Raw genomic sequence first — 56,424 nt, 5'->3', positions numbered from 1 at the left:
CAACATCATGGGGCGTCGCCTGAGCGACAACGAGGAAATCGACGATGCGCCGGAGTCGGCCCACGTCAAGCGCACTGCCCAGGAAAGCTTCGCACCGGAGGCGTTCGTGGTGCGCCGCTCCATGCCCTGGATCGAAGGCGACCGCGCCGGGCTGATGTTCCTGGCGTTCGGTTTTTCCCTCGACGCCTTCGAGGCGCAGCTGCGGCGCATGAGTGGCCTGGAGGACGGCATCACCGACGGTTTGTATCGCATGAGCCGGCCCATCACTGGCGGCTACTACTGGTGTCCGCCGCTGCTGAAAGGGCGCCTGGACCTGCGGGCTTTGGCCCGTTAAGCGCAGCGCTTTGTGCGAAAACACCCGTGAACGCTATCCTTGGGCCCAACGTCTGTGGGTAAAAGGGGGGAGCAAACGTGGATAAAGTCATCGTGATCACGGGGGGCGGTCGCGGCATCGGGGCGGCCACCGCACTGTTGGCTGCCGAGCTGGGCTACCGGATCTGCATCAATTATCAAGCCGATGAAAACGCCGCCCAGGACGTCCTCCAGAGGGTCCGGGCCAAAGGCGCGCAAGCGATCGCCGTGCGGGCCGACGTGAGCGTCGAGGACGAAGTGCTGGGTCTGTTCAATCGGGTCGATGCCGAACTGGGCCGTGTCACGGCGTTGGTGAACAACGCCGGGACGGTCGCCCAGAAGGCCCGGCTCGACGAGATGTCCGAGTTCCGCATTCTCAAGATCATGAAGACCAACGTGCTGGGGCCGATGCTCTGTTCCAAGCACGCGGTGTTGCGCATGTCACCCCGGCACGGTGGGCAGGGCGGCAGCATCGTCAACGTGTCGTCGGTGGCCGCTCGCCTGGGCTCGCCAAACGAGTATGTCGACTACGCCGCTTCGAAGGGGGCCTTGGACACCTTCACCGTTGGCCTGTCCAAGGAGGTGGCTGGCGAAGGCATCCGCGTCAACGCGGTGCGCCCGGGCTATATCTACACTGATTTCCACGCCCTCAGCGGCGATCCGGACCGGGTCAGCAAACTGGAGTCGGCCATCCCCATGGCCCGGGGCGGCCGTCCGGACGAGGTGGCCGAAGCGATCATCTGGCTGCTGTCGGACAAGGCTTCGTATGCCACGGGGACGTTTGTGGACTTGGGTGGCGGGCGCTGAATCGCGAGTCAGGACAGACAACCTCTGTTCAAAACGAGCGAATAATCCGCCCCAACGTCTCCATGGCCTTTTCCGATACGTCGGTCCACGGGCTGCCGTAGTTCAGGCGGATGCAATTGCGAAAGCGCCGGGTCGGTGAAAAGATCGGCCCCGGCGCGATGCTGATGCCTTGGGCCAGCGCCATCTGGAAGAGTTTCAACGAGTCCATCTGTTCGGGCAGTTCCAGCCACAGGAAGTAGCCGCCCGTTGGCTGGCTGACGCGGGTCTGGGCCGGGAAATAGCGGGCGATAGCGGCGAGCATGGCGTTTTGCTGTTCTTCCAGGGCGTAGCGCAGCTTGCGCAGGTGACGGTCGTAGCCGCCGTGTTGCAAGTAGTCGGCAATCGCGGCCTGGGCGGGCATCGAGGCGCACAGCGAGGTCATCAGTTTGAGTCGTTCGATCTTCTGCGCATATCGTCCGGCGGCGACCCAGCCAATGCGATAGCCCGGCGCCAGGCTCTTGGCGAACGAACCGCAGTGCATCACCAGGCCTTCGGTGTCGAACGCCTTGGCCGGCTTCGGCGCTTGCACGCCGTAATAGAGCTCGGCGTACACGTCGTCTTCGATCAGCGGCACCTGATGGCGGCGCAGCAGCTCCACCAGCGCCTGTTTCCTGCCTTCGGGCAGGGTCGCGCCCATGGGGTTCTGGAAACTGGTCATGCACCAGCAGGCCTTGATCGGATGGCGCTCCAGTGTTTGCTCCAGCACATCCAGGTCGATACCGTCACGCGGGTGGACGGGAATCTCCACCGCCTTGAGCTTGAGCCGTTCCAGCACTTGCAGGCTGGCATAGAAGGCCGGTGCCTCGATCGCCACCAGGTCGCCCGGCTCGGTCACGGCTTGCAGGCACAGGTTCAAGGCCTCCAGGGCACCGTTGGTGATCAACAGCTCCTCCATGGGCAGCATCAGCCCGCCGACCATATAGCGCAGGGCGATCTGCCGGCGTAACTGTGGGTTGCCCGGCGACATGTCCGTGACCACCACGCGCGGGTCCATGTCCCGTGTGGCGCTGGACAGCGAGCGGGACAGCCGTTGCAGGGGGAACAGCGTCGGGCTGGGGAATGCCGAGCCGAAGGGGACGGTGGTGGGATCCTTGAGCGAATCCATGACCGAAAATACCAGCTCGCTGACGTCGACTTCGGTCGATTCGTGCACCTGGCTGCTGACCGCCGGCTCGGAAAACGAACTGGGCGTGTGGGCATTGACGAAGTAGCCGGAGCGCGGCCGTGCGCGGATCATGCCGCGTCGTTCCAACAGGTAATACGCCTGGAATACCGTCGACGGGCTGACGCCGTAGGTCTGGCTGGCGTAGCGCACCGAGGGCACGCGCTGGCCCGGGCCCAGCATGCCGGAGCGGATGAGTTCAGCGATGTCGTCGGCGAATTTTTCGTAGCGTTTCATGGCGGGCCCGGTCTTGAACGATTCAGGGTAACGCAGGGTGTTGGAAATTCTGGGGGAGCAAGCTGTGCTCCCACAGGTGTCCGGCATCTTAAATTAAACTTCAGCGATTCATCGGCGCCACGAAACGGCTTTTGGCCAGGCTGTAGATGCCGGGCTCGTCGCTGTCGGCCACCTTGAAGGTCATTTCCTGGGAGCCTTTGGCGGGGTGCTCACTGAGCATCGCCACCGACACCGGCACATCGACGATTTCCCCCGCCGCCAGGCTCAGGTGTGTCTGGCCTTGCAGGACCAAACCGTCGCTGTCCACCAGGGACAGTTGGTAGTCCTGGCGTTGCTGGGTCTTGTTGATGATTTTCAGGCTGTAGATGTTCTCGATCTGCCCGGCGCTGTTTTCACGGAACAGGCCGCGGTCCTTGCTCACGTCCAGCGACACCATGGGCCGTTGCACCAATGCCACGACGAGGGCGCCGATCATCACCAGCAGCACGGCGGTGTAGCCGATCAGGCGAGGGCGCAGCAAATGGGTCTTGCCGCCTTGCAACTGATGTTCGGAAGTGTATTTGATCAGTCCACGGGCGTAGCCCATCTTGTCCATGATCGAGTCGCAAGCATCGATGCACGCCGCGCAGCCGATGCACTCCATCTGCAGGCCGTCGCGGATGTCGATGCCGGTGGGGCAGACCTGCACGCACATCTGGCAGTCGATGCAATCCCCCAGGCCGATGTTGGCCGGCTTGACGTCGCGCTTGCGTGGGCCGCGGATTTCACCGCGGGCCGCGTCATAGGAAATGGTCAACGTGTCCTTGTCGAACATCACGCTCTGGAAGCGCGCATAGGGGCACATGTGCATGCACACCGCTTCGCGCAGCCAGCCGGCGTTGAGGTAGGTCGCCCCAGTGAAGAACAGCACCCAGAACAGGCTGACGCCGCCCATCTGCCAGGTCAGCAGCGCTTCGGCCAGCGGGCGGATCGGCGTGAAGTAGCCCACGAACGTCAGGCCGGTCAGCAGGCTGATGGCCAGCCACAAGCTGTGCTTGGCGCCGCGACGGAGCAGTTTGTTCAGCCCCCAGGGCGCCGCTTGCAGCTTGATCCGCTGGTTGCGTTCGCCCTCGGTGACCTTCTCGCACCACATGAACAGCCAGGTCCAGGAGCTTTGCGGGCAGGTGTAGCCGCACCACACGCGGCCGGCAAACACGGTGATCGCAAACAAACCGAAAGCCGCGATGATCAGCAGCGCCGACAACAGGATGAAATCCTGGGGCCAGAAGGTCGCGCCAAAAATGTGGAACTTGCTTTCGGAAAGATCCCAGAGCACCGCCTGGCGACCGCCCCAGTCCAACCACACCGTGCCGAAGAACAGCAGGAACAAAGCCCCCGCGCCACTGATCCGCAAGTTGCGAAACAGCCCGGTGAAACTGCGCGTGTGGATCAGGTTATCGGTGCTTCGGGCTTTTATCTTCGGCGCCGCGGGTTCGAAGGTCGGGATCAACTGGACGGGGATTCTATCGCTCATGGTCGGTCGCTCATCAGCCTGTATCTGGCCGGCGCACTATGACCATCGAACTGCTTGCATAACAGACTCAGGTGTATCGATAAAAACCGGATCAGATGCCATCAAGCCCAGTCGCTGCGACACTTTGATGCAGCTGTGAACGAGCGAACAACCACTTTGGGGCGAGTGCGATCGATAGGAGCAATGGTGTGGAAGCAGCATGGAAGTAAGTCTGGAAGCAATGCTGTGGGAGCAAAGCTTGCTCGCGATAGCAGCACCTCGGTCTATCAGAAGGACTCCATCATCGTTCGTCGCGAGCAAGCTTTGCTCCCACACATTGAACCCCTCAAGGGATTCAGATCACCGAGTCGCTGTCGGTGGCCTTGAGGTGCTTGCGCCCATCGACCGCCCCGGCCACGGTCAGGGCGTCGGCTTCGGCCTCGGTGATGTAGACCAGGTCGCCATTGATCTCCACGACAGACATGGCTTTGTCCGGGTCGGTGATGATGGTCAGCTCGCGAGCGGGGCGTCGTTGCGTACCGTTGGCGGTGGTGAAGTAGCAGTTCTGATCTGCGTCGATTTTCTCAAGCATGACGTCACTCCTGGCTGGGTGTCCTGAGTGTTAGGTCCCTGGCACCGGCCAGGGTTCGTTGCGGCTGATCAGCGGTCGAATGCACCTCTGATGCCGTGTGCGGTCCATCGTTTATCGAATGAAAAACGAGGACGGTCCATGAGCACCTGGTGGCATGAAGTCTGGATAACCCTGCAAGCGGAATTCGCCGACATCACCGATACCCAACAGATGACCCGGGTTACTGTGCGCCTGATCATGGCCGCGCTGCTCGGCGGCATCCTGGGCTTCGAGCGCGAGCACAAGGGTAAGTCCGCCGGCGTGCGAACCCACATGCTGGTGGCGCTGGGGGCGGCACTGTTCGTGCTGGTGCCACAAATGTCCGGTTCCCAGGCCGACGCCATGAGCCGGGTCATACAAGGCGTCGTCGCGGGCATTGGCTTTCTCGGCGCCGGCACCATCCTGAAAAACAACGACGGCGACGAAGGCCACGTCAAGGGCCTGACCACCGCCGCCGGTCTATGGATGACCGCCGCCATCGGCGTCGCCGCCGGGCTGGGCCGGGAAGCGACGGCAGTGCTGAGCACGTTGCTGGCACTGGCGATCTTCAGTGTGATGCCGGTGATTGTTCGGGTGTTGGAGAAAAGTGATAAGTCCTGATGTCAGGAGGACTAGTCTTTATACGCCACCCGCTCCGGCGGCGCCTCGCTCGGTGGATCGCCCAGCGGCGGTTGTGGATCCAGTGGTGGGTCTTTTTCCGGGATGGGGTCCGGGTCGGGGCTGGGTGGGGGCAAGGTGGGGTTGTCGATGTTCGGGTCGGGGGTTTCGGCTGGGATGGGGATGTTCATCGGATGGGGCCTCCGTCAACTATCTGGCTTGAGTCGTGCTTATGGTTGTTGACCACCCTTTACCTACTTTGATCCGGCTGCATCGGGGCAAATTCCGCTGAACTTTTGGCCGTCGGTCCGGTTCGGAGTTTAAGTGAGTTATTTCACGACCCGTTGGGCCATAACCGCCATATGCGCGTCCCAGAGGCGTAGAAGGAGCCATGCTCGATGATTGCCGAATACCCGACTGATCTGGCGTACAACCCGCATTTGCCGTTGTCCCACGCCTTGTTATTGCCACGTATTGCCATTGAAAACACCATGCCGGTCATCGACGGCGGGCAATTTGCCGCCAAGGTCGTGGTGGGGCGGGACGTGACGGTGACCAGCAAAGTGTTCACCGATGGCCATGACAAGCTGGCCGTGCGCATTCGCTGGCGGGCGCTGGAAGACGAAGTGTGGAACAGCGAGGTCATGACCGAGCTGGGCAATAACAGCTGGCGCGGTCAGTTCAATGTGCCGGTGCAGGGGCGCTATCTGTTTTGCATCGAGGCCTGGTTCGATCAGTTCGCCAGTTTCCGCTATGAGCTGGAGAAAAAGTACGCGGCTGGGGTGCCCATCAGCCTTGAACTACAGGAGGGGCGTAACCATGTGCAGCAAGCCGCCGAGCGCAGCGAAGGTGAGTTGAGCGAGCGGCTGATGGCCTTGCATGACGAGCTTTGCGGCCTGTTGCCCGCCGAACAGGTGGCGCTGTTCCTTATGCCCCGCAGTGCCGATCTCATGTCCCTGGCCGATCATCGGCCTTACCTGAGCGTCAGTCCCGAATACCCGCTGGATGTGGAGCGCGAACGAGCGGAGTTTGCCAGTTGGTACGAGCTTTTTCCTCGCTCGATCACCGACGATCCCGACCGGCATGGCACGTTCAACGACGTGCACTCGCGCCTGGCGATCATTCAGGACATGGGCTTCGATGTGCTGTATTTCCCGCCGATCCATCCCATCGGGCGCAGTTTTCGCAAAGGTCCGAATAATTCCCTTACCGCCGGCCCGGACGATCCGGGCAGCCCGTATGCCATTGGCAGTGAAGAGGGCGGACACGAGGCGATTCATCCGCAATTGGGGACGCGTGACGATTTTCGCCGCCTGGTGAAGGCCGCCGAGGCCCATGGCCTGGAGATCGCCCTCGATTTCGCGATCCAGTGTTCCCAGGATCACCCCTGGCTCAAGCAGCATCCGGGGTGGTTCAGTTGGCGGCCGGACGGCACGATCAAATACGCGGAGAACCCGCCGAAGAAGTACCAGGACATCGTCAACGTCGATTTCTACGCGGCGGACGCGATTCCCAGCTTGTGGACGGAGCTGCGCGACGTTGTGCTGGGTTGGGTCAATGAGGGCGTGAGGATGTTCCGCGTCGACAATCCCCATACCAAGCCGTTGCCGTTCTGGCAATGGTTGATCGCCAGCGTGCGTGCCCGGCACCCGGAGGTGATTTTCCTCGCCGAAGCTTTCACCACGCCGGCGATGATGGCGCGCCTCGGCAAGGTTGGCTATTCCCAGAGCTACACCTATTTCACCTGGCGTAACACCAAGGCCGAACTGGCGGCCTATTTCAGCGAGCTCAACGAATCGCCCTGGCGCGAATGCTATCGGCCGAATTTTTTCGTCAATACCCCGGACATCAACCCGGCGTTTCTCCATGAGTCGGGGCGCCCGGGCTTTTTGATCCGCGCGGCGCTGGCGACCATGGGCTCGGGGCTGTGGGGCATGTATTCCGGTTTTGAGCTGTGCGAGTGCGCACCGGTGCCGGGCAAGGAGGAATACCTGGACTCGGAGAAATACGAAATCCGCCCACGGGATTTCACTGCGCCGGGCAACATCATTGCCGAGATCGCCCAGCTCAACCGCATCCGTCGGCAGAACCCGGCGTTGCAGACGCACTTGGGGCTGAAAATCTACAACGCCTGGAACGACAACATTTTGTATTTCGGCAAGCGCACCCCCGACGGCAGCAATTTCATTCTGGTGGCGGTGAGCCTCGATCCGCACAACCCACAAGAAGCCAGTTTCGAATTGCCGCTATGGGAGCTGGGCCTGCCGGACGATGCCCAGACCCAGGGTGAAGACTTGATGAACGGGCACCGCTGGACCTGGTACGGCAAGTATCAGTTCATGCGGATCGACCCGGCGTACCAGCCGTTCGGGATTTGGCGGATCAGTGTGGGGTAGGGCTGTAGGAACAAGCTGTGGGAGCAAGGCTTGCCCGCGATGAACAGAACGCGGTCTCCCAGGGAACAGAGGTGTTTGCATCGCGAGCAAGCTTTGCTCCCACAAAGTCATTGAACGATCAGGAGTTGCAAATGGCGAAGAAAGCGCGTTCAGCCACCTTCATCAAAGACCCGCTCTGGTACAAGGACGCGGTAATCTATCAGGTCCATGTCAAATCGTATTTCGACTCCAATAACGACGGCATCGGCGATTTTCCCGGCCTGATCGAAAAACTCGACTACATCGCCGAGCTGGGCGTCAACACCATCTGGCTGCTGCCGTTCTACCCTTCGCCCAGGCGCGACGACGGCTATGACATCGCCGAGTACCGTGGCGTCAGCCCGGACTACGGCACCATGGCGGATGCGCGTCGCTTCATCGCCGAAGCCCACAAGCGCAACCTGCGGGTGATCACCGAGCTGGTCATCAACCACACCTCGGACCAGCACCCCTGGTTCCAACGGGCGCGCAAGGCCAAGAAGGGTTCCAAGGCACGGGATTTCTACGTCTGGTCCGATGACGACCACAAGTACGACGGTACGCGGATCATTTTCCTCGACACCGAGAAATCCAACTGGACCTGGGACCCGGTCGCCGGCCAATACTTCTGGCACCGGTTCTATTCGCACCAGCCGGACCTCAATTTCGATAACCCACAGGTCATCAAGGCCGTGCTGTCGGTGATGCGCTACTGGCTGGACATGGGCATCGACGGCCTGCGCCTGGACGCGATTCCGTACCTGATCGAGCGCGACGGCACCAACAACGAGAACCTGCCCGAGACCCACGACGTCCTGAAGCTGATCCGCGCCGAGATCGACGCCAACTATCCCGACCGCATGCTGCTGGCCGAAGCCAACCAATGGCCGGAAGACACCCAACTGTACTTCGGCGAGGTCGACGCCCAAGGCTTGAACGGCGATGAATGCCACATGGCCTTCCACTTCCCGCTGATGCCGCGCATGTACATGGCGCTGGCCCAGGAAGACCGTTTCCCCATCACCGATATCCTGCGCCAGACCCCGGAGATCCCGGCCAATTGCCAATGGGCGATTTTCCTGCGCAATCATGATGAGCTGACCCTGGAAATGGTCACCGACAAGGAACGTGATTACCTGTGGAATTACTACGCGGCCGACCGTCGGGCGCGGATCAACCTGGGGATCCGCCGCCGCCTGGCCCCGTTGATGGAGCGCGACCGTCGCCGGGTGGAGCTGCTCAACAGCCTGCTGCTGTCGATGCCTGGCACGCCGACCTTGTACTACGGCGATGAAATCGGCATGGGCGATAACATCTACCTGGGGGATCGCGACGGCGTGCGCACGCCCATGCAATGGTCGATCGACCGCAACGGCGGTTTCTCCCGCGCCGACCCGGCGAGCCTGGTGCTGCCGCCGATCATGGACCCGTTGTACGGCTACCCTTCGGTCAATGTCGAAACCCAGGCCGGCGATCCGCATTCGCTGCTCAACTGGACCCGCCGGCTGCTGGCGGTGCGCAAGCAGTCCAAGGCGTTTGGCCGTGGCACGTTGAAGATGCTATCGCCCAGCAACCGGCGGATCCTGGCCTATACCCGCGAATACACCGGGCCCGACGGCAAGCACGAGATCATTCTGTGCGTGGCCAACGTGTCGCGCAGCGCCCAGGCCGCCGAACTGGATCTGTCGGCTTATGCCGGCATGGTGCCGGTGGAGATGCTCGGCGGGAACGCATTCCCGCCCATCGGCCAGTTGAATTTCCTGCTGACCCTGGCGCCGTACGGTTTTTACTGGTTCGCCCTGGCAGCCGAGAACCAGATGCCGAGTTGGCATGTGGAGCCGGCCCAGAGCCTGCCGGACTTCACCACCCTGGTGCTGAAAAAACGCCTGGAAGAATTGCTCGAGCCGCCGTCACGCACCACGTTGGAGCAAAACATCCTGCCGAGCTGGTTGCAGAACCGCCGCTGGTTCGCCGGCAAGGACAGCCCGATCGAGAAGGTCGAAATGGTCTACGGCGTGCGCTTCGGCGACCCGCAGCATCCTGTGCTGTTGAGTGAGATCGACGTCACCAACGCCGGTCAGACGCTGCGCTATCAATTGCCGTTCGGCCTGCTGGCCGAGGATCAGGTGGGCGCGGCGTTGCCGCAGCAGTTGGCGCTGTCGCGGGTTCGCCGGGGGCGTCAAGTGGGGTTGATCACCGATGCGTTCAGCCTCGAAAGCTTCGTGCGGGCCGTGCTGCACGGCCTGCAAGCCGCCACGGTACTGCCGTGTGCCGAGGGTGAGCTGCGCTTTGAGCCCACCGAGGGGTTAGCCGCGTTGAACCTGGGGGGGGAGCCAGAGGTGCGTTACCTGTCCGCCGAACAGTCCAACAGTTCGGTGGTGGTGGGCGGCAGCCTGGTGCTCAAGCTGATCCGCAAGGTCGCCTCGGGCGTGCACCCGGAACTGGAGATGAGCGCTTACCTGACCGCCGCCGGGTTCAGCAATATCTCGCCGCTGTTGGGGGCGGTGATCCGCCGCGACGCCCAAGGCGAGGAGGCGCTGCTGATGATCGCCCAGGGTTATCTGAGCAACCAGGGCGACGCTTGGGAATGGACCCAGAACAATCTTGAACGCGCTTTGCGCGACGAACTGGCGGACGCGATGTCCGAACAGGAACAGCATTACAACGCCCTGGGTGAACTCAAGGACTTTGCCGGCATGCTCGGCCAGCGCCTGGGGGAAATGCACCAGGTGCTGGCCCAGGCCACCGACAACCCGGATTTCGCCGCCCAGATCACCAGCGCCAAAGAGGCCCAGGCCATCGGCAAGGACGTCGCCGCCCAGGTGGAAAACGCCTTGCGTCTGCTCAAGCAGCACCAGGGTCAGTTGAGCCCTGCGGACCAGGTCCTGGTTGCGCGGTTGCTGGAGCACCGCAAAACCGTGCTGGCCCATGTCCAGGCACTGGCCGGCAAGGCGGTCGGTGGTTTGCGCATCCGGGTCCATGGCGATCTGCATCTGGGGCAGGTACTGGTGATCAAGGGCGACGCCTACCTGATCGATTTCGAAGGCGAGCCGGCGCGTGCCTTGCATGAACGACGCGGCAAGCACAGCCCGTACAAGGACGTCAGCGGTGTGCTGCGCTCCTTCGATTATGCGGCGGCCATGGCGATCCACCTGAACACCGTCGACAGCACGGCCGACGCCCATGCGGCACGGCAACGGGTGGTCGATCGTTACCTGGACGAGGCCCGCCAGGCATTTGTCCAGGCATATCGGCTGGCGGCAGCTAGTCTTGCCCATGAATGGAAGGATGCTGAAGGCGAAGACGCCGCGCTGGCGTTGTTCGGCCTGGAGAAGGCGGCCTATGAAGTGGCCTATGAAGCCGAGAATCGCCCCGCCTGGCTGCCCGTGCCGCTGCACGGTCTGTACGGGTTGTTGAGGGGGCTGGAACCCTTTTCCGACGTAGCCGGATCGAATTGAGTGGAGAGAATCATGAGCGTCTCGAACAAGCACCCACAGGGGGCGGCCCATGCGTCGTTGCTGCCGCCACCCCGTGACATCGACGCGCTGGTGCGCGCCGAACACCACGACCCGTTTTCCATCCTTGGCCCCCACGGCGATGGCGTGGGCGGCCAGTTCATCCGTGCTTACCTGCCCGGCGCGCTGAGCGTCCATGTGCTGGCCCGTGACGGCGGCGAAGAACTGGGAGAACTGCAACAGACCGAAACGCCGGGCCTGTTCGTTGGTCATTTCGACCACGCCCAGGCCTACCTGCTGCGCACCCGTTGGGCCGGCGGCGAGCAAGTGGGCGAAGACCCGTACAGCTTCGGCCCCTTGTTGGGGGAGATGGACCTCTACCTGTTTGGCGAGGGCAACCATCGCGATTTGAGCGCCTGCCTCGGCGCGCAATTGACCTCCGTCGATGGCATCGATGGCGTGCGCTTCGCGGTGTGGGCACCCAACGCGCGGCGTGTCTCGGTGGTGGGCGATTTCAACGTCTGGGATGGGCGCCGGCATCCGATGCGCATCCGCTATCCGTCCGGCGTGTGGGAGCTGTTCATCCCGCGATTGGGCGCGGGGGAAGCCTATAAATACGAAATCCTTGGCGCCCACGGCATCCTGCCGCTCAAGGCCGACCCCGTGGCACTGGCCAGCCAGATGCCGCCAGACACAGCTTCGAAAGTCGCCTCGCCGTTGACGATCCAATGGCAGGACGATGAATGGATGCAACAGCGGCGCGAGCGGCAGTCGCCGGGCGCGCCGCTGTCGATCTACGAATTGCACGCCGGTTCCTGGCAGTGCGAAACCGACGAGGCGGGGGAGGTGTCCCGCCAATACACCTGGCGGGAACTGGCCGAGCGGCTGATTCCCTACGTCAAGGATCTGGGGTTCACCCATATCGAACTGATGCCGATCATGGAACACCCGTTCGGTGGCTCCTGGGGCTACCAGCCATTATCGCAGTTCGCGCCGACGGCACGCTTCGGCTCGCCGGATGAGTTCGCGGCCTTCGTCAACGCCTGCCACCAGGCCAACCTCGGTGTGATCCTCGACTGGGTGCCGGCGCATTTCCCCACCGACACCCATGGCCTGGCCCAATTCGATGGCACCGCGCTGTACGAATACGGCAACCCGCTGGAAGGGTTCCACCAGGATTGGGACACCTTGATCTACAACCTGGGCCGCACCGAAGTCCACGGCTTCATGCTCGCGTCGGCCCTGCATTGGTTGAAGCATTTTCATGTCGACGGCCTGCGGGTGGATGCGGTGGCCTCGATGCTCTATCGCGACTATTCGCGCAAGGCCGGCGAGTGGGTGCCTAACCGTCATGGCGGACGCGAAAACCTGGAGGCCATCGACTTCTTGCGCCACCTCAACGACGTGGTGGCGCTGGAGACCCCCGGCGCACTGGTCATCGCCGAAGAATCCACGGCCTGGCCCGGCGTCAGCCAGAGCACCCAACAAGGCGGCCTGGGTTTCGCCTACAAATGGAACATGGGCTGGATGCACGATTCGCTGCACTACATTCAGCAAGACCCGGTGTACCGCGCCCACCATCACAATGAGTTGAGCTTCGGCCTGGTGTATGCCTGGTCCGAGCGCTTCGTGCTGCCGATTTCCCATGACGAAGTGGTGCACGGCAAGCGTTCGTTGATCGACAAGATGCCCGGCGATCGCTGGCAGAAGTTCGCCAACCTGCGCGCCTACCTCAGCTTCATGTGGGGCCATCCCGGCAAGAAACTGTTGTTCATGGGCTGCGAGTTTGGCCAGTGGCGCGAATGGAACCACGACCAGCAACTGGACTGGTACTTGCTGCAATACCCCGAACACCGTGGGGTGCAGAAGCTGGTGAGCGATCTGAACCGCCTGTACCGCGAGGAGCCTGCGTTGCACGACCAGGATGACGCGCCCCAGGGGTTCCAGTGGCTGATTGGCGACGATGCGATGAACAGTGTCTACGCCTGGCTGCGCTGGAGCAAAAGTGGCCGTCCGGTATTGGTGGTCGCCAACTTCACGCCGGTGCCGCGCGAAGCCTATCGGGTTGGCGTGCCGTTCGCCGGGCGTTGGGCAGAACTGCTCAACAGTGACGCCGACACCTACGCCGGCTCCAACTATGGCAATGGCGGCGGCGCCACGGCCGAAGAGGTCCCCAGCCATGGCCAGGCTTTGTCGCTGGAGCTCAACTTGCCGCCGTTGGCGGTGTTGATCTTGCGGCCGGAGGGTTGATACGGCAGCGATAGCCGGGCAGATCATGACTGTGGCGAGGGGATAAATCCCCTCGCCACAGTCAATAGAGCCGTTTCAGCGAACGAGGCACGGCTGTTTGTTGTTGAAGCTCCAGCCCGGAATCAGATACTGCATCGCCACCGCATCGTTCCGCGCACCGAGCCCCATGCCCTTGTACAACTCATGGGCCTTGGCCAGTTGATCCATGTCCAGCTCCACTCCCAGCCCCGGTTTCTTCGGCACTTGTACGCAGCCGTCCTTGATCTGCAACGGCGCCTTGGTCAGGCGCTGGCCGTCCTGCCAGATCCAGTGGGTGTCGATGGCGGTGATGTCGCCCGGCGCAGCGGCTGCCACATGGGTGAACATCGCCAGGGAAATGTCGAAATGGTTGTTGGAGTGCGAGCCCCAGGTCAGGCCCCACTCGTTGCACATCTGCGCCACTCGCACCGACCCCTGCATCGTCCAGAAATGTGGGTCGGCCAGGGGGATGTCGACGGACTGCAAAGTGATGGCGTGGCCCATTTCGCGCCAGTCGGTGGCGATCATGTTGGTGGCGGTCTTGAGACCCGTGGCGCGACGGAACTCGGCCATCACCTCACGGCCCGAGTAACCGTTCTCGGCCCCGCAAGGGTCTTCGGCATAGGCCAGCACCTTGTGTTGGTCACGGCACAAGCGGATCGCTTCCTTGAGCGACCAGGCGCCGTTCGGGTCCAGGGTGATGCGGGCCTGGGGGAAGCGCTCGGCCAACGCCGTCACCGCTTCGATCTCCGCGTCGCCCTGGAGCACGCCACCCTTGAGCTTGAAGTCCTGGAAGCCGTAGCGCGAGTGAGCCGCTTCAGCCAGACGGACCACGGCGTCGGCGTCCAGGGCTTTTTCGTGGCGGACACGGAACCACTCGTTATCGGCATCCGGTTCGCTGCGGTAGGGCAGGTCGGTCTGCTGGCGATCGCCGACGTAGAACAGGTAGCCGAGCATCTTTACCTCGTCGCGCTGCTGGCCTTCGCCCAACAGGGCAGCGACCGGTACGTCGAGGTGCTGGCCCAGCAAATCCAGCAAAGCGGCTTCCAGGCCGGTGACCGCGTGGATGGTGATGCGCAGGTCGAAGGTCTGCAGGCCACGGCCGCCGGCATCGCGGTCGGCGAAGGCCTGGCGCACCGCGTTGAGGATTTTCTGGTAGGTGCCGATGGTCTGGCCGACCACCAGCGAGCGGGCATCTTCGAGGGTCTGGCGGATGCGTTCGCCGCCGGGCACTTCGCCGACGCCGATGTGGCCGGCGTTGTCCTTGAGGATGACCACGTTGCGGGTGAAGAACGGGCCGTGGGCGCCGCTGAGGTTCAAGAGCATGCCGTCATGGCCGGCCACGGGCACGACTTGCAGGCTGGTGATGATCGGGGCTTTGCTGGATTCTGTGAGACTCATCTGTACTTATCCTTGGGCAATCGAGAGATCAGACGTGGCTGGTGGCCGGGTCGGCCGGTGTTGTCACGGCTTTGGGCTTGGGCGTATTGCGTGCGGCAAACACGATGATCGCGGCAATGATCGAGGTGCCCGCCAGGCCATAGAGGCCGCCCTGGATCGAGCCGGTGTGCTGCTCCAGCAGGCCGAAGGTGGTCGGTGCGACGAACCCGCCGAGGTTGCCCACGGAGTTGATCAGGGCAATCACCGCGGCGGCGATCCGTGCGTCCAGGTAGGCCTGAGGGATCGGCCAGAACAGCGACGAGGCCGACTTGAAGCCCAGTGCCGCGAAGCAGATGGCGACGAAGGCGAAGACCGGTCCGCCGGTGGTGGACATGAACATTCCGGCGGCCGCGATCAACAAGGCTGCCGCGACCCAGGCCTGCTGGAATTTCCACTTCGCCGACAGCGAGGCGAAGGCGTACATGCCGACGATCGACAGCAGCCACGGGATCGAGTTGAACAGACCGACCTGGAGATCACTGAGCTCACCCATCTTCTTGATGATGCTCGGCAGCCAGAACGTGGCGGCATAGATCGTCAGTTGAATGAAGAAGTAGATCAGGCAGAACAGGATGATCTGGCGATCCTTGAGCAACTGGCCGATGGACAGTTTGATCGGCGAAGCGGCCTCGCGGGCGCGCTGTTCGTCATCGATGGTCTTCACCAGCGCGTCTTGTTCTTCGCGGCTCAGCCACTTGGCGTCGTGGGGCTTGGAATCCAGCCAGAACCAGACGAAGGCGCACAGGCCAACGGAAAACATCCCTTCGATGAAGTACATCCACTGCCAACCGTGCATGCCCAGGCCGTTGATTTGCAGCAGCAGGCCTGACAGCGGACCGGAAATCAGCGAAGCGATGGCCGAGCCGCTGAGGAAAATAGCGATGGCTTTGCCGCGTTCGACCGCGGGTAACCAGCGGGTGAAGTAGTAGATGACGCCGGGGAAGAATCCGGCCTCGGCCACCCCCAGCAGGAACCTCAGGATGTAGAAGTGCGTTTCGTTCTGGATGAAGGCCATGCCGGCGGCGACCAGGCCCCAGGTGAGCATGATGCGGGTCAGCCAGATGCGCGCGCCGATTCGTTGCAGGAGCATGTTGGACGGCACTTCGAACAGCGCGTAGCCGATGAAGAACAGGCCCGCGCCAAAACCGTAGGCAGCGGCGCCGATGCCCAGGTCGTGCTCCATGTGGGTGCGTACGAAACCGATGTTTACCCGGTCGATGTAGTTGACGATAAACATGATGACGAACAGCGGCAGGATATGGCGCTTGACCTTGGCGATGGCCGACAGCAGCACCGGATCCGTCCCGGCGTTCGCCTGGAGGCTGGAGGTGTTCATTGGTTTTTTCTCCCACTCGTTATTTTTATGCGGGGCATCGTGCGTGTGCCGATGTTGATAGACATCATACAACTTGGTTTTTTTGGGCAGCAAGATCTTTTTGATCAGGTTTGGATCAGTGGTCAGTACTTTTTATGCGTATTCATTGGTCTATATCGGGTCGAATGTGGCTTTTGGCAGCAGGTGAAGAACCGCGAATCCTGGGTTTCTCAGGAGAGATAGGTCGAAATATTGAGTGTTGTCATACAAGTTGTTGCCGGGAGAACAAGATTCGTCCGCCTGCCGGTGATAGGATTGACCGGCCTGCCTTCGAGGAACCCTGGCGATGCCGCAAGACACCGAAGCGCCCCTGCGCAAACGTACTCACAACCTGGCCCATGACCTGATGGCGAAGCTGAGCCAGAGCATTCTCCTGGGGCAGTTGAAGCCCGGGGAAAAATTGCCATCGGAAGGCGCGATCGTGCAGGAGCACGGGGTTAGCCGCACGGTGGTGCGCGAAGCGATCTCCAAGTTGCAGGCCTCGGGGTTGGTGGAGACCCGGCACGGCATCGGCACTTTTGTCCTGGAGCAGACCGGCGAGCCGGGTTTGCGACTCAATGTCGACACCGCGGCGGGTGTGCGGGGAATCCTGGAACTGCGCATGGGCCTGGAAACCCAGGCGGCCGCCCTGGCGGCTGGACGCCGCAGCGAGCACCAACTGCAACAGATGCGCCAGGCCCTGGACGATTACCAACGTTTGTTCAGCAACAACGACAGCTGCGTGGAAGCCGATCGGCGCTTTCACCTGCTGATCGCCGAGGCTACGGACAACACATGTTTCGTCGAAATCATGCAGCACCTGGGCAGTGCGCTGATTCCCCGGACCCGCGTCAACCTGGCCGAGCGCGGCCAGGTTGACCTGGGCAAGCTGGCGCAGTTGGCCAACCTCGAGCACGAGGCGATTTTCCACGCCATCAAGCGCCAGGATCCGGACGCCGCCCGCGCCGCGATGTGGCTGCATCTGACCAATAGCCGCGACCGACTAGGGGCGGGGAACTGACCCCCACAGGTTCCGGCGGACGATGTTACAGTCGGTCTTACCTTGCCCCAGCGATCCTCCAGGGACCCGAATGCCTGAACGCCATCTTCCCGCTGCCGCCTACCACGCCTTCCTCTTCGACATGGACGGCACACTGCTCAATTCCATCGCCGCCGCCGAGCGGATCTGGACGCGCTGGGCGATGCGTCACGGTGTGGACGTGGCGACGTTCCTGCCGACGATCCACGGCGTGCGCGCCATCGACACCATTGCCCGCCAGCACTTGCCTGGGGTCGATGCCGCCGCCGAAGCCGAGCAGATCACCCGCGAGGAGATCGACGACGTCGAAGGCGTGGTGCACGTGCCCGGCGCGCTGGCGTTCCTGGAACAACTGCCGCCGTCGCAATGGGCAATCGTCACCTCGGCGCCCATGGCATTGGCCTTGCGCCGTATGGAAGCGGCAGGGATCCCGCGTCCGGGGGTGATGGTCACGGCTGAGGATGTGAGCGCCGGCAAACCCGACCCCGCCTGCTATCGCCTGGCCGCCGAACGGTTGCAAGTGGCTGCGCAGGCGTGCCTGGTTTTTGAAGACGCCGAAGCGGGGATCAGGGCCGGTGAAGCGGCGGGGGCGGATGTGCTGGTGGTGACGGCGACCCATGGGCATCCACTGCTGACCGCGCATTCCCGGATCGAGGATTACCAGGGCCTGGGGGTTGAGGTGGATGCCGATGGATTGATGCGGCTGAGTCGTCGCTGTCGCGAGCAAGCGTTGCTCACACAGGGGGCCTGACGTCGCGCAGGGGCCAGGCGCCTTGTGGGGAGGATGGTGATGTTGTCAGGTCACCACGCGATAGCACGGCACATACGCCGCCCCGCCCGGCAATTTCATGCGGTGCTGGGCGACGAAGGCCTGGAGCAGGCGGTCGAGGGGTTCCATGATGGCGGCGTCGCCGTGGATCTCGTAAGGGCCGTGCTCCTCGATCAGGCGGATGCCCTTGTCCTTGACGTTGCCGGCGACGATCCCCGAGAACGCGCGACGCAGGTTGGCCGCTAGTTCGTGGGAGGGCAGGTCACGGCTCAGGCCCAGGCTGGCCATGTTGGCGTGGGTCGGATCGAACGGGCGCTGGAAGCCTTCGTCGATTTTCAGCAGCCAGTTGAAGTGGAAGGCGTCGTTGCGCTCGCGCCGGAACTGCTTGACCGCCTTGAGTCCCTGGGTCATTTGCCGCGCCACTTCGGCCGGGTCGTCGATGATGATCTGGTAGTGCTTCTGCGCTTCCTCGCCCAGGGTCGCGCCGACGAAGGCGTGCAACTGATCGAGGTACGGCGCGGCGTTTTTCGGCCCGGTGAGCACGACGGGGAACGGCAGGTCCTGGTTGGCCGGGTGCATCAGGATGCCCAGCAGGTAGAGGAATTCTTCCGCGGTGCCCGCGCCACCCGGGAAGATGATGATGCCGTGGCCGACACGCACGAAGGCTTCCAGGCGTTTCTCGATGTCCGGCAGGATCACCAGCTCGTTGACGATCGGGTTCGGCGCCTCGGCGGCGATGATGCCCGGCTCGGTCAGGCCCAGGTAGCGCCCGCCGTGGATGCGTTGCTTGGCGTGGGCAATGGTGGCGCCTTTCATCGGGCCTTTCATCACGCCCGGGCCGCAGCCGGTGCAGATGTCCAGGCTGCGCAGGCCCAGTTCGTGGCCGACTTTCTTGGTGTACTTGTATTCTTCGGTGTTGATGGAGTGACCACCCCAGCACACGACGATTTTCGGCTCGACGCCGGGGCGCAGGGTGCGGGCGTTGCGCAGCAGGTGGAAAACGTAGTCACTGATGCCCTGGGAAGAGCTGAGGTCGATGCGCTGGCTGTCCAGTTCGTTCTCGGTGTAGACGATGTCGCGCAACGCGCTGAACAGCATCTCGCGGGTGCTGGCGATCATTTCGCCGTCGACGAAGGCGTCGGCCGGCGCGTTCAGCAGTTCCAGGCGTACGCCACGGTCCTGCTGGTGAATACGGATCTCGAAGTCCTTGTAGGCTTCCAGGATGGTCTTGGCGTTGTCGACATGGGCGCCGGTGTTGAGGATAGCCAGGGCGCACTGGCGGAAAAGGGTATAGGTACTGCCGGAACCGGCTTCGCTCAGTTGCTGCACTTCGCGCTGGGACAAGGTCTCCAGGCTGCCCTTGGGGCTCACGGAGGCGTTGATTACATGTCTTTGAGTCATTCAGCTTTCCTTGAAAACGATGCCGCCTCTATTCCGGCGGCACCTTGAAAAAAACGTCCACGCGAGAAGATCGCACGATCCTTGTCGTATCGCCATGGGCTTTGACCCTGATCCGTCGGGTCAGTTGCGACGCAAAATGAGCCCCAGCATAGCTAAATTGGCAGGGGCTGCGATAATGCCTGACGCTTTTTGATCCGTACTCTTTTTTGCGTCGTACAAGGAAATTGCACCGCGATGTTCGAAATCATCCCGTGGGATGCCGAGGCCTACCGGCAACAGACCCGCCGTAGCACCGTTATCGTGGCCGTGGTCTTTCTGGCCCTGGCGATGTTGTTGTCCAGTCTGGCCGTGCTGCTGTTCGGCACGCCGGGCGGCGACAATTTCCGTTTCAATCTCGCCGGGGTGGTGGTAGCGGTGCTGGTGATGGTGGCGCTGCTGCGGGCGTATTTCTGGTCGCAGCCGTGGATGGCGGCGGCCGTGTATGGCTGGGGACTCAAGCGCAGCCTGATGAGCGTGACCAACGTCATGCATCACGTGAAGACCGGCGTGCAGGCCCAGGACCCCAGCGCCATGAAGCTGTTGCGGTTCTATCATCTGGGGTTGGCGCAGATGCATCGGCTGGACGCCAACTCCAGTGACCAGGGCTCGCTGGCCCGCGAGGCGGACGAGCATCTGGCCAAGATGCAGGCGCTGAATCTCGATACTGAACAACCACGCCTGGATCCGGCCTGGATCGAGACGGTGAAGCGTACTTATAGTGGGCGTTGAGGTATATATAAATGCTCTGCTAAAGGACCCTAGGGTTGTTTGAAGTGCCCCGGCACACCATGTTCTTTTTCCATGGGTCGGGTTCTTTTCTGAACTTGAATATCACTGAGTTCAACATCCTTGAGTTCGCCGAAAGTGATTTTCAACAGGGCTTCGGCTTCGCCGACAGCCAGTGTCTCGGCGTCGGCCGCCAGCACCCGGCTGTCGGGTTGGCCGTTGGCGATGAAGCTGACGATGAATCGGTCCTGACTGCTCATGCGAACCTCGACGAAGTGGAGCGCCAAGGCGCAGCAAGACTGCGCCCCAGCGGTTTTCCAGGTTATGACTTACGGCCGCCGCCATGGCTGCGTTCGCCACCTTTCCTGCCGGCTTCCGATGCTTTTTCCCGGTCATTCGCAAAGTTGCCGCCCGAAGCATGTCCGCCTTTCTTGCCAGCTTCGGAGGCTTTTTCACGATCATTTGCAAAGTTACCTGGGTTCTTGTTTCCGGTATTAGCCATTTTGAGAATCCTCATTTTGGTTAAGCGAGCAACTGCCTCGCCTAACTGTGAAAGAGAATTCCCGCGGGAAGTTTAATAAAAACGTTTCGTTGACGACGAACGGTAAATGACCGCGATTGGTCAAGTAAAAAGTTGTACAGCCGCTTCGCTTGATAGTTATACAAAGTTGTCGGGCACGTCATTAGTCTTCGCCGCCACTGACTTTCCAATGCTTGGCATCGCTGGCGAACGTCACCTGTTCGACCCGATGCGCGATGCCGAAGGCCAGCGAGTTTTCCGCCGGGATCACCCGTTCTTCGGCGCACAGGCATTTGAAGATATCCAGCTGGGTGGCAGCGCCGGCCGTTTCCTTGACGTAGATCTCCACGTAGCGCGCCACGTCGTTGTCCAGGCTGGACAGGTACTCGCGCAGGCGCGAGTGGTCCACGGATTTCTGGCCGAAATACCAGTTCATCGGGTGGATCAAAAAGCGCGAGTGAGGGGTGGTGGTGCGGTCGCTGGCGGCCAGGTACATGATGATGCCCATCGACTCGATATTGCCGGCGTTCACGGCGCGAACCGGCACGGGGAGGGACTTGATGAAGGTGTAGAGGGTGAAGCCGAAGTTGGTACTGCCGCCGATGGTCGAGAGGTTGAGCATGAGCGAGTCGGCGCCTTTTTCAATGGCCTCCAGGCAGTTGTCGCGAAAGCGCTCGGTGGTTCCCTGATCGATCTGGCAATGAAAATGGACAATGTGTTCGGACATCGGAAACTCCTGTCAATTTCCCGTATTGACGTGTCGGCCTATCACGACGCTGTACAGTTGGGAGTTCGGCGTGCCGGGGATTGTTCCTTCCAATGGCCCTGCGTGGGGCGATGCTCTACGCCAACACCGCCACTGCCTTGATCTGCGCCCACAGTGCCTGCCCCGGGTGCAGCTTCAATTGGTCGCGCGAATAGCGGGTGATGCGCGCCAGGAGCGGGGTGCCGGCGGCGTCCAGGCGGATCAAGGCATGAGCGGCGTTGTCGGCGGCCATTTCGCTGACCACCGTGACCGGCAACCGATTGAGAATGCTGGTCTGGGCATCGTTCGCCAGGCTGAGGCTGACGTCCCGGGCCTGGACCTTGAAGCGCAACGACTGCCCGACGGCCAGGGCCGTGTGGGCGACGCGCACGTTCAACGGGCTGCCGGGCAGGGTCAGGGTCAGCAATTGATAATCCGGGTCATAACCGCTGACCCGGCCCTGGACCACCACTCCGGCGTCGTCTCCCAGCGCCAGTGGCAGGTCGAGGCGGGCCAGGGTCTGGCCGATCGGCCCGCAGGCCAGTGCGCGGCCGGCGTCGAGCAACACGATATGATCCGCCAGGCGCGCCACTTCGTCCTGGGAGTGGCTGACATACAGGATGGGGATATCCAGTTCATCGTGCAGCCGTTGCAGGTAGGGCAGGATCTCGTTTTTGCGCCGGCTATCGAGGGCGGCCAGCGGTTCATCCATCAATAACAGCCGCGGACTGGTCAGCAAGGCCCGGGCGATGCCCACCCGCTGGCGTTCGCCGCCGGACAGGTTGTGCGGCTGACGGTCGAGCAGGTGACCGATGCCCAGCAGGGCGGTCGCCTGGTCCATGTCCACGCGCCGTTGCACCGCGGCGATGCGCTTGAGGCCGAACGCGAGGTTGGCCCGCACCGATAGATGAGCGAACAGGCTCGCTTCCTGGAACACATAGCCCAGCGCCCTTCGGTGAGGGGGTACGAAGACGCCGCGATCACTGTCCTGCCAAACCTCGCCATTGACCTCGAGCAAGCCTCGGGCGGGATGTTCCAGCCCGGCGATACAGCGCAGGCAGGTGGTCTTGCCGGAGCCGGATTCTCCATACAACGCCGTCACCCCGCGACCCGGCAGTTGCACATCCAGATCCAGTGAAAACGCCCCGTGTTCGAGTTGGAAACGCGCGTGGATCATCGATCAGCTCCAACCTGCACGGGCTTTGCGGCTGGAATACAGCGCCAGCAGCACCAGGAACGAAAACACCAGCATGGCCGCCGCCAGCCAATGGGCCTGGGCGTATTCCAGGGCTTCGACATGGTCGTAGATCTGCACCGACACCACGCGGGTTTTCTCCGGGATATTGCCGCCGATCATCAGCACCACGCCGAATTCACCGACGGTGTGGGCAAAACCCAGGATTGCGGCGGTGATGAAACCTGGCCGGGCCAAGGGCAGGGTGACGCTGAAAAACGTATCCCAGGGCCCGGCCCGCAACGTGGCGGCGACTTCAAGGGGGCGTGTGCCGATCGCGGAGAAAGCGTTTTGCAACGGCTGCACCACGAACGGCATCGAATACATCACCGAGCCGATGACCAGGCCGGTGAAGCTGAAGGTGAGGGTGCCCAAGCCCAGGGCCTGGGTGAACTGGCCGATCCAGCCGTTGGGTCCCAATGCCAGCAACAGGTAAAAACCGATGACGGTCGGCGGCAGGACCAGCGGCAGCGCCACCACCGCACCTACGGGGCCGCGCAGCCACGATGGGGTGCGCGCCAGCCACAGGGCGATAGGCGTGCCGACGAGCAGCAGGATCAGCGTGGTCAACGACGCCAGTTTGAGGGTCAGCCAGATCGCTGCGAAGTCGGCACTGGTCAGTGGCATTTAGCGTTGGTAACCATAGGATTGGATGATGGCGGTGGCTTTCGGACCCTTGAGGTAATCCACCAGCGCCAGCGCGGCGGGGTTGTCGCGACCTTTGCTGAGGATGACCGCGTCCTGTTTGATCGGGTCATGCAGTTGGGCCGGGACGATCCAGGCCGAACCGCTGGTCACCTTGCCATCCTTGTAGATTTGCGACAAGGCGACGAAGCCGAGTTCGGCGTTGCCGGTGGAGACGAATTGATAGGCCTGGGTGATGTTCTGGCCTTCGACGATCTTGCTCTTGACCTGGGCGCTCAGGCCCAGCTTGTCCAGCACCTGGGTCGCGGCCAGGCCATAGGGGGCGGCTTTCGGGTTGGCAATGGACAGGTGCTCGAAGCCGTTGCCCTTGAGCACCTGGCCCTGGCTGTCGACATAACCGTCCTTGGCCGACCACAGCGCCAGCGTGCCGATGGCGTAGGTGAAGCGCGAGCCCTTGACGGTATCACCTTCGCTTTCCAGCTTGGCCGGGGTGGTGTCATCGGCGGCGAGGAAGACTTCGAATGGCGCGCCGTTCTTGATCTGGGTGTAGAACTGGCCTGTCGCACCGTACGCCGCCACCAGCTTGTGGCCGGTGGCTTTTTCGAAATCGGCGGCGATGGCCTGGATCGGCGCGGTGAAATTCGCCGCGACCGCTACCTGGACTTCATCGGCCTGGACAGCGCCAACGGTAAAGAGTGTGGTCAGCAGCAACGGCGCGAAGCGGGTGAGGCGCATGGGTGAGGCTCCGTAGGGTGGATTCGCTATATACAGGAATATATAGCGAATGGCCGGCAAACGGAACGTGGCATTTTGCCTGGGGGAGTGAGGGGGAGTGTGCGGGCGCTATCGCGAGCAAGCTTTGCTCCCACAGGGAATTGTGGTGGATCCCAATCCTGTGAGCGCCTGAGCTTCCTGTGGCAAAGCTTGCTCGCGATGGGCGTTCAATCAGCAGGCATACCCCGGGTGAGTCGGGCCAGCGCCTCTTCGGCCAGCCGGCGGGTCAGTTCACTGCTCGACAGCTCACGGCCCAGGGGAAACGCCTGGCCGGCCCAGAGGTTGCTGAAGTCGGCTTCGTCCTTGGCGCGCAGGGGCATCAGCGCTCCGCCGGCCAGGGGGAAGGCCGGTGCCAGCGGGCTCATCGGACCGACTTCGCGCATCACCCGGTTGACGATGCCCCGGGCCGGGCGGCCGGTGAACAGGTTGGTGACAGCGGTCTGGCTTTCCTTGGCCGTGCGCAGCGCGCGGTGATGGGACGCGCTGACCTTGGCCTCGGGGGTGAACAGGTAGGCGCTGCCCAATTGCACTGCCGAAGCCCCGAGGGCGAACGCCGCGACAATTCCGCGGGCATCGCCGATACCGCCGGCGGCGATCACCGGCACGTTCACCGCGTCCACCACCTGGGGCAACAAGGCGAAGAGGCCAACCTGGGTGTCGAGATCGTCGCTGAGAAACATCCCCCGATGGCCACCCGCTTCATAGCCCATGGCGATGATCGCGTCGCAACCGTGCTGTTCCAGCCAGATGGCTTCCTCGACGGTGGTGGCCGACGAGAGGATCTTCGCCCCGGTAGCCTTTACCCGGTCGAGCAAGGCCTTTTCCGGCAGGCCGAAATGGAAACTGACCACGGCAGGATGCATCTCTTCCAGCACGCGGCAAGCCGCATCATCGAACGGCGTACGGTTGGACACCGGCGTCGGGGCATCGAAATCGGCGCCCAGCTCCTCGTAGTAAGGCTTGAGTCGTTGCTTCCAGGCCTCGGCCCGCTGCTCATCGAAGGCCGGTGGCTGGTGGCAGAAAAAATTCACGTTGAACGGTTTGTCAGTCTGTTCGCGGATCGTCAGCAGCGCCTGGCGCAGTTGCTCGATATCCAGCATCGCCGCCGGCATCGAGCCCAGCCCGCCGGCATTGCACACGGCGGCCACCATGGCCGGCCCGGTCACCCCGGCCATCGGTCCCTGGATAATGGGCAGCTCGGTACCGAGCAGGTCGAGAAGGCGGGTGTCTGGCCAGTGGCTCATGTGCGGATCTCCGACGGCAGAAGGAAACAGGTTTTTAGCAGGTGTGGCCCGGTCACGGCCAGTCGAGTTTTTCAATCGCCGCCTACCCGCGCTTGATCCCTTGCGTGAGGCGGTTACCATGCGGGCTCCCCCTCAAGGAGCCTGACCCATGGACGTGAAACTCAAGATTGTCGAACCTTTCAGCGTGGCTGGCCTGCAAGTGCGCACCCGCAACGCCGACGAGCAACAGCCCGACACGGCCCGGATCGGCCCGATGTGGCAGCGGTTCTTCACCGAAGGGATGTTCGACAAGATCCCGGCCAGGCAGTCCGAGTCGTTTGTCTACGGGGTCTATTCAAACTACGAATCCGACGCCACCGGTCACTTCGATGTGACGGCCGGCGTGCAGGTCGATGCGACCAGCGCAGGCTACCCTGCCGTGGACATCGAAGGCGGGGATTACCTGATGTTTTCGGCCAAGGGGCCAATGCCCGATTGCGTGATCCAGACCTGGGGGTTGATCTGGGCGTATTTTGCCGACAACCCGCAGACGCTGCGCCGTTTCACCACCGATTTCGAGGTTTACAGCGGCCCCGAGTCGGTGGCGATCTACATCGGTGTTCAGTCGCCCGACGAGCGTTCCAGCGCCAGCAACTGACGCTTGCGTTCTACGCCCCAGCGGTAACCTGAAAGGTTGCCGTCGCTGCGCACCACCCGGTGGCAAGGGATCGCCACCGCCAGGCTGTTGGCGCCGCAGGCCTGGGCCACCGCACGCACTGCCTTGGGCATACCGATGCGCTGGGCGATCTCGGCGTAGCTGGCGGTGCTGCCCGGCGGAATCTCGCGCAGGGCCTGCCAGACCCGCTCCTGGAACGCAGTGCCTTGCAGGTCCAAGGGCAGGTCCAGGCCCAGCGCCGGGGCTTCGATGAAACCCACCACTTGGGCGATCAACTGCTCGAACTCCCGGTCGGCGCCGATCAGGTTGGCGCGGCGGAATTTGTCTTGCAGGTCTCGCACCAGCGCATCCGGGTCGTCCCCCAGCAAGATCGCGCACACGCCACGTTCGCTTTGCGCCACCAGGATCGCGCCGAGGGTGCATTGGCCGACGGCAAAGCGGATGTCGGTGTTCTGCCCGGCGGCGCGGTAATCGGTGGGTTTCATGCCGAGCACGCGGTCGGCGGCTTCATAGAAGCGGCTGTTGGAATTGAAACCGGCGTCGTACAGCGCCTCGGTGATCGTGCCGCCATCGGCCAGGCGTTCGCGCACCTTGCGCGAGCGATGGGCGGCGGCATAACCCTTGGGCGTCAGGCCGGTAACGGCCTTGAAGACCCGATGAAAATGGAAGGGGCTCAAGCCCGCGCCCCGTGCCAGTTCATTCAGGCCCGGCAACGTTTCGGCCGCCTCGATCTGCCGGCAGGCCGCCGCGACCCGGGCCGCTTGCTGGGCGGCGATCTGGGTCTGGTCCCGGGCGGAGCGTTTGCTGGGACGATAGCCTGCCGCCTGGGCCTGTTCCGGCGTGTCGAAGAATTCGACATTGCGCGGGTTGGGCAGGCGCGACGGGCTGCTGGGGTGGCAATAGATGCCGGTGGTTTTCACGCCGTAGACGAATTGCCCGTCGGCGCGCGGATCCCGGGCGAGTACGGCGGCCCAGCGTGGGTCTTGTTCAGGGGCGGGATTGTTCGAAGTGCTGTTCATGGTCGTTCTGTCCATTGGCCCGTTTTGCCTACAGTAGCGAGCCTGCGCGACGGCAACACTCCGGGTCTTGCGGTTGAATTCGGCCTGTTCACCCGGCGCAGCGAAACGTCAGGTTGATCCGCTGGGCGCCCAGGCGGGGGTGCTGGCCGGGCTTGAGCGGCAGTACGCCGTGGTAACGCATGCGGTCGACACCGCCCCAGACCACGATGTCGCCGTGGAACAACGGGATGCGCTGGCTTTTGTCACTGCGTTCGAAACCGCCGAACTGGAACATCGCCGGCAGGCCCAGGGACATCGAGACGATGGGGGCGATGAGGGAGCGTTCGTTCTTGTCCTGGTGCAGCGACATCCGCGCCCCGGCTACGTAGCGGTTGATCAGGCAGGCGTCGGGTTCGAAGTTCTCGAAGTGCGCCTGCCGGGCAGCGGCCTGGGCCAGTTCGCGAAACACCGCCGGCATGGCCGGCCAGGGCAGGCCGGTCTGCGGGTCGTGGGCGGTGTAGCGATAACCGCTGCGATCGGTGGTCCAGCCCAACGCACCGCAACTGCTCAAGGCCACTGACATGGTAAAGCCGCCGGGCGTGACCATGTGCCGGAACGGCGCGGCGTGCAGGACCGTTTCCAGCGCCGGCAGCAAGCGGTCGAGCCAGGGCAGGGCGAATCCACGCAGCACGAAGGCTTGCTCGCCGATCTGCTTGACTTCGCCAGGCGTCGTCGGCATCACGTCGGCGAACAGGTCCAGGATGATTGGGTTGTGATCATTGGGCATCATGAAAAATGATTCCGAGGGTGTGCCGTTGACCGCTGTGCACGCAGCTGACGCCATGGCGCATGTTCACCCGATAATAACCGCGAACGCCTTTGACCGGCCGCTGATGCACGGCAAAAATCACGGCATCGCCCTGTTTCAGATCGATGACCTGGGGCCGCGATTGCATGCGCGGGCGCTGTTCGGTGAGAACGAATTCGCCGCCAGTGAAATCCCGGCCCGGCTCCGACAGCAGGATCGCCACCTGGAGCGGGAACACCTGCTCACCGTACAGATCCTGATGCAGGCAGTTGTAGTCCTGCGGGCCGTATTGCAGCAACAACGGCGTAGGACGCGTTTGCCCGGCGGCGTGGCAGCGCTGGATGAAATCGGCGTGTTCGTCGGGGTAGCGCACCTCCAGGCCCATGCATTCATTCCAGCGGTTCGCCAGCGGCACCAGCATCGGATACAGCGACTGACGCAGTTGCTGGACGATGTCAGGCAGCGGATAGCGAAAGTACTGATACTCACCGCGCCCGAACCCATGGCGGGCCATGATCACCCGTGAGCGAAACAGCCCGGGGTCGCTGTACAAGCGACTCAGCAACTGGCATTGCGCTGTCGACAGCAGGTTACGAATGATTGCACAGCCGTTCTGGTCGAGGTTTTGTTGCAGCGTGGGCCAGTCAAGATTGGCGAGGTATTGGGGAAGGGAAAGCGTAGGGGGCACGATGGCAATCCTTGTTGGAAGGACTGTTCAGTCTGCCCAGTGCTGCGTTGCTGGGCACCCCGGTTCTTGCGGTGCGCCCATGCTCTTCATAATGCCTTGCTCACCTTGATATCGCTGATCACATCGCCGGTCTGGCCGTGCATCGCTTGCAGCACGGCCCTGGCTTCTTCCTCGGTGCCGGTTTGCAATTGGGCGAACTCGAAGCGGCGTTCGTCGTTGAGTTTGTACTTGATGACGTACTTAGTCGTTTGGGCCACGGTTTTGCCTGTCTTGGAAAGGGGATGTCAGCTGAGCTTGGAGCTGGAGCGCCGGACGATCTTGATTTTGTGGGTCAGGTTCGGCTTGCGCGTGACACTGATGGCTCGGCGGCTGACGGTGTCGATGGTGATGTTCCAGAAACCGGTGCTGGGGGCGGTGATCCGGGCCGGGAATTTGTCGAACGCGCCGCCATGATAAGTGTGCCGGCCGCCGTTCTTGAAGCTGCGGAAGTTGGCGTCGTTCATCAGGCGGATGTTGCACATTTGGGAGCATTCGATGACGACGATGTCGTCTTCGTTCAGGTGCTCGCGCTGGTGGATGAATTTCATGGGCGCCTCCAGAAGGGCTTTTTCTACAAATCAAACGATGACAAGAACAATGACCGGCAGTTTATCAGCACCGGGACGGTAATATCCGGCCCGTATATTGGGCTGGGTCCATTTATCGCCGCGCGGACAAAAATAAAGACGGCAGGCACTGGAGAAAAATCCCGTTTGCACTGTCGGACGGTCTTTGACGGAGGATTCCTATGAAGCACAGCGTGTGGGTATTGGCATTGGCCTTGGGTGGATGTGCGTCCGTTTCGGACATCAACCAGACGCCGCCCACCATGAGCGTCATCTCCGGAAAGAAACCCCACGAGTACGCCAAGTGCGTCGCCGACCGGCTGGCCAGCAGTCGTGGTGCACTGCAGATGGAACCGCACAAGAGCGGCGTCCGGCTGATCGTTCCCGGTAAGTTGTCGTCCCTTCCGGCTGCGGTGTTCGACATCGACGAACGCTCCGGTGGCAGTAGCATCAAGTTGCACGAGAGCCTGTCCAACGTCCCGGTGCGTCCAGGCGACGTGCAGGACGCGGCCAACGCCTGCATTTCCGGCTGAGCGTGGCCGAGGCCTGACGAACGCCCCGGGCTTCGGCTAGACTGGCGTCCTCAGAAAAAAATGCCGCCACGGTCAACGTTGGCGGCATTGTTATTGATGGAGTCCAGTCGATGAAGCGCGAGCAGGTGCGTGAGCGCCATGCAGAAGGCCTGGTGTATGCCACCCACGTGATTCAGAACCCGGCGTGCCCGGGTGAGTGGATCGTATTTTTCAAGAAAAGCGCCGGGCGCAGTTTTTTCCTGGTGGATGACCAGGACGAAGTCGAGTCCTTCAGCCGTCTGGATGACCTGGTCGAAACCATACGCGGGCTGGGGATCAAGTTCGCCGAGATCCACATCTAATGGCCTGTTCAAGCTAACCGCACAGGCCACCAGGATTTTACTTCTTGCGAGCAGGGGCCGCTTGGCGTTCTTTCGGGGCCGGGGCGCTGCGCTCATCGTGGAAAACCGCTGCCACTTCCACCGCCATGGCCTTGCTGGGCAAGGGGCCGGCGACTTGCTCGCCGTGGTAGTTGATAATCCACCAATGGCCGTCCTTATCCTGGCTGACCGAATAACCGTTTGCATTTCTTGCCGACATCTAGCTGCCTCGTTGGCGTGATCAAGGGCCGCATGATACTGCAAATGCTCGCAAACAGCGCCCAGGAGCGTAGAGTAGGGGCGCTTTCGCCAGCGAAACGAAAGGCGATGGAACTATCCGCCGTTTTTTATTTCTCTATGATGGCATCGGTTGGCCATTGCGGGCATTGTAAGGTGCCCGTTGCCTGATTAGACTGCGCCGAAACTCGTACATACCGCCTTTTCAAGGACTTATATGATCAAGAAATGCTTGTTCCCAGCAGCCGGTTACGGTACTCGCTTCCTGCCAGCGACTAAAGCCATGCCCAAAGAAATGCTGCCGGTGGTGAACAAGCCACTGATCCAGTACGGCGTCGAAGAAGCCCTGGATGCGGGCCTGAACGAAATCTCCATCGTTACGGGCCGCGGCAAGCGCGCGCTGGAAGACCATTTCGACATCAGCTACGAGCTGGAAAACCAGATCAAGGGCACCGACAAGGAAAAATACCTGGTCGGCATCCGCAAGCTGCTGGACGAGTGCTCGTTCTCCTACACCCGCCAGACCGAGATGAAAGGCCTGGGCCACGCCATCCTGACCGGTCGTCCGCTGATCGGCGACGAACCGTTCGCCGTGGTCCTGGCGGACGACCTGTGCGTCAACCTTGAAGGCGACGGCGTACTGACCCAGATGGTCAAGCTGTACAAGCAGTTCCGCTGCTCCATCGTGGCGATCCAGGAAGTCGATCCGCAGGAAACCAACAAGTACGGTGTGATTGCCGGCGAAATGATCCGCGACGACATCTACCGCGTCCACAGCATGGTTGAAAAGCCAAAGCCTGAAGATGCACCGTCGAACCTGGCGATCATCGGTCGCTATATCCTGACCCCGGACATCTTCGACCTGATCGAACAGACCGAACCGGGCAAGGGTGGCGAAATCCAGATCACCGACGCCCTGATGAAACAGGCCCAGAACGGCTGCGTCATGGCTTACAAGTTCAAGGGCAAGCGTTTCGACTGCGGTGGCGCCGAAGGCTACATCGACGCGACCAACTTCTGCTTCGAGAACTTCTACAAGACCGGCAAGGCTTACTGAGTCATAGCCCGCGCCGTACCTTGAAAAAACGCCCCGACTGGTTCGGGGCGTTTTTTTTCCTCTCGTGGAAACAGCGGGTATGCTGATGGCCTGCCAAAAGGAGACAAAGATGGCCTACGATTTTGACCTGTATGTGATTGGCGCCGGTTCCGGTGGTGTCCGGGCCGCGCGGTTCGCCGCCGGTTTTGGCGCCAAGGTGGCCGTCGCGGAAAGCCGTTACCTGGGCGGGACCTGTGTGAACGTTGGCTGCGTGCCGAAAAAGCTGCTGGTCTATGGCGCGCATTACGCCGAGGATTTCGAGCAGGCCTCGGCGTATGGCTGGACCGCAGATGAGCCAAGCTTCGACTGGGCCACGTTGATCGACAACAAGAACCGCGAAATCAGCCGCCTGAACGGCATCTACCGCAACCTGCTGGTCAACAGTGGCGTGGTGCTGCACGAAGGCCATGCCCGGCTGACCGGGCCCCATGAGGTCGAGATCAACGGCCAGCGTTACACCGCCGAACACATCATGATCGCCACGGGTGGCTGGCCGGTCATCCCGGACATCCCTGGACGCGAGCACGCCATCAGTTCCAACGAGGCGTTCTTCCTCAAGACGCTGCCCAAGCGTGTCCTGGTGGTGGGCGGTGGCTACATCGCGGTGGAGTTCGCCGGGATTTTCCACGGTATGGGCGCGCAGACGTCCTTGTTGTACCGCGGGGAGCTGTTCCTGCGCGGTTTCGATGGCACGGTGCGCAAACACCTGGCCGAAGAGCTGACTCGCCGTGGCCTGGACCTGCAATTCAATGCCGACATCCAGCGCATCGACAAACAGGAGGATGGCAGCCTGCAGGTGACGCTCAAGGATGGCCGCACGCTGCTCACCGACTGTGTGTTCTATGCCACCGGTCGGCGCCCGATGCTCGACGATCTTGGCTTGGAAACCACCGGCGTCACGCTGGACGAAAAGGGGTTTGTCCAGGTTAACGAAAAGTACGAGACCGCCGAGCCGTCGATCCTGGCCATTGGCGATGTGATCGGTCGCGTCCAACTCACACCCGTCGCCCTGGCCGAAGGCATGGCCGTGGCGCGGCGCCTGTTCAAGCCCGAGCAGTATCGCCTGGTGGATTACCGGATGATTCCCACCGCCGTGTTCAGCCTGCCGAACATCGGCACGGTGGGCCTGACCGAAGAGCAAGCGAGGGAAGAGGGGCATGAAGTGCAGGTATTCGAAAGCCGCTTCCGGCCGATGAAGCTGAGCTTGACCGATTGTCAGGAGCGCACCCTGATGAAACTGGTGGTGGATGCCCGGACCGACAAGGTGCTCGGTTGCCACATGGTTGGCCCGGACGCCGGGGAGATCGTCCAGGGGCTCGCCATCGCGCTCAAGGCCGGTGCCTCCAAGCGTGATTTCGACGAAACCATCGGCGTGCACCCGACCGCCGCCGAAGAGTTCGTTACGATGCGTACGCCGATCGCCTGATGCAACTGTAGGAGATCCCATGGGAGCTCCTACAGATTTCTTCTATCTATAGGATTTCCTGATAGCCAAAGCCAATCATTCACATGAGGTTTGCCAATGAGCCAGCCTGGGGGTGAGTGGGTAAGATCCTCTCCATCAACTTTTCAACCCTGACGGAGAAACATCGATGCCTATCATCAACAGCCAAGTCAAACCGTTCAACGCCACCGCTTTCAAAAACGGCGCCTTTGTCGAAGTGTCGGACGCCGACCTGAAAGGCAAATGGTCTGTCGTATTCTTCTACCCAGCTGACTTCACCTTCGTTTGCCCAACCGAGCTGGAAGACCTGGCTGACAACTACGCCGAATTCCAGAAACTGGGCGTCGAGATCTACAGCGTGTCGACCGACACTCACTTTGCCCACGCTGCCTGGCACAACACTTCGCCAGCCATCGGCAAGATCCAGTACACCATGATCGGCGACCCGACCCACGTCATCTCCCGCAACTTCGATGTGCTGATCGAAGAAGTCGGCCTGGCTGACCGCGGTACTTTCGTGATCAACCCACAAGGCCAGATCAAGATCGTTGAAATCAACGACGGCGGTGTCGGCCGTGACGCTTCCGAACTGCTGCGCAAGATCAAGGCTGCCCAGTACGTTGCCGCTCACCCGGGTGAAGTCTGCCCAGCCAAGTGGAAAGAAGGCGAGGCCACCCTGGCCCCGTCCCTGGACCTGGTCGGCAAGATCTAAGTCCATGCAGCACTCGAGGGCGGTCATCCGCACCTAAGCAAGCCGCACCGCCCACAAAAAACGCCCGGGCGAGATTCGCTCGGGCGTTGTTTTTTCTGAAATTCGAAAATGGAAATCGCCCGTATGTTGGACGCCAATCTTAAAGCTCAGTTGAAGTCATATCTGGAACGGGTCACCCAGCCGATCGAGATCGTTGCATCCCTCGACGACGGTGCGAAATCCCAGGAATTGCTGGCGCTACTCAAAGACGTCGCCAGTCTTTCCAGCCACATTACCTTGCTTGACAACGGCACCGATGCGCGCAAGCCTTCGTTCTCGTTGAACCGCCCGGGAGCCGATATCAGCCTGCGTTTTGCCGGCATCCCCATGGGCCACGAATTCACTTCGCTGGTGTTGGCCTTACTGCAAGTCGGCGGCCACCCTTCGAAGGCCAGTGTCGAAGTGATCGAACAGATCCGTTCGCTGAAAGGCGAGTTCAACTTCGAGACCTATTTCTCCCTGTCCTGCCAGAACTGCCCGGACGTGGTCCAGGCGCTGAACCTGATGGCGGTGCTCAACCCGAACATTCGCCACGTCGCCATCGACGGTGCGTTGTTCCAGGCTGAAGTCGATGAACGCCAGATCATGGCCGTGCCCAGCGTTTACCTCAACGGTGTGAACTTCGGCCAGGGCCGCATGGGCCTGGAAGAGATTCTCGCCAAGATCGACACCAGCGGCATTGAACGCCAGGCTGAGAAGATCAGCGCCAAGGATGCCTTTGATGTACTGGTGGTAGGCGGTGGCCCGGCCGGTGCGTCGGCGGCAATCTATGCCGCCCGTAAAGGCATCCGTACCGCTGTGGCGGCCGAGCGTTTCGGCGGCCAGGTGCTCGACACCATGGCCATCGAGAACTTCATCTCGGTCCAGGAAACCGAAGGGCCTAAACTGGCCGTCGCCCTGGAAGAACACGTCAAGCAGTACGACGTGGACATCATGAACCTGCAACGTGCCGATGCCTTGCTGCCCGGCAAGGACGGCGAGCTGCACGAAATCAAGTTCGCCAGCGGCGCGAGCCTCAAGGCCAAGACCGTGATCCTGGCGACCGGTGCCCGCTGGCGTGAAATGAACGTGCCGGGCGAGCAGCAATACCGCAACAAGGGCGTGGCGTACTGCCCGCACTGCGACGGCCCATTGTTCAAGGGCAAGCGCGTGGCGGTGATTGGCGGCGGTAACTCTGGTGTCGAAGCGGCTATCGACCTGGCGGGTATCGTCGCCCACGTCACGCTGCTGGAGTTTGACGTGCAATTGCGTGCCGACGCGGTGTTGCAGCGCAAGCTGCACAGCCTGCCGAACGTGACGGTGATCACCAACGCCCAGACCACCGAAGTGACAGGCGACGGCCAGAAGGTCAATGGCTTGCGCTACAAGGACCGTCCGAGCGGTGAAGTGCGAGACGTGGCGTTGGAGGGGATCTTTGTGCAGATCGGCCTGTTGCCCAACACCGATTGGCTCAAGGGCACCGTCGAGTTGTCGCCGCGGGGCGAGATCATCGTCGATGCCCGGGGTGAAACCTCGATCCCGGGCGTGTTCGCCGCCGGTGACGTGACCACCGTGCCGTACAAGCAGATCGTGATCGCCGTGGGCGAGGGCGCCAAGGCGTCGCTGAGCGCCTTCGACCACCTGATCCGCACCTCCGCGCCGGCATAAACAATCGACTGCTGGAAAAACAAAACCCCATGGGCCGTGGCTCATGGGGTTTTGCTTTATGGGCGGCGGTATCGCTTACAGCGGTGCCGGCTGGATGATTTCCACCCAGTAGCCATCCGGGTCCTTGATGAAGGCCAGGCTTTTCATGCGACCGTCGCTCAGGCGCTTCTGGAAGTCACAGCCCAGGGCTTCGAAGCGTTCGCAGGCGGCGACGACGTCCGGCACTGAGATGCAGATGTGACCGAAGCCGCGTGGATCGGTGTTGCCGTTGTGGTAGGCGAACGCCGGGTCGTTTTCCGTGCCATGGTTATGGGTCAGTTCCAGGATGCCCGGAATTGATTTCATCCATTCGGTACGCGCCGCGGCGTCTGCCGGAATCTGGCTCTTGTCCACCAGCGCCAGGAAATACAGGCTGAATTCAGCCTCCGGGAAATCGCGTTTTTCCACCAGCGAGAAACCCAGCACGCGGGTGTAGAAATCCAGCGACCGGGTGATGTCCTTGACCCGCAGCATGGTGTGGTTGAAGACGAATCGGGCTGTGGCGGCATCGGGTTGGGCAGTGACGCCCGGGAATGTATTGAGTTCTTGCAGGCTCATGGGCCCTCCGGAAAAAAGTGGGGCAAACGGCGTCGTAATGACTACGACGGTTCCTGGGCTTGCGTCAGACGGCTTCCTTGCAGGCAGGTCATGATACGCAAGGGGCCTGGCATCGCCAAACGCCTTGCCTGGTCCTGTCCCGGGCCTCAGACTTTAGGCTCTGTACGAAAAGCCTTGATACTCGTTCATGCTGCGTTGAAAACAGCCTCGTGCGCGAGTCCGATCGCAATGCTCATGTACTCCAGTACACTGCGCTTGCTCGGCTGCTTTCGCCTTGCCTGACCTTCGTCTCAAGACTTTTCGTACGAGCCTAGCGCTCGGCCCTGGGTGTCAAACGCAATGATCCGACTGTTCCTTTCGCTTTGTGTCTCTCTGTTTGCCGTTATCGCGAGTGTCGCCGTCCAGGCCGCCGAGCCGCAGGTGACGTGGCCCCGGGGCTGGGCCGTCGAGCCGTTGCCCGCCGACACCGCGACCGCGCCTGGAACTTCCCGGCAGCGTGCGACCAAGAGCGATCCGGCGGGTAATGCCTTGATGGTCATGGAACTGACCACGACGCCAGTCGAATCTGGCCATCAGGTCAACTTGCAAGGTGTGTTGCTGGAAATGCGTAAATCAATTCAGAAGGATTTTTTCCGAGGCGGTTACCAAAGTGCCTGCAATAAGATTCATGCGTCCATGTTGGGTGGGGTAACAGCCTTGGAGACCACTTGCACAATCACGCAGAATGGGCAGCACGTACTGTCTCAGGCACTCGTTGCGGCATTAAATGACGGCAGGGCTTATGTGCTGTCCTATGCCGGACAGGCGCAGGTGTTTGTTGATAGCCAGGATGAAATACAGGCTGTGCGAAACAGCCTGAAACTATAAGGCTGGTTAGTCGAAAAGTTGCGCTCAATAAAAAAGCCCTGAGAATACTCAGGGCTTTGCGTTCAAAAGGCTGTCAGCCACGCAACCAGGAATCGACGGTGGCCGCACCGTATTGTTCTTTCCAGGCTTTGAGGCCGCGGTGATTGCCACCCTTGGTTTCGATCAGCTCGCCGGTGTGCGGGTTCTGATAAACCTTCACCACGCGCGCACGGCGGGTCTTGGTGGGTTTGCTCGATTGCAGGCCTGCTTTGGACGGGTTCGGGTCGAGGATCGCGACGATGTCGCGCAGGCTCTTGCCGTAGGTTTTCATCAGCCCCTGGAGCTTTTCTTCGAATTCGATTTCTTTCTTGAGCCCGGCATCGTTCTTCAGCGATTCCAGCTGCTTGAGTTGCTCTTGAAGGGCCTTTTCGGCTGCACGAAATTCAGCGAGTCTGGACAAAATCGTTACTCCAATCAGATTATTTTGGCTGATACCAACCGCAAGCAAAGCTATAAGCCAAGCGCTTTGAAGCGACCCGGTGAGAATCAATCTCCTGCTATCCAGCACAGGTAAAAAAATTGTAGTAGTTAATCCGCCAAGTGTAAATCGTAACTTTTTCGCTATGTAACAACAGCAAACGCTTTTATCCGTTGACGGGTTGCTGCCAATAGCTGGGCGGTGGGTAATTGCCACTAATGTTACGGGCAATTAAGTCCTGTTCACGGAGGATCAAATATTATTCTCGCACCCATCATGTCTCGTGCAATGCCGTATCAGGGCGTCGATAACTGGCGGGCCAGTTCGATGAACGCCAGAGTGGCGGGGGAGGCCTGGCGGCTGTCCAGCACGGCCAGGCCGATCTGGCGCGGGATGCGTGGCGACAACGGCCGCGTGACGAAGCCCGGGTTTTCACCGCCCGGTAGCGAGCCTTCCGACACCACTGTCACGGCGTCGCCGCGCCGTACCACGTCCAGGGTGCTGAGCAGTTGGGCGCAGCGATAACGCACATTGGGTGTGAGGCGTGCGCTATTGAACAGGCGCGTGACCAGCTCGGACGATCCAGCTTCGGTGAGTACGAAGGGATCGTTGCACAAATCCTTGAGGTCCAGGCTGGCGTGGCCTGCCAGTGGATGGGCAGTGGGTAGCAGGGCGACCATCTGGTCCTCCATCAGTGCGAAGGTATCGAAACGGTCTTCGGGCAGCACCACGAAGCCGACGTCGATCCGTCGTTCATCCAGCCACTGGATGACTTGCCGGTCCGGTCCTTCGTCGATGTGCACTTCGATCCCCGGATGTATGGCCCGGTAGCGTTGCAGGATGGTCGGCAGCAGCTTCATCGTCGAAGTCGGCCCGAACGAGCCGATGCGCAAGGTGCCACGGCGCATGCCGCGCGCATCGGCGGCCTCCTGGCGCAAGGTGTTCGCCAGCCCGAGCATGGCGCGGGCCCGCAACAGCAGTTGTTGGCCAATGTCGCTGGGTTCCACCAACGATGGATGGCGCTTGAACAGCTCCACGCCCAGTTCCTGTTCCAAAGACTTGATGGCATGGGACACCGCGGACTGGCTGATCCCCAAACGCGTCGCCGCGGCGGTGAACCCCCGCAGTTCGGCGACATGGGAGAAGATCTCGAGTTGGGTGAGGGTCATGAGGGATTGCTCATTTTACGATGATCGAACATGAGTCAGACAATACCTCACCGCTCTTGTACACGGAACTGTGGCCCCAGGCGCTTTTCCGTGGCGAGGGAGCTTGCTCCCTCGCCACCGTCGACTGATCTCAATGTGGTGAAACCATGAAAGCCCTCGAACAACCCGTTACCGCCCCGTCTGACCTGCCGGTCTACCTCAAGCTCGCCATGGTCACCATGATCTGGGGCGGCACCTTCGTGGCCGGCAGAATGCTGGCCGGCGCGCTGACACCGATGTTTGCCGCCAGCCTGCGCTTTGCGCTGGCGAGCATCGCACTGTTGCTGTTCCTCGGGCTGGCCGGGATCCCGCTCGCCAGGCCCAGCCTGAAGCAAGGGCTGCAACTGGCTGCGCTGGGTTTTTTCGGCATTTTTTTTTACAACCTGTGTTTCTTCCACGGCTTGCAATACATCAATGCGTCACGCGCCTCGCTGATCGTGGCCTTGAACCCGGCGGTGATCGGGCTGGCGTCCTGGGGGTTGTTCAAGGAACGACTGGGCCGGTTGAAAGTGGCAGGTATCCTGTTGTGCATTGGCGGGGCGGGGTGGGTGATCGTCAGTCGTGATCCGGCCTTGTTGCAAGGCGCTGCCCAGGGGTGGATCGGCGACCTGCTGATTTTTGGCTGTGTATTGGGCTGGGGTATTTATTCGCTGTTCTCCAGGAACCTGAATGACAGCCTCGGCCCTTTGCAAACCGTGACCTGGTCGATCCTGCTGGGTACGTTGATGCTGTGGCTGGCCTGCTCGGCGACGGGCGAGGTTCGCTTCGAAACCCTGGGCGGGCTCGGCGCGGGGCAATGGCTGAGCCTGTTGTACCTTGGCGTGCTGGGCTCGGCCCTGGCCTACATCGCCTGGTATGACGGTATCCGACGGATCGGCGCAACCCGCTCTGGTGTGTTCATCGCCCTCAATCCCCTGACCGCAGTCTTGCTCGGTGCACTGTTGCTCGACGAACGGCTGTCCGCCCTGATGTACGTCGGCGGGGGCATGATCCTGCTGGGCATTTTCCTGTGCAACAAACCTCTTGCACGTCCGGCGCAAAAGACGCTTTGATACGGGAGGCGGACAAAACGGGTTACGCTGTGTAGAATCGATTTACGCATATAAGAATAATGTCTTCTGGTAACAGAAGCTTCGCCCGCAAGAGCCTTGGGTCGACATGAAGATACTTGGGTTTCAACTGATCTACGGCGATTACCTCGCCCGCAGCGTTCGCGGCATTTCCTGCGCGCCACCGCGCGCCTCCAGCATGTCCAGCAACTGACGTTCCCGTTGATTGATAAACATGATGAGGCGCCGACATGGCAGATCTATACGAAAACCCCATGGGCCTGATGGGTTTTGAATTCATCGAATTCGCATCCCCGACCCCCAACACCCTGGAGCCGATCTTCGAGATCATGGGCTTCAGCAAAGTCGCCACGCACCGTTCCAAGGACGTGCACCTGTATCGCCAGGGTGCGATCAACCTGATCCTCAACAACGAACCCCACAGCGTGGCGTCGTATTTTGCGGCTGAGCATGGTCCATCGGTGTGCGGCATGGCGTTTCGCGTCAAGGATTCGCAGCAGGCCTACAAGCGCGCCCTGGAACTCGGCGCGCAGCCGATCCACATCGAAACCGGCCCGATGGAGCTGAACCTGCCGGCGATCAAGGGCATTGGCGGCGCGCCGCTGTACCTGATCGACCGTTTTGGCGAAGGCAGCTCGATCTACGACATCGATTTCGTGTTCCTTGAAGGCGTCGACCGTCATCCGGCGGGCGCGGGCCTGAAGATCATCGATCACCTGACCCACAACGTGTACCGCGGGCGCATGGCCTACTGGGCCGGCTTCTACGAGAAGCTGTTCAACTTCCGCGAGATCCGTTACTTCGACATCAAGGGCGAATACACCGGCCTGACTTCCAAGGCGATGACCGCCCCGGATGGCATGATCCGCATCCCGCTGAACGAAGAATCGTCCAAGGGCGCCGGGCAGATCGAAGAGTTCCTGATGCAGTTCAACGGCGAAGGCATCCAGCACGTGGCGTTCCTCACCGATGACCTGGTCAAGACCTGGGACGCGCTGAAGAAGATCGGCATGCGCTTCATGACCGCACCGCCGGATACCTACTACGAAATGCTCGAAGGCCGTCTGCCGAACCATGGCGAGCCGGTTGCCGAACTGCAATCGCGCGGGATCCTGCTGGACGGTTCGTCCAACCCGGACGATAAGCGCCTGCTGCTGCAGATCTTCTCGGAAACACTGATGGGCCCGGTGTTCTTCGAGTTCATCCAGCGCAAGGGCGACGATGGCTTTGGTGAAGGTAATTTCAAGGCACTGTTCGAATCCATCGAGCGCGACCAGGTGCGGCGTGGGGTGCTGGCGACCGACTAATGCCTGATTCATGAGAAACCCGCCCGGCAGTGATGCCTGGCGGGTTTTTATCGCTCGGCGCAGGCCCGGGTTTGGGGGGCTCAAGTCCGGCGTCGTTGCCGCATCAGGTGCTTGAACCCTTCGAACACCAGCACCACCACCGCCAGCCAGATGGGGATGTAGGTCAGCCATTCACCGGCCTGGATACTTTCGCCCAGCAACAGCGCCACGCACAGCAGCAAGACCGGTTCGACATAACTCAGTAGCCCGAACAGGCTGAACGACAGCAGTCGGCTGGCGACGATGTAGGTCACCAGCGCCGAAGCGCTGATCACCCCGAGCACAGGAATCAGCAGCGACAGCCACGGGTGCTGGTCGAACACCCCGAACCCTTGTTCACCGTTGTGCACGAACCAGAAGGCGGCGGGCAATGCCAGGGTCATGTCCAGCCAGAGCCCGCCCAGGTTGTCGGTCTTGATGCGCTTTCGCAGGATGAAATAGAACGGATAACCCACCACCACCAGCAAGGTCGCCCAGGAAAAACCGCCCATCTGGTACAGCTCGTTCAAGACGCCGACGGTGGCGAGGAACACGGCGATTTTCTGGAAATAGGACAGGCGTTCGCCATAGACGAGGCGCCCGGTCAGCACCATCGACAGCGGCAGCAGGAAATACCCCAGCGACACGTCCAGGCTGTAGCCGTTGAGCGGCGCCCACATGAACAACCACAGTTGCAACGACATCAGCACCGAAGACGCGATTGCCGCGAACCACAGGCGCGGCGTGGCGATCAGGCGTCGGACCAGTGTCGTCACCAGGGGCCATTCCCGGGTAACGAGCAGGAACGCCGTCATGCACGGCATTGTCAGCAGCATTCGCCAGCCGAAGATTTCCTCGCCGGACAGGGGGGACAACAGCGAGGTGTAGTAGTACATGACGGCGAACAGCGCGGAGGCCGAGACCGAGAGAGCGATGCCTTTGGACACGGTGATTCTCTGGAGGACGATCAATCAACACCCTACCTGCGGCAAGGGGATTCAATGTGGAAACAAAGCCTGTGAAAGCCCTGTGGGGGCAAGGCTTGCCCGCGATGAAGGCGATGCGGTCTTTGGTGAACCAAGCTGTCTGCATCGCGAGCAAGCCTTGCCCCCACAGATTAAGTCTCCCTGATATTACGAGGTATACGGCACCCGCCCCGGCACGAAGTGGCTCAGGTCATTGAACCCCGGTGTCGAGGCGTGCCCTGGCGTCACCAGCGAATCGATGAAGGCTTCATCTTCTGCGCTGATCGTCACGGCCTGCGCCTTGGTATAGGCGTCCCACTGTTCTTCGGTGCGCGGGCCGACGATGGCCGAAGTGACGGCGCGATTGTTCAGGACCCAGGCAATGGCGAACTCGACGATCCCCACGCCGCGATCCCGGGTGTATTGCTGGATCTGCTGGGCGATGCGCAGGGACTCGACCCGCCATTCGACCTCCAGGATGCGCTTGTCCTGGCGACCGGCGCGGCTGTTGGCGTCCGGTGCCACGTCGGGCGCGTACTTGCCGCTGAGCACGCCACGGGCCAGGGGGCTGTAGGGCACCACGCCGAGGCCATAATTCTGCGCGGCGGTGATCTGCTCGGTTTCCGCCTGGCGGTTGACGATGTTGTACAGCGGCTGGCTGATCACCGGCCGGTCGACGCCCAGGCTGTCGGCGATCCGAATCACCTCGGCGATGCGCCAGGCACGGTAGTTCGACAGGCCCCAGTAGCGGATCTTGCCTTGGCGGATCAAATCGCCAATGGCCGACACCGTGACGTGCAGGGGCGTGTTGTGGTCTTCGCGGTGCAGGTAATAGATGTCCAGGTAATCGGTGCCCAGGCGTGTGAGGCTGGCCTCGATCCCATTGAAAATGTGTTTGCGACTCAAGCCGCTGCGGTTGGGAACGCCATCCAGCGGGCCGAAGCCGACCTTGGTCGCCAGCACCCATTCCTGGCGACGGCTGGCAATCGCCTCGCCGACGATTTCCTCGGAGCGGCCGTTGGTGTAGACATCCGCCGTGTCGATGAAATTGATGCCCTGGTCCCAGGCCTTGTCGATGATCCGCAACGAGTCCTCGGTGCTGGTCTGTTCGCCGAACATCATGGTGCCCAGGGTCAGGGTCGAGACGTGTAACCCGGAATGGCCTAGTGTGCGGTAGCTCATGGACAAGATCCTTTTATCGAGGGGAAAGGCCCAATCAAACCCCAGACGGCGGCGCGGATCAAACGGATTTATCAAACACCGCAAATCAGCTGTGGCACCGCGCCTGCTGACTGAGCGAACCAGGGGGCGTTGGACGACTTTGGAAGGCGGCTTCCCGGTAACCCTTCCGGTGCAGGGCCCTTCAACACGTCGCCCCTTGAGAAATATTTTTTTACATTCCCCTGTAAAAAACCTAAAGCCCCGCCGATAACGGGTTAAGCGCACACAACAATCCATCTGACAATGCGCTTACCGGCATGGATGCTCGACCCCAATACCCCGAGGTCTTCCCATGTCGCTCCGTCGCCTGAACATCGCCCCTCGAGCCTTCCTAGGCTTTGCCTTCATTGCATTGCTGGTGCTTCTCCTCGGCGTGTTCGCCGCCAACCGTATGTCCGTCATTCGCCAGGCCTCGGTGAATATGGAGCAGAACCAGGTGCCCAGTGTCGGCTACCTGGCCAATGTGTTGGAAAACGTATTGCGCATGCGCATCCTCTCGTTCCGCATCCTGGTCAATCGCGAACCGGCCAGCCTGCAAGAGGCCGAGACCCGTATCGGCGCGCTGGTGGACAAACTGCACAAGGCCAACGACAGCTACGCGGCCCTGCCGGCCACCCCGGAAGAGACCGAGCTGTACAAGAGCTTTTCGGTGACCCTGGATAAATACCTGCAAGACCAGAAGCAAATGCTGGAGTTGTCGCGTCAGGACAAGGTCGACCAGTTGCGCACCCACATCAATACGCGGATCAAGGAAGGCACCGACCTGATGGGCGAGCAACTCAACAAGCTCATCGCGATCAACGTGGCCGGTGCCAACAAGGCATCGGCCGAGGCGGGAGAGCATTACGACAGCGCCATCACCGGCATCGTCATCGTTTCGCTGGTGGCCGCGCTGGCCACGGTGGTACTGGCCCTGCTGCTGACCCGCAGCATCGTCACGCCGCTCAACCGGGCGCTGGAGGCCGCCAGGACCATTGCCGGCGGGAACCTCAAGCAAGTCATCGCCGACGACGGCAAGGACGAACCCGCCCGCTTGATCCAGGCCCTGGCCGCCATGCAAGGCAGCCTGCGCCAGACCATCGAGCAGATCGCCGGTTCCGCGAGCCAATTGGGCGCCGCGGCGGAGGAACTGAATGCCGTGACCCTGGAGTCTTCCCGCGGCCTGCAGCAACAGCACAACGAAATCGAACAGGCGGCCACGGCTGTCAACGAAATGACCACCGCCGTCGAAGAAGTCGCCCGTAACGCGGTGTCCACCTCCGAGGCTTCCAACGAGTCGACCCAGGCCGCCCGGGAAGGCCGCACGCGAGTGGTGGAAACCGTCGATGCGATCCAGACCATGACCCAGGATGTGCAAGCCACCGCCTCGATGATCGAGGGCCTGGCGGTCCAGGGCCGCGACATTGGCAAGGTGTTGGACGTGATCCGCGCCATCGCCGAGCAGACCAACCTGTTGGCGCTCAACGCCGCCATCGAAGCCGCCCGTGCCGGGGAGGCCGGGCGTGGTTTCGCGGTGGTGGCCGATGAAGTCCGGGCCTTGGCCCATCGCACTGCGCAGTCGACCCAGGAAATCGAAAAAATGGTCGCCGGTATCCAGAACGGTACCGGCCAGGCCGTGCAGTCGATGCAACAAAGCAACCAGCGCACCCAGGACACCCTGGAAATGGCCCGTGCCGCCGGGGTGGCCCTGGAGCAGATCACCCAATCGATCCAGCAGATCAACGAGCGCAACCTGGTGATCGCCAGCGCCTCGGAAGAGCAGGCCCAGGTGTCGCGTGAAGTGGATCGCAACCTGGTGAACATCCGCGACCTGGCCACGCAATCGGCCAGCGGCGCGAAACAGACCAGCGATGCAACCCACGAACTGTCGCGCCTGGCTGTCGGCTTGAATGCGATGGTGGCGCGTTTTGTGATTTGAGATAGGGTTGAGGCTGGACACCGCGTAATCAGGAGAACTACATGCGCTTTTCAGCCTTGACCCAACGCATCGCCGGTGATGGCGCCGCTGCCTGGCAGATCCATGACCGGGCGCTGGCCCTGCGCGAGCAGGGCAGGGATGTGTTGCTGCTCTCGGTGGGCGATCCAGACTTCGACACACCGAGTACTATCGTCGAGGCAGCGGTGAACAGCCTGCGGGCCGGGGAAACCCATTATTCGGACACTCGCGGCCTGCACACGTTGCGCAGCCGCATCGCGGATTGTCATCGCCAACGTTGCGGCCAACTCGTGGGGGCCGAGCATGTCACCGTGTTGCCGGGTGCACAGGGCGCCGTGTATGCGGTCGCGCAATGTTTGCTCAACCCTGGCGACGAAGTGATCGTCGCCGAGCCGATGTACGTCACCTACGAAGCGGTGTTTGGCGCCTGCGGGGCGACCGTGGTGCCCGTGGCGGTGCGCCCGGAAAACGGTTTCCGGGTCGAGCCGGCTGATGTGGCGCGCCTGGTGACGCCGCGTACCCGGGCGATGCTGATCAACAGTCCGAACAATCCTTCCGGCGCCAGCCTGTCGCTGCCGGTCTGGCAAGCGCTGGCGCAAGTGTGCATCGAGCATGACCTCTGGCTGATCAGTGACGAGGTCTACAGCGACCTGCTGTACGAGGGCGCGCACATCAACCCGGCCAGCCTGCCGGGCATGGCCGAGCGCACCGCGACCATCAACAGCCTGTCCAAGTCCCACGCCATGACCGGGTGGCGGATCGGTTGGGTCATCGGCCCCGAGGCCCTGGCCGGGCACCTGGCGAACCTGTCGTTGTGCATGCTGTTCGGCCTGCCGGATTTCGTCCAGCGCGCGGCCGAGGTTGCGCTGGCCTGCGATTGGCCGGAAGTGGCCCTGATGCGCGAAGAATATCGCCAGCGCCGTGACCTGGTCTGCGCCATGCTCGACAACTGCCCGGGCCTGGTCCCCGTGCGACCTGACGGGGGCATGTTCGTCATGGTCGATGTACGTCACACCGGCCTGGATGCACAGGGCTTCGCCGAATGCCTGCTGGAAGGTCATGGCGTGTCGGTGCTGGCCGGCGAGGCGTTCGGGCCCAGCGCGGCGGGGCATATTCGCATCGGGCTGGTGGTCGACCAGGTGAAGCTGGCGGATGCCTGCCGGCGGATTGCCCTGTGCGCGGCGGGGTTGTTGCAGGAGCGGCGGGCCTGAGCAGGCCCGTCTCCCACATGTATTAGCTGGACCTACGCACGAGCCTCATCACCCCAACGAAAAACGCCGGCACGAACACCACCGCCAACGTCGCGCTGATCATCCCGCCAATCACCCCGGTGCCGATGGCTTGCTGGCTCGCCGAGCTGGCACCGCTGGCGAGGGCCAGGGGAACCACGCCAAGGATGAACGCCAGGGAGGTCATGATGATTGGGCGCAGGCGCAGGCGTGATGCTTCGAGCGTCGCGTCGATCAGGTCGCGGCCCTGGTCATGCAGGCTCTTGGCGAACTCGATGATCAGGATCGCGTTCTTGGCCGAGAGGCCGATGATGGTGACCAACCCGACCTTGAAGAACACGTCGTTGGGCATGCCGCGCAACGACACGGCCAGCACCGCGCCGAGTACCCCCAGCGGCACCACCAGCAGCACCGATGTGGGAATCGACCAGCTCTCGTAGAGCGCCGCCAGGCACAGGAACACCACCAGCAGCGACAGCCCCAGCAACAGCGGCGCCTGGCTGCCGGACAAGCGTTCCTGCAACGACAGCCCGGTCCATTCCTGGCCCAACCCCGCCGGGCCCAGAGCCACCAGTCGTTCGATTTCCGCCATGGCCTCGCCGGTGCTGTGGCCGGGCGCCGGCTCGCCGGAAATGGCGATGGCCGGGTAGCCGTTGTAGCGGGTCAGTTGCGTCGGGCCCTGGGTCCAACGGGCCTGGACGAACGCCGACAGCGGGACCATTTTCCCGGCGTCGTTGCGCACGTGGATTTTCAGCAGATCGGCGACCTGGCTGCGTTGGTCGCCTTGGGCCTGGACGATCACCCGCTGCATGCGCCCTTGGTTGGGAAAATCGTTGATATAGGCCGAGCCCACCGCCGTGGCGAGGACGTTGCCGACATCGGCGAAAGACACGCCCAAGGCGTTGGCCTGCTTGCGGTCGACTTCCAGTTGCACCTGCGGCGCTTCGGCCAGGGCGCTTTCGCGCACGTTCATCAGCACCGGGCTTTTTTCCGCGGCGGCGAGCAACTCGTCGCGGGCCTGCATCAGCGTGGCATGGCCGAGGCCGCCACGGTCCTGGAGGCGGAACTCGAAACCGCTGGACGTCCCCAGGCCGTCGACCGGCGGCGGCAACACGGAAAAGGCCATGGCATCCTTGATCTGGCCGAAGGCCTGGTTGGCGCGCTCGGCGATCGAGCTGGCCGAGTCGTCACGACCACGCTCGGACCAATCCTTGAGGGTGGTGAAGGCCAGCGCGGCGTTCTGCCCGCTGCCGGAAAAACTGAAGCCCAGGATCACCGTGCTGTCGCCGACCCCCGGCTCGGCGGCGTTATGCGCTTCGATTTGCTCGGCCACCTGCACCGTGCGGTTTTTGCTCGCGCCGGGTGGCAACTGGATATCGGTGATGGTGTAGCCCTGGTCTTCCACTGGCAGGAACGAGGAGGGCAGGCGGCTGAACAACAGGCCCATGCCCACCAGCAGCACGCCATAGATCAGCAGGTAGCGCCCGGTGCGCTTGAGGGCATGGGCCACCCAGCCTTGATAGTGGTCGCCCAGTTGCTCGAAGCGTCGGTTGAACCAGCCGAAGAAGCCGCCCTTGGCGTGGTGTTCGCCCTGGCTCAGCGGTTTCAACAAGGTCGCGCAAAGCGCTGGGGTCAAGGTCAATGCCAGGAACGCCGAGAACAGGATGGAGGTGGCCATGGACAAGGAGAATTGCCGATAGATGACGCCCACCGAACCTGGCATGAACGCCATCGGCAAAAACACCGCCACCAGCACCAGGGTGATGCCGATGATCGCGCCGGTGATCTGCTGCATGGCCTTGCGCGTGGCGTCCCGGGGCGACAAGCCTTCACTGGCCATGATCCGCTCGACGTTCTCCACCACCACGATGGCATCGTCCACCAGGATGCCGATCGCCAGCACCATGCCGAACATGGTCAGCACGTTGATGGAAAACCCCAGGGCGAGCATCGTGGCGAACGTGCCCATCAGCGCCACCGGCACCACCAGGGTCGGGATCAGGGTGTAGCGGATGTTCTGCAGGAACAGGAACATCACGGCGAACACCAGCAGCATGGCCTCGCCCAGGGTGTAGACCACCTTGGTGATGGAGACCTTGACGAACGGCGAGGTGTCGTAAGGAATCTTGTATTCCACGCCGGCCGGGAAATAGCGCGCCAGTTCGTCCATCTTCTCCCGCACCCGGTTCGCCGTGCTCAAGGCGTTGGCCCCTGGCGACAGCTGCACGCTGACGGCGGTGGAGGGTTTGCCGTTGAGCCGCGTGGAGAACTGGTATTCCTGGCTGCCGACTTCCACGTGCGCAACATCGCCGATGCGTACGCTGGAACCGTCGGGGTTGGCCTTGAGCACGATCTCGGCGAATTCCTGCGGCGTGGACAATTGGCCCTTGACCAGCACGGTCGCGGTGATCTCCTGGGTGGTGCGGGTCGGCAGGTCGCCGATGCTGCCGGCGGAAACCTGGGCGTTCTGCGCTACGATGGCGGCGTTCACGTCGGCCGGGGTCAGGTTGAAGCTGAGCAGTTTCTGCGGGTCGATCCAGATCCGCATCGCGCGTTCGGCGCCGTACAACTGGGCCTTGCCGACACCGTCCAGGCGCTTGATCTCGTTCATCACGTTGCGCGCCAGGTAATCGCTGAGGGCGACGTCGTCGAGCCTGCCATCGTTGGAGGTGAGGGTGATCAGCAACAGGAAACCGGCGGACACTTTGTCCACTTGCAAGCCCTGTTGGGTGACCGACTGCGGCAAGCGCGACTCCACGGCCTTGAGGCGGTTTTGCACGTCGACCTGGGCCAGTTCCGGGTTGGTGCCGGGCTGGAAGGTGGCGGTGATGGTGGCGCTGCCCAGGCTGCTCTGGGAGTTGAAATACAGCAGGTTATCGGCGCCGTTGAGTTCCTCCTCGATCAGGCTGACCACGCTCTCGTCCACGGTTTGCGCCGAAGCGCCTGGGTACACCGCGTAGATCTCGATCTGGGGCGGCGCGACGTCGGGGTATTGCGCCACCGGCAACTGCGGCAGGGCCAGCACGCCGGCCAGGAGGATGAACAAGGCAACCACCCAGGCGAACACCGGACGGTCGATGAAGAACTGCGGCATAGGAAACGTCCTGCTTACTGGCCAGGGACCTGGGCGAGTGGAAGAGGGGTGTCGTCGATCCGGACTTTTTCACCGGGACGCGCGTGTTGCAGGCCCTGCACGACGATACGGTCGCCGGGCTTGAGGCCGTGGGTGACGATCCAGCGGTCACCCTGCACGGCGCCCAGTTCCACCGGCTGTACGCTGACTTGCTGTTGCGCGTCCACCAGCAGCACCTGGGCGATGCCGGCGCTGTCACGCTGGATGGCCCGTTGCGGCACGCTGATGCCCTGGCGGTCGAAGGCTTGTTCCAGGCGCACGCGCACGAAGCTCCCCGGCAACAGGTCGAGGTCAGGGTTGGGGAATTCGCTGCGCAGGGTGATCTGGCCGGTGCCCGGATCGACGCTGATGTCGGTGAACAACAGCTTGCCCGGCAGCGGATAGAGGCTGCCGTCATCCTGGATCAGCGTGGCCTTGGCCTGGTCCTGGCCGACCTGCTGCAACTGCCCGGAGCGCAAGGCGCGGCGCAGTTCGTTGAGCTCGCGGGTCGATTGCGTGAGGTCGGCGTGGATCGGGTCCAGCTGTTGGATGAGGGCCAGCGGCGTGGTTTCGTTCTGCCCCACCAGCGCGCCTTCGGTGACCAGCGCCCGGCCAATGCGCCCGGCAATCGGCGCAGTAACGGTGGCATAACCCAGGTTCAGCCTGGCTCGCTCCACCGTGGCCCGGTTGGCGGCGACCTCGGCGGTGGTCTGGCGCGCGGCGGCGCGGGCGTTGTCGTAATCCTGGGCGCTGATGGCCTTGTCCTCGACCAGACGGGCGTAGCGCTGCTCCTGCAGACGGGCCTGGAAGGCGTTGGCCTCGGCCTTGCGCAGCGCGGCTTCGGCGCTGTCCAGGTCAGCCTTGAGCGGTGCCGGATCGATGCGGAACAGCACGTCGCCCTTTTTCACGTCGCTGCCTTCGCGATAGACCCGCTGCAACACCACGCCGGGGACCCGCGCGCGGACCTCGGCGACACGCGGCGCGGCAATGCGCCCGCTCAGTTCGCTGCTGATGGACAACGGGCGGGCCTCGATGGTCTCGACGCTCACGCTGGCCAGCGGCGCTGGGTCTTCGGGGCTCGGCGAGCTGTCGCAGGCGCTCAACAGCAGCGTCCCGAACAGCAGGCCCAAGGTGGTGAAGGAGTTCTTTGGCATGGTGCTTCCCCAATAATGAACCCCGTCATGCTACGGGGCATGACGGGGCTCATCGGTAAAGCTTTGTAGGGGCTGTGTGAAATTGTGTAAGGGTTTTGCGCCCGGGTGGGTGAGGGCGTATATCCTTGGCAGCTTGAGATTTCCTGTGCCTGTGAGATCGCCGTCGTGAGCAGGTACCACAGCATTTTCTGGATACATCCATGCCTAACATCCTCCTGGTCGAAGACGACACCGCGCTTTCCGAGCTGATCGCCAGTTACCTGGAACGCAACGGCTATCAGGTCAGTGTGCTCAGCCGTGGCGACCATGTCCGCGAGCGGGCACGGGTCGATTCGCCGGACCTGGTGATCCTCGACCTGATGCTGCCGGGGCTCGATGGCTTGCAGGTCTGTCGGTTGTTGCGTGCCGACTCCGCGTCGCTGCCGATCCTGATGCTGACCGCCCGGGACGACAGCCACGATCAGGTGCTGGGCCTGGAAATGGGCGCCGACGACTACGTCACCAAACCCTGCGAGCCCCGGGTTTTGCTGGCGCGGGTGCGAACCTTGCTGCGCCGCAGCAGCCTCAGCGAGCCCCAGACCGGCAACGACCGCATCCTCATGGGCAACCTGTGCATCGACCTGTCCGAGCGCACCGTGACCTGGCGCGGGCAGGCGGTGGAGCTGTCCAGCGGCGAATACAACCTGCTGGTGGTGTTGGCCCGGCATTGCGGCGAAGTGCTCAGCCGCGACCAGATCCTTCAGCGCTTGCGGGGTATCGAGTTCAACGGCACCGACCGTTCGGTGGACGTAGCGATCTCCAAGTTGCGGCGCAAATTCGACGACAACGCCGGCGAAGCGCGCAAGATCAAGACCGTGTGGGGCAAGGGCTATCTGTTCAGCCGTAGCGAGTGGGAATGTTGAGCCGATGTGGAAGCTGCTGATTCGTCTTTACCTGGTCACCATCGTCTCCTACAGCGCGGCGATCTACCTGATGCCGGAACTGGTGGTCCGCCTGTTTCACGAGCGGTTCCTGACCTATAACCTCGACTATTCCCGCGGCTTGCAGACTTTGATGGTCAAGCAGTTCCGCGCCGTGCCCAGCGATCAATGGCCGGCGCTGGCGGCGCAGATGGACAAAGAGTTCGAACCGCTGCGCATTGAACTGGCCGCCGTCGACGACGAGGATTTCAGCGCCGATGAGCAGGCGCGTCTGTCGCGTGGCGAAAACGTCGTGCGCCTGGGTGACTGGGCCTGGCGGACCCTGGCGGTGGCGCCACTGGATGGGCGCACGGCGGTCAAGATGATCGTGCCCCCGGACCCGGCTGATGTCAGTTGGTTGTACTGGAGCATCAATGTGCTGATCGGCGCGACGCTGCTCGCCTGCCTGCTGCTCTGGCTGCGCCCCCACTGGCGCGACCTGGAACGCCTCAAGCGCACCGCCGAGCGTTTTGGCAAGGGCCACCTCGGCGAACGGACGCAGATTGCCTCCAGCTCCAACATCGGCAGCCTGGCGCATGTCTTCGACACGATGGCCGGCGATATCGAGAATCTGCTCAACCAGCAGCGCGACCTGCTCAACGCGGTCTCCCACGAGTTGCGCACGCCCTTGACCCGACTCGACTTTGGCCTGGCCCTGGCGCTGTCCGACGAGCTGCCGACGGCCAGTCGCGAGCGACTGCAAGGGTTGGTGGCACACATTCGAGAGCTGGACGAGTTGGTGCTGGAGTTGCTGTCCTACAGCCGATTGCAGAACCCGGCGCGCTTGCCCGAGCGGGTCGAAGTGGCGCTGGACGAGTTCATCGACAGCATTCTGGGCAGCGTCGACGAGGACCTGGCGGCGCCGGACGTGGTCATCGACGTGCTGTTGCACGACGCGCTGGAGCGTTTCGTGCTGGACCCGCGCCTGACCGCCCGGGCCCTGCAGAACCTGCTACGCAACGCCATGCGTTACTGCGACAAGCGGATCCAGGTCGGCGTGCTGGTCAGCGACCAGGGTTGCGAGATCTGCGTGGACGATGACGGCATCGGGATCGCGCCCGGCGAACGCGAGCGAGTGTTCGAACCGTTCTATCGCCTGGACCGCAGCCGTGACCGTGCCACGGGCGGCTTCGGCCTTGGCCTGGCGATCAGCCGCCGCGCCTTGCAGGCCCAGGGCGGCACTCTCACAGCCCAGGCTTCGCCGCTGGGCGGCGCGCGGTTCCGGTTGTGGTTGCCGGCACCGTCCATGTTTGCCTGAGCAAAACGACGGAACCCGTCGCGAGGGAGCTTGCTCCCGCTGGGTCGCGTAGCGGCCCCAAAGAGCTTGGGAGCGCTTCGCACTCCAGCGGGAGCAAGCTCCCTCGCCACAGGTACAGTGTCCGTCCTTAAGCGAACAGCATTGCGGCGCCTCAACCAAACAACCCCGCCGCAATGTTGATCGAAAACCCCAGGATCGCGGTGTTGAAGACGAACCCGATCAATGATTGCGCCAGGACGATCTTGCGCAGTTGCCGCGTGGCGACGCCCACGTCCGAGGTCTGTACCGCGACGCCGATGGTGAACGAGAAATACAGGAAATCCCAATAGTTGGGGGTGGTCAGGCCTTCGGCGAAGCGCAGGGCCGGCTCGTTGCCGTCCCAGGTGTAATACAGCCGTGCGTAATGGACGCTGAAGATCACCCCGATCAGCAGCCATGAACCGATGACGGTCAGCGCGGTGAAGCCATAGCGCAGCAGCTTGCCCGCCGTGTCCAGGTCGCGGCTGCCGGCCAATTCCAGGGCGATGGTCGCCAGGCTGGTCAGTGCCGCGATACTGACCAGCAACAGGACCAGGCCGGCATTTTCGTCTTCGATTTCGGCGATGCGCTTGACGTCGGGGGCCTTGGCCCGCACGGTGAGCCAGAACATCAGCGCCAGGTAGGACCAGACGCCGACGTTCCAGCCGACCAGGACCTTGCTGAGCAGCGAGCCTGCCGGGAGCAGGATGCCCGCCGCAAGGCCGAGGACGAAGGCCCCGGAAAGACGTGGGTGGGTACGGGCCAGGAAGGGCATGGGCGTTACTGGCCTGGTCCGGGGCCGTTCAGGGCGTCGGACTGGATCAACGTCACGCCGGCCTCTTGCATCCTGCGGATCGCCGCGTCCAGCGAGCCTTCGGTGTCGATGCCGCGACACGCGTCCAGCACCACGTAGGCGTTGAACCCCGCCGCCCGGGCATCCAGCGCCGTGTACATCACGCAGAAGTCCAGGGCCAGTCCCACCACGTGCACCGTGTCGATACCGCGCTCCTTGAGGTAGCCCGCCAGCCCGGTGGGGGTCTGACGGTCGGCCTCCATGAAGGCGGAGTAACTGTCGATGGCGCTGTTGCAACCCTTGCGGATGATCAGTTGGGCGTGAGGCAGGTCCAATGCCGGGTGCAGGGCGGCGCCATCGCTGCCCTGGATGCAGTGGTCCGGCCATAGCTTCTGCTCGCCATAGGGCAATTGGATAACGTCGAAAGGTTGTTTGCCCGGATGGCTGGACGCAAACGATGCATGGCCGGCCGGGTGCCAATCCTGCGCCAGGACGACGTGCCGGAATGAACGGCCCAGTCGGTTGATCAACGGCACGATCTCATCGCCGCCTGGTACGGCCAGCCGTCCTCCCGGAATGAAGTCGTTCTGGACGTCGATGACCAGTAATGTGCGGGTCGAAGCCCGTGTGGCTGGCGTGCTCATGATGGATCCTCCTTGAAATGATCCCTCGATATTAGCCTAACGCTGCCGATTCAATATTTGCATAACCGCTATAGCGAGCAAGCGTTGCCCCCACAGGATCGGGCGACATTCAGTGTGGGAGCAAAGCTTGCTCGCGATTCAGGCGACGCGTTCAACAGCCGTGTACACTGGCCGGCTGCATTCGCAGGCAAGCCCGCTCATGGGGAAGAAGCGTCGGAAAATGTCTTTCGTCGCAAATGTTCCAGGTTTGATGGCTTTTTGACATATGGTCCGCGTGTCGCTGGCACGATTAAGTACAATCGCCGGCCTCGACCGGGCATGGAAGCAGTTCGGCGTTCCAGCTACGAGAAAACAATATGCTCCTTGGCAGTTATTCCCCCGCCCTTGTATCGATTTCCTTGTTTGTTGCGGTATTGGCCTCTTATACCGCGCTGGACCTGGCGGGACGTATCGCTACTGCCGAGGGACGCGCGGCGTACCTGTGGATGAGCGGCGGTGCCTTGGCGATGGGGGTGGGCGTGTGGTCCATGCATTTCATCGGCATGCTGGCGTTCAGTTTGCCGGTGGCGTTGGGTTACGACGTCTCGATTACCGCGCTGTCACTGCTGATCGCCATTCTTTCCTGCGGTTTTGCCTTGTGGCTGGTCAGCCAGCCGCGGTTGCCGGTGTGGCAGTTGGCCCTGGGTGCATTGATCATGGGCGCGGGCATCAGTGCCATGCATTACACCGGTATGGCGGCGCTGCGCATGCAGCCGGGCATCGATTATGACCCGACGTTGTTCAGCGCTTCCCTGGTCATTGCAGTGGCCGCCTCGGCAGCGGCGTTGTGGATCGCTTTTCGCCTGCGTCGCAACACCCCTCATGTGCGCCTGGCACGCGCGGGGGCGGCGGTGCTCATGGGTGTTGCCATCGTCGGTATGCATTACACCGGCATGGCCGGGGCCAGGTTCAGCGATGGCAGTTTTTGCGGAGCCCTGGATGGCTTGAGCGGCAAGGGCCTGGACAATTTGGTCCTGATCACCACCCTGGCGATATTGGCCATCGCTTTGTTGACCTCGATTCTCGACGCACGCCTGGAGGCCCGGACCGCGGAATTGGCCCAGTCCTTGACTCTGGCCAACCGGGAGTTGACCAAACTGGCCTTGCACGATCCCCTTACCGGATTGCCCAACCGCGTATTGTTGGCCGACCGTATCGACCAGGCCATGCATCGGGTGCAGGAGCAGGGCGGTTGCTTCGCCTTGATGTTCATTGACCTGGACGGTTTCAAACCGGTCAACGACGCCTTCGGTCACCACATGGGAGACATGCTGCTGCGGGATGTCGCCCTGCGCCTGCGTGAGGACCTGCGCAGCCAGGACACCCTGGCGCGGATCGGCGGCGACGAATTCGTGCTGCTGGTGCAATTGGCCGAGCCCGATGACGCCTTGCGCCTGGCGGCACGCCAGGTCGGGTTGATCGGCCGTACGTTCCGGGTCGCCGATCATGACCTGCAAATATCCGCCAGCGTCGGCATCGCGTTGTACCCGGGTAACGGCCGGAGTGCCGAAGAACTGCTGATGAACGCCGACGCGGCGATGTACCACGCCAAGGGCGCAGGCAAGAACGGCTACAGCTTTTTCGACATCTCGATGAACAGCGACGCCCGTCGGCAATTGCAATTGCTGCAAGACTTGCGCATCGCCGTCGAACAGCGGCAATTCAGCTTGCATTACCAACCCAAGTTCGATGCCGCCGACGGCCGTCCGGTTGGCGCCGAAGCATTGTTGCGCTGGAATCATCCGACCCAGGGCTTGCTGATGCCCGACACCTTCATCGACCTGGCGGAAAAGACCGGGTTGATCATTCCCATCGGCGAGTGGGTGCTGAACGAGGCGTGCCGCCAAATGCGCGAATGGTACGTGCTCGGCTATACCGACTGGCGCATTGCGGTGAACCTGTCGGCCTTGCAGTTTTGCCATGCGGGCCTGGTGCAGAGCGTGGCCCAGGCATTGCGCAGCCATCAACTTGCGGCCAACAGCCTGACCCTGGAGATCACTGAGACCACCGCCATGAGCGATGCCGACGCAAGCATGACGGTATTGCAACAGCTTTCGGACATGGGCGTGGATCTGTCCATCGATGACTTTGGCACTGGCTATTCGAGCCTGATGTACCTCAAGCGCCTGCCGGCCAATGAGCTGAAGATCGACCGCGGCTTCGTCCGCGACCTGGAGCGCGACAGCGATGACGCGGCCATTGTCTCGGCCATCGTGGCCCTCGGCCAGGCCTTGGGCTTGCGGATTGTCGCCGAAGGGGTGGAGACCGACGTGCAGCAGGACTTCTTGACCCAGTTGGGCTGTGATTCCTTGCAGGGCTATCTGCTGGGGCACCCGCTGCCGGCGGAGCGCTTTTTGCTGGAGATGCG

Annotated in this window: 53 protein-coding genes and 1 pseudogene (2 of these 54 cut by a window edge); 25 read left to right on the top strand and 29 right to left on the bottom strand. The window is 62.2% G+C overall.

Annotated features, from left to right (window positions below; genetic code table 11):
• Both N4Q37_RS01780 and N4Q37_RS01775 read left to right on the top strand, forming a co-directional pair.
• Positions 1–334, top strand: the end of a protein-coding gene (locus N4Q37_RS01780; protein ID WP_260954780.1) for a Dyp-type peroxidase. The gene continues 545 nt to the left of window position 1, outside the view; only the last 334 of its 879 coding nucleotides appear in the window; its start codon lies beyond the left edge, outside the window; it ends in the stop codon at positions 332–334.
• Positions 335–411: 77 nt separating this feature from the next.
• A complete protein-coding gene (locus N4Q37_RS01775; protein ID WP_260954779.1) occupies positions 412–1,158 on the top strand; it encodes an SDR family oxidoreductase in 747 nt (248 codons plus the stop codon).
• A gap of 28 nt (positions 1,159–1,186) precedes the next feature.
• Here N4Q37_RS01775 and mapR read toward each other — a convergent pair whose 3' ends face one another.
• From mapR to N4Q37_RS01760, 3 genes are all read right to left on the bottom strand, one after another.
• Positions 1,187–2,596 (bottom strand): GntR family transcriptional regulator MpaR, encoded by a 1,410-nt coding sequence (gene mapR, locus N4Q37_RS01770; protein WP_260954778.1) that lies wholly within the window; start codon positions 2,594–2,596, stop codon positions 1,187–1,189.
• A 100-nt stretch (positions 2,597–2,696) separates the two neighbouring features.
• Positions 2,697–4,109 (bottom strand): cytochrome c oxidase accessory protein CcoG, encoded by a 1,413-nt coding sequence (gene ccoG, locus N4Q37_RS01765; RefSeq protein WP_260954776.1) that lies wholly within the window; start codon positions 4,107–4,109, stop codon positions 2,697–2,699.
• 334 nt (positions 4,110–4,443) lie between these two features.
• Positions 4,444–4,680: a DUF3203 family protein gene (locus tag N4Q37_RS01760; protein ID WP_260954775.1), complete on the bottom strand. Its 237-nt coding sequence runs from the start codon at positions 4,678–4,680 to the stop codon at positions 4,444–4,446.
• A 138-nt stretch (positions 4,681–4,818) separates the two neighbouring features.
• Between N4Q37_RS01760 and N4Q37_RS01755 the strand changes: the two genes are divergently transcribed.
• Entirely contained in the window at positions 4,819–5,319 is a 501-nt protein-coding gene (locus N4Q37_RS01755) for an MgtC/SapB family protein (RefSeq protein ID WP_260954774.1), read from the top strand.
• Positions 5,320–5,330: 11 nt separating this feature from the next.
• On the opposite strand, the gene N4Q37_RS01750 is transcribed toward N4Q37_RS01755, so the two are convergent.
• Complete coding sequence (locus N4Q37_RS01750; protein ID WP_260954773.1) at positions 5,331–5,507, bottom strand: hypothetical protein; 177 nt, start codon at positions 5,505–5,507, stop codon at positions 5,331–5,333.
• 207 nt (positions 5,508–5,714) lie between these two features.
• Between N4Q37_RS01750 and N4Q37_RS01745 the strand changes: the two genes are divergently transcribed.
• The 3 genes from N4Q37_RS01745 to glgB all read left to right on the top strand — a co-directional run bounded on the left by N4Q37_RS01745 (position 5,715) and on the right by glgB (position 13,435).
• Positions 5,715–7,712 (top strand): alpha-1,4-glucan--maltose-1-phosphate maltosyltransferase, encoded by a 1,998-nt coding sequence (locus N4Q37_RS01745; protein WP_260954772.1) that lies wholly within the window; start codon positions 5,715–5,717, stop codon positions 7,710–7,712.
• Positions 7,713–7,843: 131 nt separating this feature from the next.
• Complete coding sequence (gene treS / locus N4Q37_RS01740) at positions 7,844–11,188, top strand: maltose alpha-D-glucosyltransferase (protein ID WP_260954771.1); 3,345 nt, start codon at positions 7,844–7,846, stop codon at positions 11,186–11,188.
• A 12-nt stretch (positions 11,189–11,200) separates the two neighbouring features.
• On the top strand, positions 11,201–13,435 hold the full coding sequence (glgB, locus tag N4Q37_RS01735) for a 1,4-alpha-glucan branching protein GlgB (protein ID WP_260954770.1): 2,235 nt from the start codon (positions 11,201–11,203) through the stop codon (positions 13,433–13,435).
• 75 nt (positions 13,436–13,510) lie between these two features.
• On the opposite strand, the gene gudD is transcribed toward glgB, so the two are convergent.
• Entirely contained in the window at positions 13,511–14,854 is a 1,344-nt protein-coding gene (gene gudD / locus N4Q37_RS01730) for a glucarate dehydratase (RefSeq protein ID WP_260954768.1), read from the bottom strand.
• Between the two features lie 28 nt (positions 14,855–14,882).
• The gene (locus N4Q37_RS01725) at positions 14,883–16,229 is read right to left on the bottom strand and encodes an MFS transporter (RefSeq protein WP_260954767.1); all 1,347 of its coding nucleotides are present in this window, start codon (positions 16,227–16,229) and stop codon (positions 14,883–14,885) included.
• Between the two features lie 325 nt (positions 16,230–16,554).
• Between N4Q37_RS01725 and N4Q37_RS01720 the strand changes: the two genes are divergently transcribed.
• Both N4Q37_RS01720 and N4Q37_RS01715 read left to right on the top strand, forming a co-directional pair.
• Entirely contained in the window at positions 16,555–17,268 is a 714-nt protein-coding gene (locus tag N4Q37_RS01720; protein ID WP_260954766.1) for a FadR/GntR family transcriptional regulator, read from the top strand.
• Between the two features lie 70 nt (positions 17,269–17,338).
• Positions 17,339–18,037, top strand: a complete 699-nt coding sequence (locus N4Q37_RS01715) for an HAD-IA family hydrolase (RefSeq protein ID WP_260954765.1) — start codon at positions 17,339–17,341, stop codon at positions 18,035–18,037.
• Between the two features lie 45 nt (positions 18,038–18,082).
• Here the strand turns inward: N4Q37_RS01715 and ppnN are convergent, their stop codons facing one another.
• Positions 18,083–19,456: a nucleotide 5'-monophosphate nucleosidase PpnN gene (gene ppnN / locus N4Q37_RS01710; protein WP_260954762.1), complete on the bottom strand. Its 1,374-nt coding sequence runs from the start codon at positions 19,454–19,456 to the stop codon at positions 18,083–18,085.
• A 234-nt stretch (positions 19,457–19,690) separates the two neighbouring features.
• On the opposite strand from ppnN, the gene N4Q37_RS01705 reads away from it, so the two are divergent.
• A complete protein-coding gene (locus N4Q37_RS01705; RefSeq protein WP_260954761.1) occupies positions 19,691–20,224 on the top strand; it encodes a DUF3087 domain-containing protein in 534 nt (177 codons plus the stop codon).
• A gap of 29 nt (positions 20,225–20,253) precedes the next feature.
• Here the strand turns inward: N4Q37_RS01705 and N4Q37_RS01700 are convergent, their stop codons facing one another.
• The 7 genes from N4Q37_RS01700 to N4Q37_RS01670 form a co-directional block, all read right to left on the bottom strand.
• Positions 20,254–20,481 carry a hypothetical protein gene (locus N4Q37_RS01700; protein ID WP_260954760.1) on the bottom strand — a complete coding sequence of 76 codons (228 nt, stop codon included), beginning with the start codon at positions 20,479–20,481 and terminating at the stop codon, positions 20,254–20,256.
• Positions 20,482–20,543: 62 nt separating this feature from the next.
• Entirely contained in the window at positions 20,544–20,723 is a 180-nt protein-coding gene (locus N4Q37_RS01695) for a con-10 family general stress protein (protein ID WP_082343568.1), read from the bottom strand.
• Positions 20,724–20,904: 181 nt separating this feature from the next.
• Complete coding sequence (locus N4Q37_RS01690) at positions 20,905–21,468, bottom strand: ATP-dependent Clp protease proteolytic subunit (RefSeq protein WP_260954759.1); 564 nt, start codon at positions 21,466–21,468, stop codon at positions 20,905–20,907.
• 115 nt (positions 21,469–21,583) lie between these two features.
• On the bottom strand, positions 21,584–22,663 hold the full coding sequence (gene modC / locus N4Q37_RS01685; RefSeq protein WP_260954758.1) for a molybdenum ABC transporter ATP-binding protein: 1,080 nt from the start codon (positions 22,661–22,663) through the stop codon (positions 21,584–21,586).
• 3 nt (positions 22,664–22,666) lie between these two features.
• Positions 22,667–23,347: a molybdate ABC transporter permease subunit gene (modB, locus tag N4Q37_RS01680; RefSeq protein WP_260954757.1), complete on the bottom strand. Its 681-nt coding sequence runs from the start codon at positions 23,345–23,347 to the stop codon at positions 22,667–22,669.
• On the bottom strand, positions 23,348–24,100 hold the full coding sequence (gene modA, locus N4Q37_RS01675; protein ID WP_260954750.1) for a molybdate ABC transporter substrate-binding protein: 753 nt from the start codon (positions 24,098–24,100) through the stop codon (positions 23,348–23,350). It lies immediately after the preceding gene.
• A gap of 206 nt (positions 24,101–24,306) precedes the next feature.
• On the bottom strand, positions 24,307–25,383 hold the full coding sequence (locus N4Q37_RS01670; RefSeq protein ID WP_260954749.1) for an NAD(P)H-dependent flavin oxidoreductase: 1,077 nt from the start codon (positions 25,381–25,383) through the stop codon (positions 24,307–24,309).
• Positions 25,384–25,531: 148 nt separating this feature from the next.
• Here N4Q37_RS01670 and N4Q37_RS01665 point away from each other — a divergent pair, with 148 nt between their 5' ends.
• Positions 25,532–26,020 (top strand): GyrI-like domain-containing protein, encoded by a 489-nt coding sequence (locus N4Q37_RS01665; RefSeq protein WP_260954748.1) that lies wholly within the window; start codon positions 25,532–25,534, stop codon positions 26,018–26,020.
• Here the strand turns inward: N4Q37_RS01665 and ada are convergent.
• From ada to N4Q37_RS01640, 5 genes are all read right to left on the bottom strand, one after another.
• Positions 25,984–27,057 carry a bifunctional DNA-binding transcriptional regulator/O6-methylguanine-DNA methyltransferase Ada gene (gene ada / locus N4Q37_RS01660; protein ID WP_260954747.1) on the bottom strand — a complete coding sequence of 358 codons (1,074 nt, stop codon included), beginning with the start codon at positions 27,055–27,057 and terminating at the stop codon, positions 25,984–25,986. The two genes, N4Q37_RS01665 and ada, sit on opposite strands and share 37 nt — an antisense overlap.
• Positions 27,058–27,145: 88 nt before the next feature.
• On the bottom strand, positions 27,146–27,823 hold the full coding sequence (gene alkB, locus N4Q37_RS01655; protein ID WP_390897884.1) for a DNA oxidative demethylase AlkB: 678 nt from the start codon (positions 27,821–27,823) through the stop codon (positions 27,146–27,148).
• The gene (locus N4Q37_RS01650; protein WP_260954741.1) at positions 27,813–28,532 is read right to left on the bottom strand and encodes a 2OG-Fe(II) oxygenase; all 720 of its coding nucleotides are present in this window, start codon (positions 28,530–28,532) and stop codon (positions 27,813–27,815) included. The genes alkB and N4Q37_RS01650 overlap by 11 nt, the downstream gene beginning before the upstream one ends.
• 86 nt (positions 28,533–28,618) lie before the next feature.
• Positions 28,619–28,789 carry a hypothetical protein gene (locus N4Q37_RS01645; RefSeq protein ID WP_260954740.1) on the bottom strand — a complete coding sequence of 57 codons (171 nt, stop codon included), beginning with the start codon at positions 28,787–28,789 and terminating at the stop codon, positions 28,619–28,621.
• Positions 28,790–28,816: 27 nt separating this feature from the next.
• A complete protein-coding gene (locus N4Q37_RS01640; RefSeq protein ID WP_260954739.1) occupies positions 28,817–29,119 on the bottom strand; it encodes a DUF1883 domain-containing protein in 303 nt (100 codons plus the stop codon).
• 200 nt (positions 29,120–29,319) lie between these two features.
• On the opposite strand from N4Q37_RS01640, the gene N4Q37_RS01635 reads away from it, so the two are divergent.
• Positions 29,320–29,670 carry a hypothetical protein gene (locus N4Q37_RS01635; RefSeq protein WP_260954738.1) on the top strand — a complete coding sequence of 117 codons (351 nt, stop codon included), beginning with the start codon at positions 29,320–29,322 and terminating at the stop codon, positions 29,668–29,670.
• Between the two features lie 110 nt (positions 29,671–29,780).
• On the top strand, positions 29,781–30,011 hold the full coding sequence (locus tag N4Q37_RS01630) for a hypothetical protein (RefSeq protein WP_260954737.1): 231 nt from the start codon (positions 29,781–29,783) through the stop codon (positions 30,009–30,011).
• 37 nt (positions 30,012–30,048) lie between these two features.
• On the opposite strand, the gene N4Q37_RS01625 is transcribed toward N4Q37_RS01630, so the two are convergent.
• Positions 30,049–30,249 carry a hypothetical protein gene (locus N4Q37_RS01625; RefSeq protein ID WP_260954736.1) on the bottom strand — a complete coding sequence of 67 codons (201 nt, stop codon included), beginning with the start codon at positions 30,247–30,249 and terminating at the stop codon, positions 30,049–30,051.
• A 234-nt stretch (positions 30,250–30,483) separates the two neighbouring features.
• Here N4Q37_RS01625 and galU point away from each other — a divergent pair, with 234 nt between their 5' ends.
• The 4 genes from galU to ahpF all read left to right on the top strand — a co-directional run bounded on the left by galU (position 30,484) and on the right by ahpF (position 35,204).
• A complete protein-coding gene (galU, locus tag N4Q37_RS01620; protein ID WP_011061681.1) occupies positions 30,484–31,323 on the top strand; it encodes a UTP--glucose-1-phosphate uridylyltransferase GalU in 840 nt (279 codons plus the stop codon).
• Between the two features lie 109 nt (positions 31,324–31,432).
• Positions 31,433–32,788, top strand: a complete 1,356-nt coding sequence (gorA, locus tag N4Q37_RS01615; protein ID WP_260954725.1) for a glutathione-disulfide reductase — start codon at positions 31,433–31,435, stop codon at positions 32,786–32,788.
• A gap of 166 nt (positions 32,789–32,954) precedes the next feature.
• Positions 32,955–33,518: an alkyl hydroperoxide reductase subunit C gene (gene ahpC, locus N4Q37_RS01610; protein ID WP_260954724.1), complete on the top strand. Its 564-nt coding sequence runs from the start codon at positions 32,955–32,957 to the stop codon at positions 33,516–33,518.
• A gap of 123 nt (positions 33,519–33,641) precedes the next feature.
• A complete protein-coding gene (ahpF, locus tag N4Q37_RS01605; RefSeq protein WP_260954722.1) occupies positions 33,642–35,204 on the top strand; it encodes an alkyl hydroperoxide reductase subunit F in 1,563 nt (520 codons plus the stop codon).
• A gap of 75 nt (positions 35,205–35,279) precedes the next feature.
• Here the strand turns inward: ahpF and gloA are convergent, their stop codons facing one another.
• On the bottom strand, positions 35,280–35,801 hold the full coding sequence (gene gloA, locus N4Q37_RS01600) for a lactoylglutathione lyase (RefSeq protein WP_260954720.1): 522 nt from the start codon (positions 35,799–35,801) through the stop codon (positions 35,280–35,282).
• A 339-nt stretch (positions 35,802–36,140) separates the two neighbouring features.
• On the opposite strand from gloA, the gene N4Q37_RS01595 reads away from it, so the two are divergent.
• Positions 36,141–36,668: a DUF4946 domain-containing protein gene (locus N4Q37_RS01595; protein WP_260954718.1), complete on the top strand. Its 528-nt coding sequence runs from the start codon at positions 36,141–36,143 to the stop codon at positions 36,666–36,668.
• A 73-nt stretch (positions 36,669–36,741) separates the two neighbouring features.
• Here the strand turns inward: N4Q37_RS01595 and N4Q37_RS01590 are convergent, their stop codons facing one another.
• Both N4Q37_RS01590 and N4Q37_RS01585 read right to left on the bottom strand, forming a co-directional pair.
• A complete protein-coding gene (locus N4Q37_RS01590) occupies positions 36,742–37,107 on the bottom strand; it encodes a histone-like nucleoid-structuring protein, MvaT/MvaU family (RefSeq protein ID WP_260954716.1) in 366 nt (121 codons plus the stop codon).
• 314 nt (positions 37,108–37,421) lie between these two features.
• Positions 37,422–38,294, bottom strand: a complete 873-nt coding sequence (locus tag N4Q37_RS01585; protein WP_260954715.1) for a LysR family transcriptional regulator — start codon at positions 38,292–38,294, stop codon at positions 37,422–37,424.
• Positions 38,295–38,440: 146 nt separating this feature from the next.
• On the opposite strand from N4Q37_RS01585, the gene N4Q37_RS01580 reads away from it, so the two are divergent.
• Positions 38,441–39,385 carry a DMT family transporter gene (locus N4Q37_RS01580; protein ID WP_260954714.1) on the top strand — a complete coding sequence of 315 codons (945 nt, stop codon included), beginning with the start codon at positions 38,441–38,443 and terminating at the stop codon, positions 39,383–39,385.
• Between the two features lie 248 nt (positions 39,386–39,633).
• The gene (hppD, locus tag N4Q37_RS01575) at positions 39,634–40,710 is read left to right on the top strand and encodes a 4-hydroxyphenylpyruvate dioxygenase (protein WP_260954713.1); all 1,077 of its coding nucleotides are present in this window, start codon (positions 39,634–39,636) and stop codon (positions 40,708–40,710) included.
• Positions 40,711–40,790: 80 nt separating this feature from the next.
• Here hppD and rarD read toward each other — a convergent pair whose 3' ends face one another.
• Together rarD and N4Q37_RS01565 are read right to left on the bottom strand one after the other, a co-directional pair.
• Positions 40,791–41,675: an EamA family transporter RarD gene (gene rarD, locus N4Q37_RS01570; RefSeq protein WP_260954712.1), complete on the bottom strand. Its 885-nt coding sequence runs from the start codon at positions 41,673–41,675 to the stop codon at positions 40,791–40,793.
• Between the two features lie 186 nt (positions 41,676–41,861).
• On the bottom strand, positions 41,862–42,875 hold the full coding sequence (locus N4Q37_RS01565; protein WP_260954711.1) for an aldo/keto reductase: 1,014 nt from the start codon (positions 42,873–42,875) through the stop codon (positions 41,862–41,864).
• 331 nt (positions 42,876–43,206) lie between these two features.
• Here N4Q37_RS01565 and N4Q37_RS27735 point away from each other — a divergent pair.
• The 3 genes and pseudogenes from N4Q37_RS27735 to N4Q37_RS01555 form a co-directional block, all read left to right on the top strand.
• Positions 43,207–43,977 (top strand): annotated as a pseudogene (locus N4Q37_RS27735) (MCP four helix bundle domain-containing protein); the annotation flags it as partial.
• A complete protein-coding gene (locus tag N4Q37_RS27730; protein WP_390897883.1) occupies positions 43,969–44,832 on the top strand; it encodes a methyl-accepting chemotaxis protein in 864 nt (287 codons plus the stop codon). The pseudogene N4Q37_RS27735 and the gene N4Q37_RS27730, both read left to right, overlap by 9 nt.
• A gap of 41 nt (positions 44,833–44,873) precedes the next feature.
• A complete protein-coding gene (locus tag N4Q37_RS01555; protein ID WP_260954709.1) occupies positions 44,874–46,061 on the top strand; it encodes a pyridoxal phosphate-dependent aminotransferase in 1,188 nt (395 codons plus the stop codon).
• Between the two features lie 22 nt (positions 46,062–46,083).
• Here the strand turns inward: N4Q37_RS01555 and N4Q37_RS01550 are convergent, their stop codons facing one another.
• Positions 46,084–49,173, bottom strand: a complete 3,090-nt coding sequence (locus N4Q37_RS01550; protein ID WP_260954708.1) for an efflux RND transporter permease subunit — start codon at positions 49,171–49,173, stop codon at positions 46,084–46,086.
• Between the two features lie 14 nt (positions 49,174–49,187).
• The gene (locus N4Q37_RS01545; protein ID WP_260954707.1) at positions 49,188–50,345 is read right to left on the bottom strand and encodes an efflux RND transporter periplasmic adaptor subunit; all 1,158 of its coding nucleotides are present in this window, start codon (positions 50,343–50,345) and stop codon (positions 49,188–49,190) included.
• 200 nt (positions 50,346–50,545) lie between these two features.
• On the opposite strand from N4Q37_RS01545, the gene N4Q37_RS01540 reads away from it, so the two are divergent.
• Positions 50,546–51,247, top strand: coding sequence for a response regulator transcription factor (locus tag N4Q37_RS01540; protein WP_260954705.1), 702 nt, complete (start codon positions 50,546–50,548; stop codon positions 51,245–51,247).
• A 4-nt stretch (positions 51,248–51,251) separates the two neighbouring features.
• Positions 51,252–52,562: an ATP-binding protein gene (locus N4Q37_RS01535; RefSeq protein WP_260954703.1), complete on the top strand. Its 1,311-nt coding sequence runs from the start codon at positions 51,252–51,254 to the stop codon at positions 52,560–52,562.
• Between the two features lie 151 nt (positions 52,563–52,713).
• Here the strand turns inward: N4Q37_RS01535 and N4Q37_RS01530 are convergent, their stop codons facing one another.
• Together N4Q37_RS01530 and pncA are read right to left on the bottom strand one after the other, a co-directional pair.
• Entirely contained in the window at positions 52,714–53,355 is a 642-nt protein-coding gene (locus N4Q37_RS01530; protein WP_260954701.1) for a DUF1345 domain-containing protein, read from the bottom strand.
• 5 nt (positions 53,356–53,360) lie between these two features.
• The gene (gene pncA, locus N4Q37_RS01525) at positions 53,361–54,017 is read right to left on the bottom strand and encodes a bifunctional nicotinamidase/pyrazinamidase (protein WP_260954699.1); all 657 of its coding nucleotides are present in this window, start codon (positions 54,015–54,017) and stop codon (positions 53,361–53,363) included.
• A gap of 356 nt (positions 54,018–54,373) precedes the next feature.
• Here pncA and N4Q37_RS01520 point away from each other — a divergent pair, with 356 nt between their 5' ends.
• Positions 54,374–56,424, top strand: the 5' portion of a protein-coding gene (locus N4Q37_RS01520) for a putative bifunctional diguanylate cyclase/phosphodiesterase (protein ID WP_260954697.1). It continues 28 nt past the right edge of the window; 2,051 of the gene's 2,079 nt are visible here — the first part of the coding sequence; its start codon is at positions 54,374–54,376; its stop codon lies off the right edge, out of view.

Source organism: Pseudomonas citri (genome assembly GCF_025336485.1).
Taxonomy (GTDB): Bacteria; Pseudomonadota; Gammaproteobacteria; order Pseudomonadales; family Pseudomonadaceae; genus Aquipseudomonas; species Aquipseudomonas citri.
Note: the sequence above shows the minus strand (reverse complement) of the source record. Positions and strands in the feature narration are given on the sequence as shown.

Coding starts and splice junctions, on each gene's coding strand:
- mapR (WP_260954778.1), bottom strand. CDS start 2,596: ATGAAACGCTACGAAAAATTCGCCGACGACATCGCTGAACTCATCCGC.
- ccoG (WP_260954776.1), bottom strand. CDS start 4,109: ATGAGCGATAGAATCCCCGTCCAGTTGATCCCGACCTTCGAACCCGCG.
- N4Q37_RS01760 (WP_260954775.1), bottom strand. CDS start 4,680: ATGCTTGAGAAAATCGACGCAGATCAGAACTGCTACTTCACCACCGCC.
- N4Q37_RS01755 (WP_260954774.1), top strand. CDS start 4,819: ATGAGCACCTGGTGGCATGAAGTCTGGATAACCCTGCAAGCGGAATTC.
- N4Q37_RS01750 (WP_260954773.1), bottom strand. CDS start 5,507: ATGAACATCCCCATCCCAGCCGAAACCCCCGACCCGAACATCGACAAC.
- N4Q37_RS01745 (WP_260954772.1), top strand. CDS start 5,715: ATGATTGCCGAATACCCGACTGATCTGGCGTACAACCCGCATTTGCCG.
- treS (WP_260954771.1), top strand. CDS start 7,844: ATGGCGAAGAAAGCGCGTTCAGCCACCTTCATCAAAGACCCGCTCTGG.
- glgB (WP_260954770.1), top strand. CDS start 11,201: ATGAGCGTCTCGAACAAGCACCCACAGGGGGCGGCCCATGCGTCGTTG.
- gudD (WP_260954768.1), bottom strand. CDS start 14,854: ATGAGTCTCACAGAATCCAGCAAAGCCCCGATCATCACCAGCCTGCAA.
- N4Q37_RS01725 (WP_260954767.1), bottom strand. CDS start 16,229: ATGAACACCTCCAGCCTCCAGGCGAACGCCGGGACGGATCCGGTGCTG.
- N4Q37_RS01720 (WP_260954766.1), top strand. CDS start 16,555: ATGCCGCAAGACACCGAAGCGCCCCTGCGCAAACGTACTCACAACCTG.
- N4Q37_RS01715 (WP_260954765.1), top strand. CDS start 17,339: ATGCCTGAACGCCATCTTCCCGCTGCCGCCTACCACGCCTTCCTCTTC.
- ppnN (WP_260954762.1), bottom strand. CDS start 19,456: ATGACTCAAAGACATGTAATCAACGCCTCCGTGAGCCCCAAGGGCAGC.
- N4Q37_RS01705 (WP_260954761.1), top strand. CDS start 19,691: ATGTTCGAAATCATCCCGTGGGATGCCGAGGCCTACCGGCAACAGACC.
- N4Q37_RS01700 (WP_260954760.1), bottom strand. CDS start 20,481: ATGAGCAGTCAGGACCGATTCATCGTCAGCTTCATCGCCAACGGCCAA.
- N4Q37_RS01695 (WP_082343568.1), bottom strand. CDS start 20,723: ATGGCTAATACCGGAAACAAGAACCCAGGTAACTTTGCAAATGATCGT.
- N4Q37_RS01690 (WP_260954759.1), bottom strand. CDS start 21,468: ATGTCCGAACACATTGTCCATTTTCATTGCCAGATCGATCAGGGAACC.
- modC (WP_260954758.1), bottom strand. CDS start 22,663: ATGATCCACGCGCGTTTCCAACTCGAACACGGGGCGTTTTCACTGGAT.
- modB (WP_260954757.1), bottom strand. CDS start 23,347: ATGCCACTGACCAGTGCCGACTTCGCAGCGATCTGGCTGACCCTCAAA.
- modA (WP_260954750.1), bottom strand. CDS start 24,100: ATGCGCCTCACCCGCTTCGCGCCGTTGCTGCTGACCACACTCTTTACC.
- N4Q37_RS01670 (WP_260954749.1), bottom strand. CDS start 25,383: ATGAGCCACTGGCCAGACACCCGCCTTCTCGACCTGCTCGGTACCGAG.
- N4Q37_RS01665 (WP_260954748.1), top strand. CDS start 25,532: ATGGACGTGAAACTCAAGATTGTCGAACCTTTCAGCGTGGCTGGCCTG.
- ada (WP_260954747.1), bottom strand. CDS start 27,057: ATGAACAGCACTTCGAACAATCCCGCCCCTGAACAAGACCCACGCTGG.
- alkB (WP_390897884.1), bottom strand. CDS start 27,823: ATGCCCAATGATCACAACCCAATCATCCTGGACCTGTTCGCCGACGTG.
- N4Q37_RS01640 (WP_260954739.1), bottom strand. CDS start 29,119: ATGAAATTCATCCACCAGCGCGAGCACCTGAACGAAGACGACATCGTC.
- N4Q37_RS01635 (WP_260954738.1), top strand. CDS start 29,320: ATGAAGCACAGCGTGTGGGTATTGGCATTGGCCTTGGGTGGATGTGCG.
- N4Q37_RS01630 (WP_260954737.1), top strand. CDS start 29,781: ATGAAGCGCGAGCAGGTGCGTGAGCGCCATGCAGAAGGCCTGGTGTAT.
- N4Q37_RS01625 (WP_260954736.1), bottom strand. CDS start 30,249: ATGTCGGCAAGAAATGCAAACGGTTATTCGGTCAGCCAGGATAAGGAC.
- galU (WP_011061681.1), top strand. CDS start 30,484: ATGATCAAGAAATGCTTGTTCCCAGCAGCCGGTTACGGTACTCGCTTC.
- gorA (WP_260954725.1), top strand. CDS start 31,433: ATGGCCTACGATTTTGACCTGTATGTGATTGGCGCCGGTTCCGGTGGT.
- ahpC (WP_260954724.1), top strand. CDS start 32,955: ATGCCTATCATCAACAGCCAAGTCAAACCGTTCAACGCCACCGCTTTC.
- ahpF (WP_260954722.1), top strand. CDS start 33,642: ATGTTGGACGCCAATCTTAAAGCTCAGTTGAAGTCATATCTGGAACGG.
- gloA (WP_260954720.1), bottom strand. CDS start 35,801: ATGAGCCTGCAAGAACTCAATACATTCCCGGGCGTCACTGCCCAACCC.
- N4Q37_RS01595 (WP_260954718.1), top strand. CDS start 36,141: ATGATCCGACTGTTCCTTTCGCTTTGTGTCTCTCTGTTTGCCGTTATC.
- N4Q37_RS01585 (WP_260954715.1), bottom strand. CDS start 38,294: ATGACCCTCACCCAACTCGAGATCTTCTCCCATGTCGCCGAACTGCGG.
- N4Q37_RS01580 (WP_260954714.1), top strand. CDS start 38,441: ATGAAAGCCCTCGAACAACCCGTTACCGCCCCGTCTGACCTGCCGGTC.
- hppD (WP_260954713.1), top strand. CDS start 39,634: ATGGCAGATCTATACGAAAACCCCATGGGCCTGATGGGTTTTGAATTC.
- N4Q37_RS01565 (WP_260954711.1), bottom strand. CDS start 42,875: ATGAGCTACCGCACACTAGGCCATTCCGGGTTACACGTCTCGACCCTG.
- N4Q37_RS27730 (WP_390897883.1), top strand. CDS start 43,969: ATGCAAGGCAGCCTGCGCCAGACCATCGAGCAGATCGCCGGTTCCGCG.
- N4Q37_RS01555 (WP_260954709.1), top strand. CDS start 44,874: ATGCGCTTTTCAGCCTTGACCCAACGCATCGCCGGTGATGGCGCCGCT.
- N4Q37_RS01550 (WP_260954708.1), bottom strand. CDS start 49,173: ATGCCGCAGTTCTTCATCGACCGTCCGGTGTTCGCCTGGGTGGTTGCC.
- N4Q37_RS01545 (WP_260954707.1), bottom strand. CDS start 50,345: ATGCCAAAGAACTCCTTCACCACCTTGGGCCTGCTGTTCGGGACGCTG.
- N4Q37_RS01540 (WP_260954705.1), top strand. CDS start 50,546: ATGCCTAACATCCTCCTGGTCGAAGACGACACCGCGCTTTCCGAGCTG.
- N4Q37_RS01535 (WP_260954703.1), top strand. CDS start 51,252: ATGTGGAAGCTGCTGATTCGTCTTTACCTGGTCACCATCGTCTCCTAC.
- N4Q37_RS01530 (WP_260954701.1), bottom strand. CDS start 53,355: ATGCCCTTCCTGGCCCGTACCCACCCACGTCTTTCCGGGGCCTTCGTC.
- pncA (WP_260954699.1), bottom strand. CDS start 54,017: ATGAGCACGCCAGCCACACGGGCTTCGACCCGCACATTACTGGTCATC.